The sequence below is a fragment of the Halorussus salinisoli genome (assembly GCA_005239435.1).
GTDB classification, from domain to species: Archaea; Halobacteriota; Halobacteria; order Halobacteriales; family Haladaptataceae; genus Halorussus; species Halorussus salinisoli.
Window position 1 is genome coordinate 113,073 of sequence record SZNP01000001.1, and the last position, 55,101, is coordinate 168,173.

63 protein-coding genes and 1 tRNA gene (1 of these 64 cut by a window edge) are annotated in these 55,101 nt (G+C 62.3%); 32 read left to right on the plus strand and 32 right to left on the minus strand.

Annotated features, from left to right (window positions below; all coding sequences use genetic code 11):
- The 4 genes from E2484_RS05050 to E2484_RS05065 all read right to left on the minus strand — a co-directional run.
- Positions 1-74, minus strand: the beginning of a protein-coding gene (locus tag E2484_RS05050) for a hypothetical protein (RefSeq protein ID WP_137284150.1). 187 nt of this gene lie to the left of the window's left edge; only the first 74 of its 261 coding nucleotides appear in the window; its start codon is at positions 72-74; its stop codon lies beyond the left edge, outside the window.
- Between the two features lie 98 nt (positions 75-172).
- Positions 173-562: a ferredoxin Fer gene (fer, locus tag E2484_RS05055; RefSeq protein ID WP_137284151.1), complete on the minus strand. Its 390-nt coding sequence runs from the start codon at positions 560-562 to the stop codon at positions 173-175.
- A 62-nt stretch (positions 563-624) separates the two neighbouring features.
- Positions 625-1,830: an inorganic phosphate transporter gene (locus E2484_RS05060; protein ID WP_137284152.1), complete on the minus strand. Its 1,206-nt coding sequence runs from the start codon at positions 1,828-1,830 to the stop codon at positions 625-627.
- A gap of 108 nt (positions 1,831-1,938) precedes the next feature.
- Complete coding sequence (locus E2484_RS05065) at positions 1,939-3,075, minus strand: inorganic phosphate transporter (RefSeq protein ID WP_137284153.1); 1,137 nt, start codon at positions 3,073-3,075, stop codon at positions 1,939-1,941.
- A gap of 141 nt (positions 3,076-3,216) precedes the next feature.
- Here E2484_RS05065 and serA point away from each other — a divergent pair, with 141 nt between their 5' ends.
- The 4 genes from serA to E2484_RS05085 all read left to right on the plus strand — a co-directional run bounded on the left by serA (position 3,217) and on the right by E2484_RS05085 (position 7,375).
- Positions 3,217-4,803, plus strand: a complete 1,587-nt coding sequence (serA, locus tag E2484_RS05070; RefSeq protein ID WP_137284154.1) for a phosphoglycerate dehydrogenase — start codon at positions 3,217-3,219, stop codon at positions 4,801-4,803.
- An 82-nt stretch (positions 4,804-4,885) separates the two neighbouring features.
- Complete coding sequence (locus tag E2484_RS05075) at positions 4,886-5,710, plus strand: M48 family metallopeptidase (protein ID WP_137284155.1); 825 nt, start codon at positions 4,886-4,888, stop codon at positions 5,708-5,710.
- 20 nt (positions 5,711-5,730) lie between these two features.
- Positions 5,731-5,961, plus strand: coding sequence for a hypothetical protein (locus E2484_RS05080; RefSeq protein ID WP_137284156.1), 231 nt, complete (start codon positions 5,731-5,733; stop codon positions 5,959-5,961).
- A gap of 196 nt (positions 5,962-6,157) precedes the next feature.
- On the plus strand, positions 6,158-7,375 hold the full coding sequence (locus E2484_RS05085) for an MFS transporter (RefSeq protein ID WP_321111867.1): 1,218 nt from the start codon (positions 6,158-6,160) through the stop codon (positions 7,373-7,375).
- Position 7,376: 1 nt separating this feature from the next.
- Here E2484_RS05085 and E2484_RS05090 read toward each other — a convergent pair whose 3' ends face one another.
- Entirely contained in the window at positions 7,377-7,817 is a 441-nt protein-coding gene (locus E2484_RS05090) for a hypothetical protein (RefSeq protein ID WP_137284158.1), read from the minus strand.
- Positions 7,818-7,948: 131 nt separating this feature from the next.
- Complete coding sequence (thrC, locus tag E2484_RS05095; RefSeq protein ID WP_137284159.1) at positions 7,949-9,223, minus strand: threonine synthase; 1,275 nt, start codon at positions 9,221-9,223, stop codon at positions 7,949-7,951.
- Positions 9,224-9,468: 245 nt separating this feature from the next.
- Between thrC and E2484_RS05100 the strand changes: the two genes are divergently transcribed.
- A complete protein-coding gene (locus tag E2484_RS05100; protein ID WP_137284160.1) occupies positions 9,469-9,933 on the plus strand; it encodes a DUF6789 family protein in 465 nt (154 codons plus the stop codon).
- On the opposite strand, the gene E2484_RS05105 is transcribed toward E2484_RS05100, so the two are convergent.
- Entirely contained in the window at positions 9,934-10,935 is a 1,002-nt protein-coding gene (locus tag E2484_RS05105) for a CapA family protein (protein ID WP_321111870.1), read from the minus strand.
- Between the two features lie 407 nt (positions 10,936-11,342).
- Here E2484_RS05105 and E2484_RS05110 point away from each other — a divergent pair, with 407 nt between their 5' ends.
- The gene (locus tag E2484_RS05110) at positions 11,343-11,828 is read left to right on the plus strand and encodes a hypothetical protein (RefSeq protein WP_321111871.1); all 486 of its coding nucleotides are present in this window, start codon (positions 11,343-11,345) and stop codon (positions 11,826-11,828) included.
- A 159-nt stretch (positions 11,829-11,987) separates the two neighbouring features.
- Positions 11,988-12,452, plus strand: coding sequence for a hypothetical protein (locus tag E2484_RS05115; protein ID WP_137284161.1), 465 nt, complete (start codon positions 11,988-11,990; stop codon positions 12,450-12,452).
- Positions 12,453-12,507: 55 nt separating this feature from the next.
- Here E2484_RS05115 and E2484_RS05120 read toward each other — a convergent pair whose 3' ends face one another.
- The 11 genes from E2484_RS05120 to E2484_RS05170 all read right to left on the minus strand — a co-directional run bounded on the left by E2484_RS05120 (position 12,508) and on the right by E2484_RS05170 (position 24,667).
- Entirely contained in the window at positions 12,508-13,356 is an 849-nt protein-coding gene (locus E2484_RS05120; RefSeq protein WP_137284162.1) for a manganese catalase family protein, read from the minus strand.
- A gap of 110 nt (positions 13,357-13,466) precedes the next feature.
- The gene (gene argF, locus E2484_RS05125) at positions 13,467-14,444 is read right to left on the minus strand and encodes an ornithine carbamoyltransferase (RefSeq protein ID WP_137284163.1); all 978 of its coding nucleotides are present in this window, start codon (positions 14,442-14,444) and stop codon (positions 13,467-13,469) included.
- Positions 14,441-15,508, minus strand: coding sequence for a [LysW]-lysine hydrolase (locus E2484_RS05130; protein ID WP_137284164.1), 1,068 nt, complete (start codon positions 15,506-15,508; stop codon positions 14,441-14,443). Before E2484_RS05130 ends, argF begins: the two co-directional genes overlap by 4 nt.
- Positions 15,505-16,644 carry an aspartate aminotransferase family protein gene (locus E2484_RS05135; protein ID WP_137284165.1) on the minus strand — a complete coding sequence of 380 codons (1,140 nt, stop codon included), beginning with the start codon at positions 16,642-16,644 and terminating at the stop codon, positions 15,505-15,507. The genes E2484_RS05130 and E2484_RS05135 overlap by 4 nt, the downstream gene beginning before the upstream one ends.
- 28 nt (positions 16,645-16,672) lie before the next feature.
- Positions 16,673-17,635 carry an acetylglutamate/acetylaminoadipate kinase gene (locus E2484_RS05140; protein WP_137284166.1) on the minus strand — a complete coding sequence of 321 codons (963 nt, stop codon included), beginning with the start codon at positions 17,633-17,635 and terminating at the stop codon, positions 16,673-16,675.
- Positions 17,632-18,738: an N-acetyl-gamma-glutamyl-phosphate reductase gene (argC, locus tag E2484_RS05145; RefSeq protein ID WP_137285301.1), complete on the minus strand. Its 1,107-nt coding sequence runs from the start codon at positions 18,736-18,738 to the stop codon at positions 17,632-17,634. The genes E2484_RS05140 and argC overlap by 4 nt, the downstream gene beginning before the upstream one ends.
- Positions 18,739-18,794: 56 nt before the next feature.
- Complete coding sequence (lysX, locus tag E2484_RS05150; protein WP_137284167.1) at positions 18,795-19,673, minus strand: lysine biosynthesis protein LysX; 879 nt, start codon at positions 19,671-19,673, stop codon at positions 18,795-18,797.
- 1 nt (position 19,674) lies between these two features.
- A complete protein-coding gene (gene lysW / locus E2484_RS05155; RefSeq protein WP_137284168.1) occupies positions 19,675-19,839 on the minus strand; it encodes a lysine biosynthesis protein LysW in 165 nt (54 codons plus the stop codon).
- A 171-nt stretch (positions 19,840-20,010) separates the two neighbouring features.
- Positions 20,011-21,516, minus strand: a complete 1,506-nt coding sequence (gene argH / locus E2484_RS05160; protein ID WP_137284169.1) for an argininosuccinate lyase — start codon at positions 21,514-21,516, stop codon at positions 20,011-20,013.
- Position 21,517: 1 nt separating this feature from the next.
- Positions 21,518-22,783 carry an argininosuccinate synthase gene (locus E2484_RS05165; protein ID WP_137284170.1) on the minus strand — a complete coding sequence of 422 codons (1,266 nt, stop codon included), beginning with the start codon at positions 22,781-22,783 and terminating at the stop codon, positions 21,518-21,520.
- A 324-nt stretch (positions 22,784-23,107) separates the two neighbouring features.
- Positions 23,108-24,667: a hybrid sensor histidine kinase/response regulator gene (locus E2484_RS05170; RefSeq protein WP_137284171.1), complete on the minus strand. Its 1,560-nt coding sequence runs from the start codon at positions 24,665-24,667 to the stop codon at positions 23,108-23,110.
- A gap of 157 nt (positions 24,668-24,824) precedes the next feature.
- On the opposite strand from E2484_RS05170, the gene E2484_RS05175 reads away from it, so the two are divergent.
- Positions 24,825-25,331, plus strand: coding sequence for a 2'-5' RNA ligase family protein (locus E2484_RS05175; protein WP_137284172.1), 507 nt, complete (start codon positions 24,825-24,827; stop codon positions 25,329-25,331).
- Positions 25,332-25,726: 395 nt separating this feature from the next.
- Here the strand turns inward: E2484_RS05175 and E2484_RS05180 are convergent, their stop codons facing one another.
- Complete coding sequence (locus tag E2484_RS05180; protein WP_137284173.1) at positions 25,727-27,916, minus strand: ATP-dependent DNA helicase; 2,190 nt, start codon at positions 27,914-27,916, stop codon at positions 25,727-25,729.
- A gap of 75 nt (positions 27,917-27,991) precedes the next feature.
- Positions 27,992-28,966 (minus strand): cation diffusion facilitator family transporter, encoded by a 975-nt coding sequence (locus tag E2484_RS05185; protein ID WP_137284174.1) that lies wholly within the window; start codon positions 28,964-28,966, stop codon positions 27,992-27,994.
- 80 nt (positions 28,967-29,046) lie between these two features.
- Between E2484_RS05185 and E2484_RS05190 the strand changes: the two genes are divergently transcribed.
- Positions 29,047-29,565 carry a metallophosphoesterase gene (locus tag E2484_RS05190; protein ID WP_137284175.1) on the plus strand — a complete coding sequence of 173 codons (519 nt, stop codon included), beginning with the start codon at positions 29,047-29,049 and terminating at the stop codon, positions 29,563-29,565.
- A gap of 152 nt (positions 29,566-29,717) precedes the next feature.
- On the opposite strand, the gene E2484_RS05195 is transcribed toward E2484_RS05190, so the two are convergent.
- Positions 29,718-30,368, minus strand: coding sequence for an ArsR/SmtB family transcription factor (locus E2484_RS05195; RefSeq protein WP_137284176.1), 651 nt, complete (start codon positions 30,366-30,368; stop codon positions 29,718-29,720).
- 95 nt (positions 30,369-30,463) lie between these two features.
- Here E2484_RS05195 and E2484_RS24780 point away from each other — a divergent pair, with 95 nt between their 5' ends.
- Positions 30,464-30,604 carry a DUF7859 family protein gene (locus E2484_RS24780; RefSeq protein WP_170977245.1) on the plus strand — a complete coding sequence of 47 codons (141 nt, stop codon included), beginning with the start codon at positions 30,464-30,466 and terminating at the stop codon, positions 30,602-30,604.
- A 107-nt stretch (positions 30,605-30,711) separates the two neighbouring features.
- On the opposite strand, the gene E2484_RS05200 is transcribed toward E2484_RS24780, so the two are convergent.
- Positions 30,712-31,740, minus strand: a complete 1,029-nt coding sequence (locus E2484_RS05200) for a threonine aldolase family protein (protein ID WP_137284177.1) — start codon at positions 31,738-31,740, stop codon at positions 30,712-30,714.
- A gap of 152 nt (positions 31,741-31,892) precedes the next feature.
- Here E2484_RS05200 and E2484_RS05205 point away from each other — a divergent pair, with 152 nt between their 5' ends.
- From E2484_RS05205 to E2484_RS05260, 13 genes are all read left to right on the plus strand, one after another.
- A complete protein-coding gene (locus tag E2484_RS05205; protein WP_137284178.1) occupies positions 31,893-32,987 on the plus strand; it encodes an aminopeptidase in 1,095 nt (364 codons plus the stop codon).
- 617 nt (positions 32,988-33,604) lie between these two features.
- On the plus strand, positions 33,605-34,627 hold the full coding sequence (locus E2484_RS05210; protein WP_137284179.1) for a tyrosine-type recombinase/integrase: 1,023 nt from the start codon (positions 33,605-33,607) through the stop codon (positions 34,625-34,627).
- Positions 34,628-35,646: 1,019 nt separating this feature from the next.
- Positions 35,647-36,903 (plus strand): hypothetical protein, encoded by a 1,257-nt coding sequence (locus tag E2484_RS05215; protein WP_137284180.1) that lies wholly within the window; start codon positions 35,647-35,649, stop codon positions 36,901-36,903.
- A gap of 186 nt (positions 36,904-37,089) precedes the next feature.
- Positions 37,090-37,548, plus strand: coding sequence for a hypothetical protein (locus tag E2484_RS05220; protein ID WP_137284181.1), 459 nt, complete (start codon positions 37,090-37,092; stop codon positions 37,546-37,548).
- Positions 37,545-37,709 (plus strand): hypothetical protein, encoded by a 165-nt coding sequence (locus E2484_RS24785; RefSeq protein WP_170977246.1) that lies wholly within the window; start codon positions 37,545-37,547, stop codon positions 37,707-37,709. The genes E2484_RS05220 and E2484_RS24785 overlap by 4 nt, the downstream gene beginning before the upstream one ends.
- 174 nt (positions 37,710-37,883) lie before the next feature.
- Positions 37,884-38,441 (plus strand): hypothetical protein, encoded by a 558-nt coding sequence (locus E2484_RS05225; protein WP_137284182.1) that lies wholly within the window; start codon positions 37,884-37,886, stop codon positions 38,439-38,441.
- 145 nt (positions 38,442-38,586) lie between these two features.
- Positions 38,587-38,784, plus strand: a complete 198-nt coding sequence (locus tag E2484_RS05230; RefSeq protein WP_137284183.1) for a hypothetical protein — start codon at positions 38,587-38,589, stop codon at positions 38,782-38,784.
- 19 nt (positions 38,785-38,803) lie between these two features.
- Entirely contained in the window at positions 38,804-40,417 is a 1,614-nt protein-coding gene (locus E2484_RS05235; RefSeq protein WP_137284184.1) for a PKD domain-containing protein, read from the plus strand.
- Positions 40,417-40,587 (plus strand): twin-arginine translocase TatA/TatE family subunit, encoded by a 171-nt coding sequence (locus E2484_RS05240; RefSeq protein ID WP_137285302.1) that lies wholly within the window; start codon positions 40,417-40,419, stop codon positions 40,585-40,587. The genes E2484_RS05235 and E2484_RS05240 overlap by 1 nt, the downstream gene beginning before the upstream one ends.
- A 23-nt stretch (positions 40,588-40,610) precedes the next feature.
- A complete protein-coding gene (locus tag E2484_RS05245) occupies positions 40,611-42,380 on the plus strand; it encodes a hypothetical protein (protein ID WP_137284185.1) in 1,770 nt (589 codons plus the stop codon).
- Positions 42,380-43,033 (plus strand): hypothetical protein, encoded by a 654-nt coding sequence (locus E2484_RS05250; RefSeq protein WP_137284186.1) that lies wholly within the window; start codon positions 42,380-42,382, stop codon positions 43,031-43,033. The genes E2484_RS05245 and E2484_RS05250 overlap by 1 nt, the downstream gene beginning before the upstream one ends.
- 2 nt (positions 43,034-43,035) lie before the next feature.
- Positions 43,036-43,899, plus strand: a complete 864-nt coding sequence (locus E2484_RS05255; RefSeq protein WP_137284187.1) for a hypothetical protein — start codon at positions 43,036-43,038, stop codon at positions 43,897-43,899.
- A complete protein-coding gene (locus tag E2484_RS05260) occupies positions 43,892-45,028 on the plus strand; it encodes a zonular occludens toxin domain-containing protein (RefSeq protein WP_137284188.1) in 1,137 nt (378 codons plus the stop codon). The genes E2484_RS05255 and E2484_RS05260 overlap by 8 nt, the downstream gene beginning before the upstream one ends.
- Positions 45,029-45,227: 199 nt before the next feature.
- Here the strand turns inward: E2484_RS05260 and E2484_RS05265 are convergent, their stop codons facing one another.
- Together E2484_RS05265 and E2484_RS05270 are read right to left on the minus strand one after the other, a co-directional pair.
- Positions 45,228-46,283 carry a PD-(D/E)XK nuclease domain-containing protein gene (locus E2484_RS05265; RefSeq protein WP_137284189.1) on the minus strand — a complete coding sequence of 352 codons (1,056 nt, stop codon included), beginning with the start codon at positions 46,281-46,283 and terminating at the stop codon, positions 45,228-45,230.
- Positions 46,284-46,311: 28 nt separating this feature from the next.
- Positions 46,312-46,809: a hypothetical protein gene (locus E2484_RS05270; protein ID WP_137284190.1), complete on the minus strand. Its 498-nt coding sequence runs from the start codon at positions 46,807-46,809 to the stop codon at positions 46,312-46,314.
- A gap of 179 nt (positions 46,810-46,988) precedes the next feature.
- Between E2484_RS05270 and E2484_RS05275 the strand changes: the two genes are divergently transcribed.
- Positions 46,989-47,198 carry a hypothetical protein gene (locus E2484_RS05275; RefSeq protein WP_137284191.1) on the plus strand — a complete coding sequence of 70 codons (210 nt, stop codon included), beginning with the start codon at positions 46,989-46,991 and terminating at the stop codon, positions 47,196-47,198.
- Positions 47,199-47,271: 73 nt separating this feature from the next.
- On the opposite strand, the gene E2484_RS05280 is transcribed toward E2484_RS05275, so the two are convergent.
- Both E2484_RS05280 and E2484_RS25375 read right to left on the minus strand, forming a co-directional pair.
- Entirely contained in the window at positions 47,272-47,856 is a 585-nt protein-coding gene (locus E2484_RS05280; RefSeq protein WP_137284192.1) for a hypothetical protein, read from the minus strand.
- 117 nt (positions 47,857-47,973) lie between these two features.
- Positions 47,974-48,477, minus strand: a complete 504-nt coding sequence (locus E2484_RS25375) for a hypothetical protein (RefSeq protein WP_321111881.1) — start codon at positions 48,475-48,477, stop codon at positions 47,974-47,976.
- Positions 48,478-48,632: 155 nt separating this feature from the next.
- Here E2484_RS25375 and E2484_RS05290 point away from each other — a divergent pair, with 155 nt between their 5' ends.
- Genes E2484_RS05290 through E2484_RS05305 form a run of 4 tightly spaced genes read left to right on the plus strand, consistent with a single transcriptional unit; the run spans position 48,633 to position 49,990 of the window.
- The gene (locus E2484_RS05290) at positions 48,633-48,860 is read left to right on the plus strand and encodes a hypothetical protein (RefSeq protein ID WP_137284193.1); all 228 of its coding nucleotides are present in this window, start codon (positions 48,633-48,635) and stop codon (positions 48,858-48,860) included.
- Positions 48,857-49,198 carry a hypothetical protein gene (locus tag E2484_RS05295; RefSeq protein ID WP_137284194.1) on the plus strand — a complete coding sequence of 114 codons (342 nt, stop codon included), beginning with the start codon at positions 48,857-48,859 and terminating at the stop codon, positions 49,196-49,198. Before E2484_RS05290 ends, E2484_RS05295 begins: the two co-directional genes overlap by 4 nt.
- Positions 49,195-49,452, plus strand: coding sequence for a hypothetical protein (locus E2484_RS05300; RefSeq protein WP_137284195.1), 258 nt, complete (start codon positions 49,195-49,197; stop codon positions 49,450-49,452). The genes E2484_RS05295 and E2484_RS05300 overlap by 4 nt, the downstream gene beginning before the upstream one ends.
- Positions 49,445-49,990, plus strand: coding sequence for a hypothetical protein (locus tag E2484_RS05305; protein WP_137284196.1), 546 nt, complete (start codon positions 49,445-49,447; stop codon positions 49,988-49,990). The genes E2484_RS05300 and E2484_RS05305 overlap by 8 nt, the downstream gene beginning before the upstream one ends.
- A gap of 5 nt (positions 49,991-49,995) precedes the next feature.
- On the opposite strand, the gene E2484_RS05310 is transcribed toward E2484_RS05305, so the two are convergent.
- A complete protein-coding gene (locus E2484_RS05310) occupies positions 49,996-50,421 on the minus strand; it encodes a hypothetical protein (RefSeq protein WP_137284197.1) in 426 nt (141 codons plus the stop codon).
- A gap of 542 nt (positions 50,422-50,963) precedes the next feature.
- Between E2484_RS05310 and E2484_RS05315 the strand changes: the two genes are divergently transcribed.
- From E2484_RS05315 to E2484_RS05325, 3 genes are all read left to right on the plus strand, one after another.
- Positions 50,964-51,653 carry a hypothetical protein gene (locus E2484_RS05315; protein WP_137284198.1) on the plus strand — a complete coding sequence of 230 codons (690 nt, stop codon included), beginning with the start codon at positions 50,964-50,966 and terminating at the stop codon, positions 51,651-51,653.
- Positions 51,654-51,814: 161 nt separating this feature from the next.
- The gene (locus E2484_RS05320) at positions 51,815-52,114 is read left to right on the plus strand and encodes a hypothetical protein (RefSeq protein ID WP_137284199.1); all 300 of its coding nucleotides are present in this window, start codon (positions 51,815-51,817) and stop codon (positions 52,112-52,114) included.
- A gap of 139 nt (positions 52,115-52,253) precedes the next feature.
- A complete protein-coding gene (locus E2484_RS05325; protein ID WP_137284200.1) occupies positions 52,254-52,862 on the plus strand; it encodes a site-specific integrase in 609 nt (202 codons plus the stop codon).
- A 455-nt stretch (positions 52,863-53,317) separates the two neighbouring features.
- On the opposite strand, the gene E2484_RS05335 is transcribed toward E2484_RS05325, so the two are convergent.
- Genes E2484_RS05335 through E2484_RS05350 form a run of 4 tightly spaced genes read right to left on the minus strand, consistent with a single transcriptional unit; the run spans position 53,318 to position 54,279 of the window.
- Positions 53,318-53,500 carry a hypothetical protein gene (locus tag E2484_RS05335; RefSeq protein ID WP_137284201.1) on the minus strand — a complete coding sequence of 61 codons (183 nt, stop codon included), beginning with the start codon at positions 53,498-53,500 and terminating at the stop codon, positions 53,318-53,320.
- Positions 53,497-53,838 carry a hypothetical protein gene (locus E2484_RS05340; protein WP_137284202.1) on the minus strand — a complete coding sequence of 114 codons (342 nt, stop codon included), beginning with the start codon at positions 53,836-53,838 and terminating at the stop codon, positions 53,497-53,499. Before E2484_RS05340 ends, E2484_RS05335 begins: the two co-directional genes overlap by 4 nt.
- Positions 53,835-54,092, minus strand: a complete 258-nt coding sequence (locus tag E2484_RS05345) for a hypothetical protein (RefSeq protein WP_137284203.1) — start codon at positions 54,090-54,092, stop codon at positions 53,835-53,837. The genes E2484_RS05340 and E2484_RS05345 overlap by 4 nt, the downstream gene beginning before the upstream one ends.
- A 1-nt stretch (position 54,093) precedes the next feature.
- Positions 54,094-54,279: a hypothetical protein gene (locus E2484_RS05350; protein WP_137284204.1), complete on the minus strand. Its 186-nt coding sequence runs from the start codon at positions 54,277-54,279 to the stop codon at positions 54,094-54,096.
- 108 nt (positions 54,280-54,387) lie between these two features.
- Here E2484_RS05350 and E2484_RS05355 point away from each other — a divergent pair, with 108 nt between their 5' ends.
- Positions 54,388-54,708, plus strand: coding sequence for a hypothetical protein (locus E2484_RS05355; RefSeq protein ID WP_137284205.1), 321 nt, complete (start codon positions 54,388-54,390; stop codon positions 54,706-54,708).
- A 186-nt stretch (positions 54,709-54,894) separates the two neighbouring features.
- Here the strand turns inward: E2484_RS05355 and E2484_RS05360 are convergent.
- Positions 54,895-54,999 (minus strand) — tRNA-Arg (locus E2484_RS05360).
- Positions 55,000-55,101 lie beyond the last annotated feature (102 nt).

Below are 55,101 nucleotides of genomic sequence, written 5' to 3' on the forward strand. Positions count from 1 at the left end.
TCTACGGCGTCGAAGTTCCAGACGCGGAAGGTATCCCGCATCGTTCGGGTCGAATTCTCGGGGCTGTCCGTCATCTATCGTGAGGACGTTACCGAACCTCGTAAAAGAACTGTCGGCGAGTGCTGGGGCTATCCGGCGGCACTGGCGCAAAAAATCGAACCGCGAACCCGGTCTATATGACGCGGTTCTGGAGGTAGTCGAGGTGCTTGGCGTTGTAGACGATCTTGACCTCGTCCGTCGCAGCGCTACCGATGCAGGTCAGGCGGACGTTCTTCTCTTCGACCTCCTCGTCGGAGAGAATCTGCTGCATGTCCATGTCGATTTCGCCCTCTTTGACGATGGCTGCGCAGTTCGCACAGGCACCGGCGCGGCACGAGAAGGGCCAGTCGTAGCCCTGTGCCTCGGCGGCTTCGAGGATGTACTCGCCCTCGGCGACGTCGAGACTACCGTAGTCCTCGTCGTCGAGGCCCGCGTCGGCGGCCTCCTCGAAGAGGTCGTCGTCGTCCATGTCCCAGCCCTGGTCGTCCAGCACTTCGTAATTGAGGTATTCTACGGTTGGCATCAGACGATGGTTCGGCCGCGACATGGTTAGTAGTTATTGTTTCCCCCCGAGAAACCCGGATGCTACTGATAAATCGGGAAGAACTCGAAGAGGAGGAACGACGCCATCGCCGAGATGCTCGGGGTCAGAATCCAGAGCATGATGACCCGGCCGGTCGAGGACGGGTCGAACAGGTCCTTGGTCTGGAGTTCGTCGGGGTCCTCCTCACCGATTTTCTGGACCTCGTCTTCGGGTTCGGCGGTGAGGGCGTTGACCGACATCTTCGACTCGCCCTCGTCCGGCCCGCCGCCGTCTTGGCCCTCGCCGCGAACCGCGACGGCCGCGGCGTCTCTGACCCTGACCGCTCGGGTCGCCCGACCCCACCCGAGACCGATGATGCACATCGTCGCGCTGACCGCGAGGCTGGCGGGGATGCCCAGCACCGACAGGAAGGTGATGAGCGACGCCGAGACTACTTCCACGATGAGCGCGGCCAACAGCGGCAGGTCGGTGAGGTCGTTGCCCACGGTGTCGAGGGTCCGGCGCGCGATGGTGAACGCGCCGAGGCCGATGGCACCCGCGGCGAGGAAGATACCCTGATTGATTCCCAACTCGCCGCTTCCGACGAGCGGGGCGACGGCGTTCGCCACGTTGCTCGCGCCCGCCGAGAACGCCATGTAACAGCCGATGACGACGACGAGGACGCTACTGACGAGTTCGCGGCGATTCGTCGTCGCGCTCGGGACTGGATACGGAATCGACGCCACGCGGCCGTACTCGAACAGCGGTCCCTCCGACCGGTCGATGCGGAACCACACGTCGAGGTAGGGGTAGAGGTAGCGTCCGATGACCGCACAGACCCAGAAGGCGACGATGGGAGCGACCAGCCACCACGAGACGATCTGGCCCATCACGCCCCAGTCGATGTCGCCCGCCGCGACGCCGAGTCCGGCGATAGCGCCGACGGCGGTCATCGAGGTGGAGGCGGGGACGCCGAACAGGTTCGAGACGAGCAGCGCCAGTCCGACGAAGAAGAGGACGCCCACGCTCGCGGGAAGCGTGAACAGTGCCGAGGGGACGATTTTGCCGCCCATCGTCGCCACGACGTTCCGTCCGACGGTCCACCCGCCCAGCAACGCGAAACTCGCCATCAGACCCGCCGCGCCGAGTTTCGAGAGGACGCCACTTCCGACTGCGGGACCGAACGCGACACCGGTCGAGGAACCACCGATGTTGAAACCGACGAAGACTGCGACCGCGAGACCGACGAGGAGGAGTACGCTAATCACAGGTGTACGAACGCGCGACGGAGGTTAAATCGTATCGATTCGTTGACTCGGAGCCCCGCTCACACCACCGACATCGGGAGCCTGAGCGTCAGCTCCACCGACAGTCCGTCAAATCGGCACGTACCGGAAGACGACGTACGCGACGACGGTCGCCACGGCGGGGACGAGGTTCTGAAGCAGGACGACCCTCGCGGTGGTCGCTGGCTGGTAGAGTTCGGCCGCGGACGGCGAGTCGTCGGTGACGATGGGCGCGTCGGCGCTCTCGGCCGGGACGCCGACGCTCGACGCGGGAACCTGTGGCGAGTCGGGAACTGCGTCGGCGACCGTGGCGCGACCCCAGCCGAGACCGACCACGCTCATCGTGGCGATGACGACGAAACTCGCGGGGACGCCGAGCGCCGACAGGACCGTGACGATGGACGCGCTGACGGTGGCGACCACGAGCGCGGCGACCAACGGGAGGTCGGTGAGGTCGTTGCCCACGGTGTCGAGGGTTCGTCGCGCGATGGTGAACGCGCCGATTGCGGTCGCTCCGGCCGCCAGCAGGATGCCCTCGTTCATCGAAATCGCGCCGTTGCCGACGAGCGGGGCGACGGCGTTCGCCACGTTGCTCGCGCCCGCCGAGAACGCCATGTAGCAACCGATGCCCACGACCAGGAGCGTCCCGACGAACTCCCGCTGGGTGGTGTTCGGGCCGAGTTCGAAAGCGGGCACGGTGCCCGACCTATCGACGGTTACGAGGGGACCGTCGCTCCTGTCGATGGCGATTCGGTCCACGAGTCGGTCGTACCAGTAGCGTCCGACGACCGCGCTGACCCAGAAGCCGATGATCGGAGCGACCAGCCACCAGCCGACGATTTCGACGACGGCGTCGACCTTCAACTGACCGATGGCCAGCCCCAATCCGACGATGGCTCCGACGGCGGTCATCGAGGTGGAGGCGGGGACGCCGAACACGTTTCCGGCGAACAGCGCCAGTCCGACGAACAGGAGGACGGCGATGCTCACCTCCATCGTGAACGGGTCGCCCGCGACGAGTCCCTGCCCGAGGGTGTCGACGACTCGGCGACCGAGGGTCCACCCACCGATCAGGAAGAAGACGGTCATCAGTCCGGCCGCGCCGAGTTTCGAGACGGCCCCGCTTCCGACCGCCGGACCGAACGCGACGCCCGTGTTCGACCCGCCGATGTTGAACCCGACGAAGATGGCGACGACGACGCCGACGAGGAGGAGGGCACTACTCACGACACGCTCTTCGGACGAATTCTATTTAAAAGATGCCGAAAGCTGCCGCCGGAGGCGGCGTTTTCGGAGCTTCGAATCGAAGGCCCGGCAAAAGGTACAGGCGGAGAAAGGGTTATCCCCGCGGCACGACTTCCCGTACGCATGAAAGTCCTCGTAACGGACCCGATTGCGGACGCTGGTTTAGACAGACTGAGAGAGGCGGGCCACGAAGTCGAAACCGCCTACGACGTCGAAGGAGACGCGCTCCTGTCGGCCGTCTCGGACGCGAACGGTCTCATCGTCCGCTCGGGAACCGACGTGAACGAGGAGGTCTTCGAGGCCGCCACGGACCTCGTCATCGTCGGCCGTGCAGGTATCGGCGTCGACAACATCGACATCGAATCGGCGACCGAACACGGCGTCATCGTCGCCAACGCTCCGGAGGGGAACGTCCGGGCCGCGGCCGAACACACCGTCGCCATGACGTTCGCCGCCGCGCGTTCGATTCCGCAGGCCCACGCCCGCCTGAAAGATGGCGAGTGGGCGAAGGGCGACTACCTCGGCACGGAGGTCAACGCCAAGACCCTCGGCGTCGTCGGACTCGGCCGCGTCGGCCAAGAGGTCGCCAGGAAACTCGACTCGCTCGGGATGGACCTCGTGGCCTACGACCCCTACATCAGCGAGGACCGCGCCAAGCAACTCGGCGCCGAACTGGTCGACCTCGACGAGTGTCTCGACCGGGCGGACTTCCTGACGGTCCACACCCCGCTCACGCCCGAGACGGAGGGTCTCATCAGCGACGAGGAACTCGCCCAAATCGAAGGCGGCTATCTGATCAACTGCGCCCGTGGCGGCGTCGTGGACGAGGACGCGCTCGCAGAAGCGGTCGAAGACGGCGTCCTCGCGGGTGCCGCGGTGGACGTGTTCGCCGACGAACCCGTCTCGCCGGACAACCCCCTGCTCGACGTAGAGGACGTGGTGGTGACTCCCCATCTCGGAGCAAGCACCGAGGCCGCACAGGAGAACGTCGCCACCAGCACGGCCGACCAAGTGGCCGCGGCGTTCGCCGAAGAACCGGTCGTCAACGCGCTCAACGCCCCCTCCATCGACGAGAGCGCGTTCCCCCGCGTCGAACCGTACATCGGTCTCGCGGAGACCGCGGGCAAGATCGCCACCCAACTGCTGGACGAACGCATCAGTTCCATCGAGGTCCACTACGAGGGCGACATCGCCGAGGAGGACGTGGAACTCGTCACCGCCAGCGCCCAGAAGGGCGTGTTCCAACCCCTCGAATGGCAGGTCAACGCGGTCAACGCGCCACAAATCGCCGAGGAGCGCGGCGTCGAGGTGACCGAGTCCAAGACCCGCCAGACCGAGGACTTCCAGAGTCTGGTTCGCGTGACCGTCTCGGGCGACGAGGAGTCCATCAGCGTCGAAGGGACCCTGTTCGCGGGCGACGACCCCCGCATCGTCCGCGTGGACGACTACCGAATCGACGCCATCCCGCACGGCCACATGCTGGTCGCCCGCAACGAGGACGCACCGGGCGTCATCGGCTTCATCGGAACCGTCCTCGGCGACCACGAGGTCAACATCGCGGGGATGTTCAACGCCCGCGAGGCCATCGGCGGCGAGGCGCTGACCGTCTACACGCTCGACGCACAGGTGCCCGACGAGGCCAAGGAGGCGCTGGAGAACGACGACCGAATCATCGAAGCGCGGTACATCGAACTGAACGGCGCGAAGTAGGCGTTTTCGCCCCTCACTCTTCAACTCGAGTAGAGTCGAACAACCGCCGTTTATTAGTGGCGTCGCTGTCCACGCCCCGTACATGAGAAATCTCGGCTTGAAAGCGCGAATGGCGGTCGTCGGGTCGATGCTGTTCGTGTTCTACGCGGTGGCCGCCGCCGCGGCGATGGTAATATTCGACTTCCCGCTAGTACTCGTTGCACTCGGGAGCGTCGCCTTCGTCGGCGTCCAGTACAAAATCGGCAAGTGGGCCGCGCTCCGGAGCGTCGGCGCGGAGGACATGCCCGAAGACCGCTTCCCCGACGTTCACCGACAGGTCGAGTCGCTATCGAAGGACATGGGAATCGACAAGCCCCGACTGATGGTCGCCCGCATGGGCGTACCCAACGCCTTCGCGGTCGGGCGCAAGGGCGCGGGCACCGTCGTCGTCTCGGAGGAACTCCTCCAGATGCTCGACCCCGACGAGGTCGAGGGCGTCCTCGCGCACGAACTCGCCCACATCCGGAACCGCGACGTGGTGATGATGGTCCTCGGGCAGGGCGTGGCCTCCATCGTCGCCATCGTCGCCCAGTGGGCGGTCCTGCTGACCGGCGACAACGACCTCGCGGACTTCTTCCTCGCCATCGTCGTGGGCCAGATCACCCAGATGCTCGTGATGGTGTTCGTCTTCGCCATCTCGCGCTACCGCGAGTACGTCGCGGACCGCGACGCTGCAGACGAAATCGGCAGCGGCGAACCGCTGGCCTCCGCGCTCGAAAAGATTAGCCGCGGGAGCGAACGCGCCCGCGAGTCCAAAATCGACTCCGAAACGAGCGCGCTGTGCATCTTCGGTGAGGGGACCGGCCTCGCGCGACTGTTCGCCAGTCACCCGCCGGTCGAGAAGCGAATCGAGCGCCTACGTAACTGACGGGCTTGGACGAGACAATTATGGACCTCCGAACCCTCCTCGCGGCCGTCCTCGGCGTCGGTCTCGGTTTGCTCTTCGTCGCGGCCCCGGAGGCGGTCGTGAAGATTCACACAGCAGGTCGAAGGCCACCCGGCCGCGGCGGCGAGTACGGCGAGGAGTCGGTCGCGGGTCGGTGGCGGCGGCTTGTGCAGGCCGTCGGTATCGCCCTCGTCGCGGTCGGTCTCTACTTCGGTGCGACCGCACTCGGATAGGGTCACTCCTGTTCGGCTTCAAACGACTGTAGGATTGCTTCGGACAACTCTCTAATACTTTAACGGGTATATCCATTGCTCACTTCCGACCGGCGACGGCCGGTGTTCGCCACTCACCCCCGACAGTTCGTCACGACTTCCCCACACTCCTGCCGGAAAACTCGAACTCAAATACCCACACCTCTTTGCTCCGATAGTGTCACACGGCCGCGCCGAGGAGTCGAGCGAGCGTCTGGTGACTGGCTACTCCGGCCGCCTCTTGCTCGCCGTCTCGCTGGGGTGGGCCGCCATCCAGACTGGCCGACTCGTCCTCTCGCCGCTCTTGCCGACCGTGATGGACGACCTGGCTATCACCGAGTTTCAGGCGGGGATGGCCTTCACGATTCTCTGGGGACTGTACGCGCTCTGCCAGTATCCGAGCGGTCGGCTCTCCGACAACCTGACCCGCAAGACCCTGCTGGTCGCCGGTCTCTCGCTCGTCGTCGCCGGGTTCGTCGCTCTCGCGAGCGCCCCGAACTACCCGCTCTTCCTGCTCGGCGCGGCGGTCGTGGGTACCGGCGCGGGTCTCTACCCGACCCCGGCGCGGGCGCTGGTCTCGGACCTGTTCGTGAAGCGCCGCGGGCAGGCGTTCGGACTCCACACCGCTTCCGGCGACATCGGCGGCGCGGCCGCGGCCGGACTCGCCGTCGCGGCGCTCGCGCTCGCCGGTTGGCGGTCGGCCTACGCACCCGTCGTCGCCGTCCTCGCGGGCGTGGCGCTGGCGCTCCACGTCTGGGGTCGGGAGCAGTACGTCCGGCCCGAGGCCGACCGCGATGCTCTCGTCGCCGGACTCTCGGACGCGCGAGCGACCGCCGGTCGCCTCTGGACGAACCCCCGGATGCGGTGGCTCCTGTTGGCCTACGCGCTGTACGCCTTCACGTGGCAGAGCGCGGCCGGATTCCTGCCGACCTTCCTCCGGGCGGCGAAGGGGTTCCCGGCCGGTCTCGCCAGCGGCGGGTTCGCGGTCCTGTTTCTGGTCGGTGCGGCCGTCAAGCCGGTAGCGGGGTCGCTCGGCGACCGGTTCCCTCGGGCCGGAGTCGCCGCCGGGGCGCTGGTCGTCGCGGCGCTCGCGCTCGCCGGTCTACTGGCCGCGTCCGGCACGCTCGCGGTCGGCGTCGCCGTCGTCGCGTTCGCGGCCGGACTCATGGCTTACCCGCCGGTGATGCAGGCGCTCTTGATGGACACGTTTCCGGACGGAAGCATGGGCGGCGACCTCGGCGCGACTCGGACCGTCTACATCGGCCTCGGAAGCCTCGGGCCGAGTTACGTCGGGTTCGTCGCGGGTCGGGTCTCCTACGCCGCGGCGTTCGCGGGGTTACTGGGGTGTTTGCTCGTGAGCGCGGCGATAGTCGTCGGACTGGCCCGGAGCGAGTAGGTTACCGGAACCAGCTTTTCACCCGCGCTAGCAGACCGGCCTCCTGTTTGCGTCCGGTCCACTCGAAGTCGTCGTCGGCTTCACTGCTGCCGTCGATTCGGTCGCGGTAGGATTCGGTCCGAGACTCCAGAATCTGCTCGTTTCGCGTGATAACCGCGTCGAGTTGGGACTCCTTGCGCGCTAACCGTCGTTCGAGACAGTCCACTTCGTCCTCCAGTTGCGCGCGCTCGGCCAGCAGGTCCTCGTACTCGCGCTCGTACTCCCGGCAGAGTCGCTCGCGCCAGTCGTCGAGTTCCGGCCGTAGCTGTTCGTAGATGCGTTGCGGACAGACCACCACTACCAGTTCCTCGTCGGTGTCGGGCCTCCAGTCCGACCCGTCTGCTCGCCCTCCCTCGGGTAGCCTCTCTCCGTCGTGAGTGCGTTCGGGGGTCTCGATACTCACGCAACGATACACGGTACCGAGGTCCAAAAAGGCGCGTCAGACGGGAAGATGACGCGTCAGACGGGCGAACGACGGTGTTTCGACTGGAGATGACACGCCGCGGCTCCCCGCGGGCGTCGGGCGAGTCGTCGCTACTTCGAGAGGTGGTCGAGCACGCCTTCGGTGTCGGCCGGAACCGGTTCGGGGTCCGCCCCGGCGGCCGCCGCGGCGTCGGGGTCTTTCAGCAGGTGACCCGTCGTCAGACAGACGACCTGTTCGTCGGCCGCGATTTCGCCCGACTCGCGCAACGTCCGGAGTCCGGCGACCGACGCCGCGCTCGCGGGTTCGACGCCCACGCCGTCGCGGGCGAGCGCGCGCTGGGCGTTCGTGATCTCCTCGTCCGAGACCGCGACCGCAGTGCCGCCGGTCTCGCGGATGCCGGGCAGGGCCTTCGGCGCGTTGACGGGATTCCCGATTCGGATGGCGGTCGCACGGGTCTCGACTTCCTCCCAGCGGCGCACCTCGTCGCGGCCCTCTTCGATGGCTTCGACCATCGGAGCGGCGCCCTCGGCCTGTACGCCGGTCAGTGCTGGAACCTCCTCGGGGTCGAGCGCCCCGGCGGCGACGAGTTCGCGGAACGCTTTGTAGAGGGCCGCGGTGTTGCCCGCGTTGCCGACCGGCAGGACGATTCGGTCGGGCAAGTCGCCCGTCTGGTCGCGGAACTGTTCCAGAATCTCCAGGCCGATGGTCTTCTGGCCCTCCAGTCGGAACGGGTTCAGCGAGTTGAGGAGGTAGGCCTCCCCGCGGTCGGCGAGGTCCGACACGACGTCGAGGCAGGCGTCGAAGTTGCCGTCCACTTCCAGGATTCGCGCGCCGTGGAGGCTGGCCTGCGCGACCTTGCCCGCCGCGACCTTTCCGGCGGGGAGGAGGACCAGAACCTCCGTGCCTGCGCGCGACCCGTAGCACGCGAGCGCGGCGCTCGTGTTGCCCGTGGACGCACACGCGAGTCGATTCACGCCCAGTTCCTCGGCCACGCGCACGCCGACGGTCATCCCGCGGTCTTTGAAACTCCCGGTCGGGTTCATCCCCTCGTGTTTGACCCGGAGGTCCGCGACGCCCACCTCGTCCTCGATGGTCGGGACCGAGTAGAGCGGGGTGTCGCCTTCCTCGATGCTCACGCCCGACTCGAAGGGGAGGGCGGCCGAGTATCGCCAGACGCCTCGCGCCGTCGAGTCGGTGAAGTCGTCGAGCGTCGGATGGTCGGCGTACCGGACCTCCAACAGACTTTCGCAGTCGGGACACCGATACCGGACCTCCTCGAAGGGAGCACCGGTCCAGTCGCAGTCGATGCAGGCTAGCCAGACGCCGTCGTCGGCGTCGGACGGAACGGACTCGTCGGCAGTGCCGGAGAGCGCCAAGTCGGTCATTGCGCGTTTGAAAGCAGTCGAAGGGGAAAAAGCAGTTGGTGGCGGTGATACTGACGGCGTGGAATCGCCCGAAGAGGGAACGCACGACCGGGGCGACACCGTCTATTCGTCTCGTTCGTCGTCTCAGAACCGAAGCCAGACGACGGGCGTGAGACGCTGCTCCGTCGTCGTAGTGTTCGGGCGGGTGTGCAGGCGACCTGCACACCCGCCGAACCGGTATTGAAGTAATGCGCGAACTGAACGACATGGCTTCCGAAACCACGACGGCAGTCGAGACGCCAACCGAACAGTTCGCGTGGAAGGGCGGTGCGCTCGCCGGTCTCCTCGCGGGAATCGTCATGGGCGCGATGCTCACGACACAGATGGGACCGGTCATCCGCGTCGCCATCCCCTCGATGTACGGACTGGAGGGCCTCGCGGCCGGATGGGTCGCTCACCTCTTCCACTCCGTCGCCCTCGGCGTCGCCTTCGCCGTGGTCGCGGGCGTGGTCGGTTCCGGCGAGTCTACCGGTCGTAGCGCGGCGCTCGGCGTTGGTTACGGCGTCGTCCTCTGGGTCATCCTCGCGGCGCTCGTCATGCCCATTTGGCTCGGTGCGGTCGGGTCGCCCGCGAACCCGCCGCTCCCGAACTTCGACCCCCAGAGCCTCGTCGGTCACGTCGTCTACGGTCTCGTTCTCGGCGTCGTCTTCCCGTACGTCCGGGACCTGTAGTCAGAGTTCGAGTAGGAGTTCCTCGCCCTCTTTCTCGAACTCAGTCCCGAACGCCGCCGATAGCTCACGCATCCGCGACCTGCTCCACTCCGCCGCGTCCGAACTCGCTTCGTGGACCGCGAAGTCGTAGATTTCGGTCGGCACGAGTCGCAGTTCCGAGATTTCACCGCCTTCGACCGCGACCTCGAAGAGGAAGCTCCGGTCGTTGCGCAGGTTCGAGTCCACGGCGTAGTCGTCCACGAAGTCGCCGCAGTCGTACAGAATCGGCGTCCCGTTGTGGACCTCGACGCCCTGAAAGACGTGGGCGCTGTGGCCGTGAATCAGGTCCACCCCGCGCTCGGCGAGCCAGCGGCCGAACCGCCGGAAGTGGTCGGGTGGCTCTTCGACCATGTTGGGTCCCCAGTGGAGCGACGCCACCAGCAAGTCGGGGTCGGTTTCGCGGGCGTGGGCCAGCATCTCGGCCATCGTCTCGCAGGCCTCGCCCTCGTTCGAGAGGTCGAGATACGCCGTTCCGGGGTCGTCGGGACCGGCCGCGAACTCGGGCGTGTTGTCTGTCGCCGAGACGAACGCGATTCGGAGATTCTCGTCGTCGGACTTCTCTATTTCGACCGCGGCCGGACGCCGCGCGTCCTCGCGGTCCTCGCCAGCACCGGAGCGGCCGATGCCCGCCGAGTCGAGGTGGTCGAGCGTGTCGAGGAGGGCGGTCTCGCCGTAGTCCATGAGGTGGTTGTTCGCGAGACTCGCCCACTCGACGCCCGCCGCGTCGAGCGCGGGCACCGCCCAGTCCGGGTCGGCCCGGAAGTGAAACGGTCGACGCGTTCTGGTCCACCGCTCGCCGCGCGTCGAGAGGCAACACTCCAAGTTGACGAACACGCCGTCGAGCGCGCGCAGGCGGTCGGCGAGATTCCCCCAGACGGCGGCCGCCGGACGCCGTTCGTGACGCTGGCGCTCGTCCACCTTCCGGCCGAGCATCACGTCGCCCGTGAAGCCGAGTCGTGGCACGTGTTTTCACCCCCCTATTTCGTTTGGAGAGCGACCGGCAAAAGGTTCCGGCCTCCGCGGGACGTCCCGGTCGGACCACGGAAAGAATCGTACTTATTTATATAAAATCCGTATTCATTTCCTAAATATTGGAGAATATTGCCGAAGGTCCGGATTCGTCGTCCGAGGGCGACCGCTCGAATCGACGCGGTCGGCGCGGCCGCTCGACTCGAACCGGGCGTCGTATCGACGACTCGGCCAGTAGCGGCCGAGGACCCCACTCCGTCGGACGATCGGCAGTTCCTCGAACGAACGTCTACGGCGCGTCTCTCCCGTTTCGGTTTGGGCCAGATAATCGGGCTTTCAGGCGCTGTACTGTCGGTATTTCCTCGAATAAGTATATCTCCTCTGCCGTCCTCTAGACGGTCATGGCTTCTAATACCCAAACTGAAGCGGAGAGTCTCGTCGGTGAAGAAACTGTAGAGGGAGTCGGAACGGTAGAACGAACGTGGTCGAGTGCGATTCTCGGCGGACTCGCGGGCGGCCTCGTCTTCGGCGTCCTGCTCCAGACGATGGGGATGATGCCCGCCATCGCCTCGCTCTACGGCATGGAGAGCGTCGTCGTCGGGTGGACGGCCCACCTGTTCCACAGCGTCGTGTTCGCGCTGGTCTTCGCGGCCGCAGTGGTCCGCACGGACTACCGGGACGCGGAACTCGGACCGATTACCGCGCTCGGAGCGGGGTACGGTGTCGTCCTCTGGTTCGTCGCGGCGGCTATCGCGATGCCCCTCTGGATGGGCGCACTCGGGATGGATGCTCCTGCGATTCCGAACCTCGACGCGAGCAGTCTCGTCGGCCACGTCCTCTACGGCGTGGTGCTCGGCGCGGTGTTCGCAGTCGCGCGGCGGCGCTGAACGATTTTTCCGAACGTCGAGAACCGACCTCCCGACGCCGCAGGAAGGTGACGGATAAGTATCAATTTCGCCCGATAATCGGTCGTGACTCCTCGTCGCTGGCGTGAACGGTGCGAACGAACGCGCCAGTTTTTGAGCCACGGTACCAGAGTACAGAATATGGCCGAAGCCGAAACCACGGTTCGACGCGAGCGGCGCGACGAGAGTCGGTGGCTCGGCGCGGCGGTCGCCGGACTCGCTGGCGGACTCGTCTTCGGTCTCTATCTCCAGTTCGTCGTTGGCGTCCTTCCGCCGCGGGCGACGGCCGACGGCGTGGGGTCGCTGGCGTTCGATTGGGCCGTCCACCTGTTCCACAGTCTCGTGTTCGCCGTCGTCTACGCCGAACTCGTGAGTTGGTCGCACCTCGCGCGCTACGCCGACCGCCCCGCGACCGGGGCAGCGGTGGGCGCTGGCTACGGCGTCGTCCTCTGGGCCCTCGCTACTCTCGCCATCGTGGCGTTCTGGGCCGTGGCGAACACCGTCTGGATACTTCCGATTCCGGGGCCGAACCTCGAAAGCCTCGTCGGCCACGTCCTCTACGGCGTGGTCCTCGGTACCGTCTTTGCGGTCGTCCGCCGGGCGTGAGTCGGACGCCCGGCCGTCCCGCTACTCCTCGCAGTGTCGTCTTCCCGTCGCTCCGCTACTCCTCGTCTTCGATGGTCGAGTCCTCGGGGCCTCCGCTGGCTTCGTTGTACATTTCCTTTATGGCCTTCTCGAGCTGGGGATTCCCACCACCGGGCTGGTTTCCGAACGAGAACTCGCCCTTCCCGTCGATGGACACCCCTTCCGTCCAGCGTTCGTGGGGGTTCTCGCGCTCCTCGCGGAATGTGGACATGAACTCGTAGTTGTACTCCTGGTTCTCCTTCTCCTGCGGGAAACTCGCGGGGACGGGGACGGTCTCGCCCATCTCCTCCAGCGCGGCGTGCCACTGGTTCTGGTGCATCGTGTCGCGGGCGATGAGGTACGCGAGCATGTCCTTCATCCCCGGGTCGTCGGTCATCTCGTAGAGGCGAGTCGCCAACAGTCGGCCGGTGGATTCGGCCATGATGTTGGCGTACATGTTCGCGGCGAGGTTCCCGCTGGCGACGACGAAGTTCCCGCTGAAGGGGTTCCCGTTGGCGTCCACCGGCATCGCGTGAAGTCCGGCAGAGAGCGCCTGTCGCGGTTGGCCGCCCTTCAACATCGCGTCGATGACGGCGTCGTTCTCGCGGGCCTCCTCGCGCATCTCCTCGGGCGCGCCCTGCAGGTTCTTCGAGACGGCGGTGGCGAGCATCTCGATGTGACCCAACTCCTCGGCCGCGGTCTCCATCAGCAGGTTCCGGTACTCCTGCTTCTGCTTCGGGACTCCGAAGGCCTGAAACATGTACTGGAGCGCGACCCGCATCTCACCTTCGACCCCGCCGATGGCCTGCTGCAACATCTTGGCGAAGTACGGATCCGGCTCTTCGACCTCGACGTCGTACTGAAGTTCGTTGTCGTGGTAAAACACGGTTTCTCTCCTCAGAAATTCACCACCGCCACCTCGTAATCTGTTTTGGCTGTTGACAATAATATCGCTCTAGTTGAATTGTTCCCGATAGCTCCGAGTCTCTCGCCCGGTCACTCCGCCCCGAGCAGATGGGCCAACAGCGCCTTCTGGGTGTGCATCCGGTTCTCGGCCTGCTCCCAGACGACTGTCCGGTCGCTCTCCAGTACGTCGGCGGTTATCTCCTCGCCGCGGTGGGCGGGCAGGCAGTGCATCACGGTCGCCTCCGGCGCACCTGCGAGCAGGTCGTCGTTCACCTGAAAGCCCTCGAAGTCGCCGAGTTTCGCTTCGCGCTCTTCCTCCTCGCCCATGCTGACCCACACGTCGGTGTACACCACGTCCGCACCCTCGACTGCCGCCTCGGGGTCGTGGACGACCTCGGGTGCGCAACCTCGTTCGTCGGCACGCGCCAACACGTCGTCGTCGGGTTCGTACCCTTCGGGCGTCGCCATCGTCAGGTCGAGTCCGGCCATCGCGGCCCCCACGGCGAACGATTGGGCCACGTTGTTGCCGTCGCCGACCCACGCGACTTCCACGTCTTCGAAGCCGCCGAACTGCTCGTAGATGGTGAACAGGTCCGCGAGGGTCTGACACGGGTGGGCGTCGTCCGAGAGACCGTTTACCACCGGAACCGAGGCGTGGGCCGCCATCGATTCGAGGGCGTCGTGGTCGAACACCCGGGCCATCACGGCGTCTACGTACCGCGAGAGGGCGCGGGCGGTGTCGGCGACCGGTTCGCCGTGGTCGAGGTGGGTCGTGTCCGGCCCGAGGTAGACCGCGTGGCCGCCCAACTGGGTCATCCCCGTCTCGAAGGAGACCCGCGTCCGGGTACTCGGCTTCTCGAACAGCATGGCGAGCGTCCGGTTGGGCAGGACCGCGTGGGGCTTGCCTGCGCGATGGGCGACCTTCAACTCCCCTGCGGTCGAGAACACTTCGGCGAGTTCGTCGTCCGAGAGGTTGTCTACGTCGAGGAAGTGGCTGGCTGGCGGTTCGTCGTTCGGGTCGGTCGAGTCCGTCGAATCTGTCGCGGTTTCGCTGGCGTATTCGTTCATGGTTCGGCGAGGGTCTCGGAGACGTCGGTCAGGACCGCGACGGCGCGGTCGAACTCTCCGAGGTCGAGGTGTTCGTTCGGCGCGTGGTCCAACTCGGAGTCGCCGGGACCGTAGGTCGCCATCGGGCAGTCCCACACCCCGGCGTAGAGGTTCATGTCGCTGGTTCCGGTTTTGCGAAGGAGTCGAGGGTCGCCCCCGACTCGTCGAATCGCGGCCCGGAACGCTCGCGCCACCTCGGACCGCGGCGTCTCCATCACGGGCGGAATCGGCGTCTTCCAGTCGATTTCGCCCGAGTCCAACTCGCCTTCGACCGTCTCCCGAATCTCCGCCGCGGTCTCGCCGGGCGGAATCCGGAACTGGACCTCCGCGCTCGCCTCGACCGAGAGACCGTCCGCGGCGGTCCCGCCGGAGAACGCCACCGGCTTGGCAGTCACCTGCTCGAAGACTGGGGTTTCGGCGTCGTCCTCGGCGAACTGCGCTTCGACCGCCTGCCACCACGCCATCGCCTCCTGCACCGCGTTTGGGTCGGGCCGGGAGGTGTGGGCCGAGTCGGTGCTGACCGCGTACTCGCCCGCCAGAAAGCCCCGATAGCCGAGCGTCACGCCGTCGGCACCGGAGGGTTCGCCGTTGACCAGTGCGTCGGGTGCCCCGCGGTCCTCCACGAGGTGGCGCGCGCCGCGGGAGTCGGTCTCCTCGCCGACGACGCCGACGAAACTGACGCCGGTCTCGACCGCCGCGACTGCCATCGCCGCGAGCGGTCCTTTGGCGTCCACGCTCCCGCGACCCCAGAGTTGGGCCGTCCCCTCTCCGTCTTCTTCCACCTGCACCGGGATGTCGCCCGGTACGGTGTCGACGTGCGACGTGAGCAGGACCGAATCGTCGGCGGGGGCGCGGACGTTACCCACGTCGTCCAGCCAGACCTCCCGGCCCCGCTCCTCGAAGAAGGCCGCGAGGCGCTCGGCGCACTCTCGTTCGTCGCCCGAGGGCGAGGGAATCGTCACGAGGTCGGCGAGCAGTTGGCGGGCCGCCTCGCTACTCACGGCAACGTTGGCACTCGCGCTCACGCCGACACCTCCGAGAGGACGCTCTCCAGCGCCGCGACCACTTCGTCGGCGTGGGTCTTGTCGATGGTCAGCGGCGGGAGCAGGCGCACCACGGTCCGGCCCGCGGGAAGCGCCAGAATTCCGTGGTCCATCGCCAGGTGCTTCAGCAGGCGGTTCGCGCCCTGCTCGACCTTCGCACCGAGGAGCAGCCCCTCGCCGCGAACCGTGCGGATTGGTAACTCACTACCCCTCAGTTTCGACTGGAGATGACTCCCGATTTCCGCGGCGTTCTCCGGCAGGTTCTCGTCGGCGATTACCGAGAGCGTGGCTTCCGCGGCCGCGCTGACGACCGGCCCGCCCGAGAACGTCGAACCGTGAGACCCCGCGCTCTCGGCTATCCAGTCGGCACAGAGGGTCGCGCCCACGGGGAGACCGCCGCCCAACCCCTTCGCCGAGGTGAGTACGTCGGGCACGACCCCGCGCTTCTCGCAGGCCCAGAGCGCCCCGGTCCGGCCGAGACCGGTCTGGATTTCGTCCAGAATCAGGGCCGACCCGGTTTCGTCCGTCACCCCGCGGGCAGTTTGCAGGTACCCCTCCGGGGCCGGGTTCACGCCGCCCTCGCCCTGAATCGGTTCGAGCAGGACCGCGGCGGTCTCGTCGTCTACCGCCTCGGCGAGTGCCTCGTCGTCGCCGTAGGGGACGAACTCGAAGTCCCCGGCGAGGGGTTCGAAGGGCTTCTTGTACTTGGGCTTCCACGTCGCGGAGAGCGACCCCAGCGTCCGACCGTGGAAGCCGCGCTGGGCCGCGACGACTTTCGAGTTGCCGGTCGCGCTCCGGGCGAACTTGATGGCGGCCTCGTTGGCCTCGGTCCCGGAGTTGCAGAGCCAGACGTTCTCCACGTCGCCGGGCGCGACCGCGGCGAGTTTGTCGTAGAGCGCGTCACGGGCCGAGTTGGGGTAGCTGGCCTGCACGAAGGTCAGCTTCTCGACCTGCGACTGGACCGCCGAGACGACCTCGGGGTGGCAGTGGCCGACCGCGGCGACGCCGTAGCTCGCGCCAAAGTCGAGGAACTCGTTGCCCGCATCGTCGTAGAGATACGGTCCCTCACCCGATTCGATCTGAATGGGCTTCTCGGAGTAGACGAACCCGCCGGTCATCTCTCCACCTCCGAGACGAATCTCGACGTCATCTGACCGCCCCCGGTTCGAACTCGGTTCCGTGGCCGGTCCGGGCCGCGGTGATGGGGTCGCGGTTGTTCGCGTCCGCGACCGTCACCGAGGCCGCACCGCCTTCGAGAGCTTCGACCGCCGCCATGACCTTCTTCGTCATGAACCCCTCGGCGGCCGCCTCGGCGGCGTCCAGTTCCGCGGGCGTCCCGACCGACTCGATGAGCGAGTCGGGGTCGTCGGGGTCCTCGTAGACGCCAGCCACGTCGGTCAGCACGACCAACTCGCCGCCGAGTGCGCCCGCAATCGCGGCGGCCGCGCGGTCGGCGTCGGCGTTGACGGGGGTGTACTCGGTCGCACTCGCGCCGCCCTCGCCCTCCTCGGCGAGCATGGGCACCGTCACGACCGGGACGTAGCTCCCGGCGAAGAGGGTCTCCAGCAGGCCGTCGTTCACGGCCTCGATTTTGCCGGAGTGGTCGCCGCGGCGAATCTTCTTCCGGCCGTCTTCGAGGACTCTGACCGCCGACTTGCGCGGGCCGGTCAAGAGCTTCCCGTCCGCGCCCGAGAGACCGACCGCGTCGACGCCCTCGTTCTGGAGGCCCGCCACGAGGTCGGTGTTGAGTTTCCCGGGCAGGACCATCTCGAACACCTCCATCGTCGTCTCGTCGGTGAAGCGCCCGACGACCCCGTCGGGCGTCTCGACGTACTCGGGGTCTTCGCCGAGGCGTTCGAGCGTGTCGTCCACTGCCGTGGAACCGCCGTGGACGACCACCACGTCCTCGCCGTTGGCGACGAGGTGTGCGACGTCCGCGAGCGCCCCCTCGGGTTCGACTGCGCGCGCGCCGCCGATCTTGACGACGATCGGCGGGTTCCGGTCCTCGGCGAGTCCGCCGTCAGTTCGCAGTCCGTCGTCGCCGAGGTCGTTGTCGATGAGTTGCTCGTGGGCCGCTTCGAGTTCGTCTTTGGTGTAACGCTCCGTCATGGGCTTCCCACCGGGTGCAGTCCCTGAAAGTCGAGTCCAGCGGTCTCTTCGAGGCCGAGCGCGAGATTGGCGGCGTGGACCGCCTGCCCGGCCGTCCCCTTGACGAGGTTGTCGATGGCGCTGAACACCACGACGCGCTCGTTGCCGGGGTCCAACTCGAAGCCGACTTCGGCGTAGTTGGTTCCCGCGACGGCCTTGGGTTCGGGGTAGCGATAGACGCCCGACCCGCCGGACTGGAGTCGGACGAAGGGTTCGTCGTCGTAGGTCTCGCGGAAGGCTCCCCAGAGGTCGCCCTTCGAGACGGGTCCGTCGGGAAAGACGTGGCAGGTCGCGGCCGCGCCGCGAACCATGTCCACGGCGTGCGCGGTGAACGAAACCGAGGCACCTAACTCCTGCTCGATTTCGGCCTCGTGGCGGTGGCCGGTCGGCGCGTAGGGCCGGACGACGCCCGAGCGCTCGGCGTGGCTTCCGGCCTTGCTCGCGGTCGCGCCGCCCTCCGAGGAGCCGACTTTCACGTCGGCCACGATACTCTCGTCACCGGACAGGAGTCCGCCCTCGAAAAGGGGGTAGAGACCGAGAATCGTCGCGGTTGCGTTGCATCCGCCCGCCGCAATCAGGTCCGCGCCGGGCAACTCCCCGCGGTGGAGTTCCGGAAGGGCGTAGACCGCCTCGTCCAGATACTCGGGCGCGTCGTGACCGTCGTACCACTCGTCGTACTGCTCGACGGTGTTCAACCGGAAGTCGGCGCTCAAATCGACCACGGTGTCGGCCGCCTCGTAGAACTCGTCTATCTGCTCCATCGAGACGCCGTGCGGCGTCGCGGCGAAGAGGACGTCCACCGAGTCGAGGTCGGCGGGGTCGGAAAACCGGAGGTCGGTTCCCCGGAGGTTCGGATGGACGGAGCCGACCGACTTTCCGGCGTACTCGCGGCTGGTCGCGCCCGCGAGGTCGAAGGTCGGGTGGCCCGCCAGCAAACGCAGGAGCTCTCCACCAGCGAACCCGCTTCCGCCGACGACGGTGGCGGTGAGAGCCTCGCCGGTAGTCTCTTCGTCGGCGGTCTCCTCGTCGGTCGTCTTTTCGTCGGACGCCTTTTCGTTGGCCATCTTTTCGTCGGCAGTCTCTTCGTCGGCGGTCGTGGACGTCTCGTTGGCGATGGGCATCAGGCGACCACCTCCTGTTTCGCGCCAGCTTTGGCTTCGAGCCAATCGACCACCTTCGCGGGCACGTCGGTCTCGACGGCCTCGTTCAGCGACTTGAACTCGACCGTGTGGTTGACCTCGTGGACGGTGTAGTTGGCGTCGCTCTCGCCGCCGACTTCCATCAAATCGACGCCGAGTAGGCCGCCGCCGACCGCGTCGCTGGCCTGCTGGACCAACTTCTCGGCCTCGGCGTCGAGTTCGAATTGGTCGGTCTCCGCGCCCTTCGCGGCGTTCGTGAGCCAGTGGTCCGACGAGCGCACCATCGCGGCGACGGGTTCGCCGTCGGTGGCGAGGACGCGAACGTCGCGGCCGGGTTTGTCCACGAACTCCTGGACGTAGAACACCTTGTGCTCGTAGTGGCCGAGCGTGGCCTTGTGTTCGAGAATCGCCTCCGCGGCGCTCTTCGAGTCGATCTTGGCCATCAGGCGGCCCCACGACCCGACGACGGGTTTGAGGACGCAGGGGTAGCCGAACGTCTCGATGCTCTCCATGGCGGCTTCCTTGGTGAACGCCACGTCGGTCGCGGGCGTGGGGACGCCAGCACCCGCGAGCGCGAGGCTGTTCTGCACCTTGTCGGCGCAGGTCTGGGCGGTCTCCGCGGAGTTGACCACGGGGACGCCGTAGGCCTCGCAGAACTTCGTGGCGTAGAGGCTCCGACTCGTGGCGAGACACCGGTCGACCACGAGGTCGAGGTCCGCGAAGATTTCGGGGGCCTCGTCCAGTCCGAACTGGAGGTCGCGCACGTCGATCTTCACCACGTCGTGGCCGCGCTCGCGGAGCTCCGACAGGAGGAGCTTCTCGTCCTTCCGAATCCGGGAGTAGAGTAGTCCAACCTGCAACTTACTCCCCCCAGTCCTCTTCGAGCTCCGGGGCTCGCTGGAGGACTGGCGGGTTTCGCTCGACGAGTTCCAGTTCCGCGCCGCAGGTCGTACAGTCGACTATCTCTCCTACTTCGGCATTGTCGTGCAGGGTCACGTCCGCCCCGCATTCGACGCATTCGGTCATAGCAGTTCTTCCTATACCGGTATAACACTTAAAACCATCGAACGTGTCAATAATATTTCATTGAGTAGAGTCGGCTCTAAAGCCGTCAAAAGGCAAAATCCGCGTCAAATCGAAGTCGTTACCAAACTTCGAGAGTATATAAGTGTGGTCCCGGACGGGACCGGTCGTGGCTCAGGCATATCGACTCACCTCCGTCCGAAGTTTCTCGTCGGCCGCGGCCACCGACTCGCGCTCGTCGGCCAGCGCCGCCTCGTCGGCCGTGACCGTCTCCTCGGCGGCGGTCAGGGCCGCGGCGACCGACTCGGGCGCGGGACCGCCGGGCGAGTCGCGGGTCGCCACGCTCTCTTCGGGGTCCAGCGCGGCCGCGACCGCCTCGCGCTCGACGTACGCGTCGAGCGAGTCGCCGAGAATCTCCTCGGCCGCCGCGTCGAGCGCGTCCAGGTAAGACTCCTTCACGTTGCTCTGAGCAACGTTCTCATTTGTATTCCCAACTTTATCACTGCTTTCGGCAACCATCTCGTGGGCCTTTCGGAAGGGGACGCCGGCCATCGCCAGCAGGTCTGCGACCCCGGTCGCCGTCGAGAATCCCTCCCCGGCCGCCGCGGCCAGCGCCTCCTCGTCCCACGTCGCGGTCGCCGCGGCACCAGCGGCGACCGCGACCGCCTCGCTGACCGCATCGACGGTCTCCCACGCGTGCGGCGTGGCGTTCTGGAGGTCGCGGTTGTACGCGCGGGGCAGGCCCTTCAGCGTCGTGAGCAGGCCGTTCAGCCCCGCCGCGGCGTCTCCCGAAGTCGCCCGCACGAGTTCGAGCGTGTCGGGGTTCTTCTTCTGAGGCATGATGGAGGAGGTCGAGGAGTAGTCGTCCGACAACTCGACCAGCCCATCGTTCGAGAACACCACGAGGTCTTCGGCGAGTCCGGAGACGGTCGTGGCGAGGTTCGAGAGCGCGGCGACGACCTCCACGAGGAAGTCGCGGGTCGAAACCGCGTCCATCGAGTTCGCTACCAGTCCGTCGAAGCCGAGCAACTCGGCGGTGCGCTCGCGGTCCACGTCGAAGGGCGTGCCCGCGAACGCCGCTGACCCGAGCGGCGACCGGTTCACCCGGGCGTAGGCGTCGAACAACCGGGCCGTGTCGCGCGCGACGGCCTGCTCGTAGGAGAGCAAATAGTGGCCGACGGTGGTCGGCTGTGCGGGCTGGAGGTGGGTGTAGCCTGGCATGACAGTCTCGGCGTGTTCGCTGGCGACCTCGGCGAGCGACTTCCGAAGGCCGATGGTCGCCTCCGCCGCGTCCAGCACGTCCTCGCGCAGACGGTATCGGATGCAGGTCGCCACCTCGTCGTTGCGCGACCGGGCGGTGTGCATCTTCCCGCCGACGTCGCCAGCGCGGCCGACGACCGCGGTCTCGATCGCGGCGTGAACGTCCTCGCCGTCGGGCAGGGCGTCGAAGCCCGCGGCCTCCACGTCGTCCAGCGCCGAGAGAATCGCGGTCACCTCGTCGTCGCTCACGACGCCCTGCTCGGCCAGCATCACGACGTGAGCGCGGTCCACCGCGAGGTCGGCAGCGAAGATGCGAACGTCTTCGTCCATCGAGGAGAGGAATCCGCGGGCGGGGCCGCCGCTGAAGCGGTCGCGGCGCACCACATCGGAGGCGCTCGCGGAGTCGCTCTCCTCGGCCATGTTACTCGTCCTCCTCGGTCTCGTCACTGCCGGTCTCGCCGCTACCGTCCGTCAGCAGTTCGGCCTTCTTCGCTTCGGCGTCCTTCGCAACCGCGTTGGCGAGACGCGACTGGAAACCGTGGTACTTCGCCACGCCGGTCGCGTCGGCCTGTTCGATGCCGTCCACCGACTCGGTGTTGAAGGAGGCGGCCGACTCGGAGTAGACCGCGTAGTCGCTCTCGCGGCCGACCGGACGGGCCTGCCCGCCCTCGAACTTGACGGTGACGGTGCCCGTGACCTTCTCTTGGGTCGTGTCCACGAATCCGTCCAGAGCGTCCACGAGAGGTGCCGAGAGGAGTCCTTCGTAAGCTTTCTCGGCCCACTGCTGGTCCACCTGCTTCTTGAAGCCGCGCTCCTCCTCGGTGAGAACGAGTCCTTCGAGGGCTTCGTGGGCGTTCAGCAGGGTCGTCGCGGCGGGATGCTCGTAGTTCTCGCGTACCTTCAGGCCGAGCATGCGGTCTTCCATCATGTCGGTGCGGCCGACTCCGTGACTTCCGGCGAGGTCGTTGAGGTACTCGATGAGTTGGACTGCGGGCATCTCCTCGCCGTCGATGGCGACCGGGTAGCCTTCGTCGAAGGTGATTTCGATGGTCTCGACGTCCTTCTGTCCGGGCGTGTCGGTCCACTCGTAGATGTCCTCCGGCGGGACGTAGCCGGGGTCTTCGAGGTCCGCGCCCTCGACCGAGCGACTCCAGAGGTTGGTGTCGATGCTCCAGTCGCCCTCGTTGCCGCCCTCGACGGGGAGGTCCTTCTGGTCGGCGTACTCCATCTCCCACTCGCGGGTCAGGCCGAGTTCGCGGACGGGCGCGATGACTTCGAGGTCCGAGTCGCGCCAGACCGCCTCGAAGCGCAGTTGGTCGTTGCCTTTGCCGGTGCAGCCGTGAGCGATGGCCGCGCAGTCCTCGTCCTCGGCGACTTCGAGGATGGCTTCGGCGATTACGGGACGTGCCAGTGCGGTTCCGAGCGGGTAGCCCTGATAGGTCGCGTTTGCACCGACCGCGTCGAGGCACTGCTCGGCGAAGGCGTCCTTGGCGTCGACCACGTAGTGGTCGAGGTCGAGCGCCTCGGCGGTCTCCTCGGCCTCGTCGAACTCCTCGGCGGGTTGGCCGACGTCTACCGTGACGCCGATTACTTCGTCGTAGTCGTACTCCTCTTCGAGCAGCGGGACGCATACTGTGGTGTCGAGTCCGCCCGAGAAGGCGAGCGCGACGGTCTTGTTGTCTGTCATGTTGAATGTTGTCGTGTGTCGTGTTCGAAACGTAGTTCGCGGACGATACGAGTGACGTCGTCAGCGGCGAAATCTGCGGAATCGTGGGATGAGGATAAGATGGGGTCTAAAAGGACCCCGGTCGTCGTCGCGCCAGAACGAGGGCGGACTCACGGCTCTCGGGGGAAACGGCGAGCGACCCCGTACCGCGAGTCCCTGTCATCGACTACTCCTTGGACGGCGACGGTTTTAAACTCTTTCGGGGTGGCAAGGATTGCAGTCAAAGCCAGAACATATCCTCGCCGAAAACAAGTAATCGCGGGCCGACTCGCCGACTCATGCCGGTCAGAACTCGACTTCGAACCGCGCGCCGCCGGAGTCGCTCTCCCCGACCGAGACGGTCCAGTCGTGGGCGTCGGCGATGCGCCGGACGATTGCGAGTCCCAGTCCGGTTCCGCCGTCGACCGTCGAGTAGCCGTGTTCGAACACCGATTCGCGCTGGTCTTCGGGGACGCCCGGCCCGTCGTCTTCGACGTAGAACCCGTCCACGCCGTCGAGCGGACCGACCCGAATCGTCACTGCCTCGCCGCCGTGGTCTATCGAGTTGCGAAAGAGATTTTCGAGCAACTGCTGGAGGCGCTCGCGGTCGGCTTCGACCGTCACGCCGTCCTCCACCTGACAGGTAGCGTCGTCGGTTTCGACGTTCTCCCACGTCTCGGCGACGACTGCCGACAGGTCGTGGTCGGTCACGCCGGCCAGTGCGTCTCCCTGCCGAGCCAGCATGAGCAGGTTCTGTATCAACTGCTCCATCCGGTCGTGGGCACACCGGACCTGTTCGAAGTCCTCCTCGGAACCGGAGTCCTCGGCCATGCTCAGGTAGATTCTGGCGACGTTCAGGGGGTTGCGCAGGTCGTGGCTGACCACGCTGGCGAACTCTTCGAGGCGGCGATTCTGCTCGCGGAGCGCGCGCTCGTCGGCTATCTGCTCGTACTCGTAGCGCAACCACTGCGAGATGAGTTCGACGTATATCTTCTCGTTCTCGGAGAACGACCGGTCCCGGGGGTCTCTGTCGGCGAAACAGAGCGTCCCGTAGAGGGCGTCGTTCACGAATATCTTCGCGCCCACGTAACAGCCCAGTCCGTAGGTTTCGTAGGCCGGGTCGCCGAGCCATCCTTCGGACTCGGCGTCTTCGACGCTCAGCAGTCCCTCGTCCTCGGTGGTCTTCCGGCAGTAGGTTTCGGCCAGCGGTGCGGTCCGGTCGGGTTGGAGCAGTTCGTGGGACCCGACCGCATCGACGATCTCGAAGGTGTCGCCCTCGATGTGCGAGACGAACCCCACGTCCACGTCGAGACGCTCCCGGCCGAGTTCGAGCAGTCGTCGCCGCTTCTGCTCGTAGGAGAGTTCGGTGTTCGACGCGATTCGGTAGAGTTTCCGCAGATAGGTCTCGTTCTCCCGGAGTTCGGTCGCGATGCGCGCGTAGTCGTCGTCCGCGCTCTCTTGGGTGACGAGGGTACCGACCAGTCCGTCGGCGGTCCGACGCACGACGGCGCTCTCGACGCGCGTGACGAAGAGGGCGCGTTGGTCGCAGTCGCCCCGACGCTGGAGGTAGTCGGTCGCACCGCGTTCCAGCGCCTCGCTGGCGACGTCGTCCCCCTCGCTGGCGACGAACACGTAAGGCAGGTCGGGCCAGCGGTCTCGCACGGCGTCGAGTAGTCCGAATCCGTCGGCCACGTCGCCGACCACGCAGTCGAACGTCTCGGACTCCAGACGGTCGAGTGCGGTCGCCGCGTCGTCCACGCGCGTCACGGTGAAGGCGTCCTCGTCGCCGACGTACTCGGCGAAGTCGCCGGTTCCCCGTCTGTCGCCGACGTACAGTACCCGGACGGCTTCCCCTGCTGTCTCCATTCCCTTTCTTCAGGGACGCGGAACCCAATAAGTGTAGGCAATCGGCTGCATACAGACGTGAACTGTAGACGAGTTTCCTTCGAGACGGTCGCGACTCGCGCCGGTATCGCCACCTACGACCGTCACGCTCTTGTATCGCGCACGCCGACATTTCGACGTGTACAGCCTCAACGTCCCGGTTCCCGGCGAAGTCGCCCGACTCGCCGAGGAACTCCGTCCCGCGCTCTTCGGATTCGAGAGGATTCGAGAGCACCACACTCTCCTCTGCAAGCGCCTCGGCGACGCGCCCGCAGGCGGGACCGCGCGCCTGCGCGAACAGGTCCGCACGGCGCTCGCGGGCGCACCGGCTTTCGAGGTCCGCATCACCGGCATCGACTTCTTCGCTTATCCGCCGGTCGGCACGGGGCCAGTGGTCTACCTCGCGGTCGAGAGTCCGGGTCTCCGGCGGGTTCACGAACTGCTGGTCGAGGACTTCTCGACCATCGAGGAGTTCCAGGGCGACGACTACGTGCCCCACGTCACGCTGGCGCGCGGCGGCGACGTGGAGACCGCGCGCCAGTTCGCCGAGCGCGAAGTCGAACCGGTGACGTGGACCGTGAACCGAATGGCCCTCTGGGACGCGACCTACGGGGAGGAAGTCGCCACGTTCTCGCTTCCCGCGTAGGATTTCGTCGCCCGGAGCGTGGCCGACTGGACGTTTTGGAGCAATACACTTATTTCTTAGAGAAATATATTTATTTCCAAAGAACGTCTATGAAGTCTTCTCAACCGCCTCCCGGTTGGCGCGCGCTGGGACGGTCGTCGGGAACGTACGTGACCGATTGCTCGGCGGACGCGGGTTGTCCGCCGGTGTCTCGCAGTTCGAGACCGCGCCAAGGCGCGCGAGGGACGAGTGAACGACCGGAGGGAGCGAACGAGGAGGCCGGGGATGTGAGGCCGCGGTCGCGGTGCCGTGTCGTGCGGTTGCCGTGCTGTGCGGTCTGAATGGCTCGAGAAGTAGATAGATTCCCCGTCACGCTCTCAGTTCGAGGTCACGAACAGACGAACTCGAACGCACCATCAGGGAGTCGGCGGGTCGCCGTCCCACGCCGCCTGGTCGCTGTAGAAGTTCAGCATCGCAAACTTCAGTTTCTCGGCCTGAATGTCCAGCATCTCGCCGCGCTCCTCGGCAGGGAACGTCTCGCGGACGCTGTACTTGCCCATCTCCCGGCGTCCCGCCTCGGTGTAGCGTTTGTCCACCAGCACGCGAACGCCGAAGTCGTCGGGCGACCGAATCACCCGGCCGAGGGCCTGGCGGGTCTTGCGAATCGTCGGAATCTCGACGGCGTACTCCCACCCCGAGTCGCGCCCCGAGCGGTCGGCGAACGTCCGGTCGTAGGCCTCCTGGACCGCTTCCATCCGGTCGTCGAGATGCGGGTAGGGGACGCCGACCACGACTACGGTCCGGGCCTCGTCGCCGTCGAAACTGACCCCCTCCGCGAGCGTGCCCCAGAGCGACGTGAACAGGGCGGCGTCGTCGTCGGTGACGAACCGCTGGCGGAGTTCCTCGACCGACGTTCCGGGTTCGTCCATGTAGAGCGTCGCGTCGGCGGCGTTCAACTCCCGGTCGAGCCGGTCGTAGTAGCGCTCGGCCTCGGCGTAACTCGGGAAGAACAGCAGGGTGTTGCCCGCCGTGAACTCCACCGCGTCCCGCAGGACGTCCGCGATGGCCTCCTGGGTGTCGGGGTCGTCGCGCTCGCTCGAAAAGAGGGCGGGCGTCTCGACGGTGAACGTCCGTCGGTTCTCCTCGGGGAACTGGAGTCCGTAGGCGATTTCGACCGGGTCGTCTAGCCCCAGCACGTCCGAAATCACGTCGAAGGGTCGGAGGGTCGCGCTCATCAGCACCGTGGCGTACACCTCGCCGAACAGTTCTTCGGTCACTTCCCGCGGGATGCAGGTGTAGAGTTCCGCCCGGCCGTACACCTCCTCGGTGGCCTCGTCGCGCCGGACCGACACCACCGGGTACTGGCCCAACTCCGCGCTCTCGTCCATGAACGACTGGACGAACCTCGCGGCGTGCAGAGTCTGGCACTCCTCTCGCGTGGTGGACTCGCCGTTCTTGTACGCCTCCTCGTACTGCTCGTCCAACTCCTTGCCGAGGTGGACCGCGAGTTCGAGTTCCGCGTCGATTCCCTTGCCGGTGTACTGCTGGAGGAAATTGAGCGTCAGGTCGTCGCGCTTGCCCTCGTTGGCGATGGAGACGTCCTCCCAGTTGTCGCCGACCTTCTCCCGGTCGCCGAATCCGAAGTTGTCCTCGTAGGTCTCTTCGAGCGCCGCCCGGAACGCCGAGATGACGTTGTAGGCGGGTTCGCTCCGGGCGTCGTCGGAGTCCTGCAACTCGTCCAGTGCCGAATCGAGGGTGTTCTCGGTCAGCGTCCGGGTCGCGTGTTCGCGGGCGGTGTCCTCGACGTTGTGCGCCTCGTCGAAGATGGTGATGACATCCTCGGGGTCCCTATCGAGCCACCGGAAGAACTGCTCGCGTATCATCGGGTCGAGCAGGTGGTGGTAGTTGCAGACGACTAGATCGACGCCCTCCATGCCGTCCTTCAGGAGTTCGTAGCCACAGAGCGTCTGCTCTTCGGCGAACTCGTAGATGTCGTCGGGCGTGCGCACGTCGTCGTAGAGCCACGAGTAGAAGTCGTCGTTGTCGCCCACGAGGTTGTTATAGTAGTACTCGCAGGTGTTTTGCTCCTCCAGACTCTCGACGGTCTCCTGAACTTGCTCCAGTTCGTCCATGACGGCGCTCCGGGCCTCGGCGGCGCGCTCGTCGCCCTCCTGGCTCGCTTCCAGCAACTCCTCCTGGCGCTCCTCTAACTCCTCCAGGTCGCTCTCGGCGTCCACGACCTCGTAGGTGTTGTCCCGCAGGACCTGACACTCCTCGAACCCCACGTCGATGTGGCACATCGACCCTTTCCCCCGGAAGACCACCGCGCGAATCGGCTCTTCCTCGGTAATCGCCCGCGCGTCGGCCACGAACTGACGCATCTGCTGGTGGACGTTGGTCGTGATGACGACCGTCTTATCCTCCTCGCGGGCGTACTCCAGCGCGGGCACGAGCGACGACAGAGTCTTGCCCGTCCCGCAGGCCCCCTCGAACAGCACGTCCTGCCCGCGGGAGAAGGCGTTGTAGATGCGGTCCATCGCCTCCCGCTGGTTCTCGTACGGCTCCTCGTAGGGGAAGAAGCGCATGTACCCGTTCGTCTCTGCCACGGGAGGGGTTTGCTCGGCTTCGGGTTTAAACTCTCGCTCTCAGGTGGAAGTATCGAATCCGGGACCTCGGGGTTCTTACTCCGCCGCCTCGTCCTGCCTCCTCCGCTGTCGAGACTCGGGTTCGATGTACACCTTAAACACGCTCTTGTTGGCCTCCACCAGCGCGTCCTCCAGGTCCGTAATTTTCTCGTCCATCTCGGCGGTGGCGATGCCCTTCTCGAAGGCGACGTCGGCGGTGAGCAGCACGTCGTCCGGGCCGAAGATGACCGTCCGGAAGTCCACGATTCTCGCCACGCCGTCCCACCCCTCGATGATCTCCCGGAGCTCCTGCTCCTCGCTCTTCGGGAGGCTCTCGCCGAGGAGGAGACGCTTGTTCTCCCACGCCAGCGCGATGGCGAACCCCATCAGCATGATGCCGATGAGCAGCGCCGACACGGCGTCGAAGATGGGGTTCCCGGTGACCCGCGAGAGGTAGATGCCGACCAGCGCGAACCCCGCCCCGGCCATCGCGATGGTGTCCTCGGTGAACGCGGTCAGCGTGGTCACGTTGCTGGTCTTCTTGAACGCCTCGGCCAGTCCGCTCCACTCGTGCTCCTCGATGTCCTTCTTCATCCCGGCGTAGGCCTTCTTCAGCGCGTAGGTCTCGAACGCGATGGCCCCGAGGAGGACGCTGTAGTTGACCCAGACCGCCGGAAACGTCGCTCCGAGCAGCGTCGCCGACCCCTGGTCTACGGGGTGAGGGTGCATGACGGCGTTGTAGCCGTGCTTCGCGCTCTCCCATCCGGCGATACCGAACAGCAGGACGCTCACGAGGAAGCTGTAGAAGAACTCGGCTTTCCCGTAACCGAAGGGGTGACCCCGACTCGCGTCCCGGTTGCTGTACCGGATGCCGATGAGCAGGAACACCTGATTGCCGGTGTCGGACACCGAGTGATACGTCTCCGAGAGCATCGCCGCGCTCCCGGTCAGCAGGAACCCGAGGAACTTTAGCACCGCTATCGCGCCGTTGGCGATGAGCGCGGCGATGACGACGGACTTGCTTTCGGCCATTGGCCGTACGTTCTCGGCCATCGGATAAGAAAGTGATTGCAAGCGGAACGCTCAGGACCCTCACGTTCCTACGCCGAGACATGATAACCGTTCTTTCGGATACCCACAGCACGTCCGGCCACGAACTGGAGGGTCGCGCGAGGGAGGCAGTCGAGGACGCCGACGTGGTCGTCCACGCCGGAGACTTCCTGAACGAGGCGGCACTCGACGCCTTCGAGTCCATCAGCGACCGCCTCTACGGCGTCTACGGCAACAACGCGACGCCCGGCGTGCGCGACCGTCTCCCGCCCGAGCGAACCTTCGAGGTCGAGGGCGTCAGGTTCGTTCTGACTCACGGCGACGACCGCGGCCCGACCGGCCTCTCGCTGCTGGGTCGCCAGCAGGCCGCCGACATGGTGGTGTTCGGCCACTCCCATCGCCACGCGGCCACCGACGCCGACGACGTTCTTCTGCTCAATCCCGGCAGTCACGCCCAACCGCGCGGGGGCATCCCGACCCACGCGGAACTCCGGCCCGTGGACGCGGAGGACGGGACTCTTGCAGGCGAGATACGTCACCGTGACGGGTCGGTCGTCGAAAAATTCGAAGTCGGGGTGTAGCCCCGTGCGAAGGTGTTAGGTTCGGCGATGGTGGAGGGCCGAAGCGGGGCGGTACACTACTCCCTACGTTCGGGTTTATCAAATACTTCCCGTAAGCTCAAAAACTCGTTTTAGTTATGCCGACGATTCTCCGATTCTGCGCCCTCGATAGCTCATTCGCCGCGATTCGCGTAGTACCACCACGCGAACCCGAGCGCGAGGACGAGTGCGCCGCCGGCGAAGAAGAGGACGCCCGGCGGAATCGCGTTGGCCGCGGCGTCCGCAGTCTGCTGGGCCGCGTCCGTGGATTGTACCGACATCCCACCGCCGTCACCGCCCGTCTCGGCGGCGTCGCCGCCAGAGGCACCTAACAGCGCGCCGAGTCCGTCGCCGAAGACCTGCTGGACCGCGAGACTCAGGAGTCCGAGCGCGCCGAACGCGCCGAGCAGGCGGGAGAGGGCGGCCTTGAGTCCCGTGGTCTTCTCCTCGTTGCCGGCGAACACGACGAGGGGTTGGTCGGCGGGCGCGTACACCTTCATCTCCCGGCCTTTCTCGGAGTAGACGGTATCTACGACCTGTATCACGTCGGCGTCTTCGAGGTTGCCGAGGTGGTACTGGGCGTTCTGGAGCGAGGTGTCGATGGTCTCGGCGAGGGAGGAGGGCGTCGCGGGGTCCTCGTGGAGCGCCGCCAACAACTCCCGGGCCGTCTCGGAGGAGAGCGCCCCGAGCAGGTCGTCGGCGTCGTCGCTGTCGACGCCGATGACCCGCGGTTCGGCCGACTGCGGGGCCGTCGCGTCCGACGTGGAGGGCAGGAGGTCAGCCATGGGTTCGTATTGACACCCTGCGCCCATGAACTTTATCACGTTCTCGACCGGTGAGCGTCGAAACGAATTTGAGGCGGCGACCGGTTGTCTCACGTATGGACTTCAGCTTCATCTTTAATAATCCGGTCGTCGTCGGCTTCGTCGCTATCCTGCTCGGGTTCGTCCTGTTCATGTACCTGTTCATCCGGCGGACGGTCACCGGATTCCGAGAGGGTGTACAGAATGGCCGCCGATGACCGGCGACTCCAACTGACGACACCATACTCGGACGTAGCTTCGCTACGGACAAACGCTTTGAGTGGAGTGAAACGTCGGTTTTAGCCTTCGGGAGGCGAGGTCGCCTCTAGTTGCTCCAGTCGAGAGCCTCGCCGACTCGCTCTGCTGCCGCTTCCACGTCGTCGCTATCTACGTCCCAATGGGTGCAGAAGCGCGCGACGTGGGTGTCGAACTGAGTGCCGAGGACTCCTGCCTCCTCGCAGGCGTCGAGGAACTCGTCGGCGGTCAGGCCCGCGCTCTCGGTGTTCACGAGGACGATGTTCGTCTCGGGGTCCTGTACGTCGAGTCCGTCCACGCCCGCGAGTCGCTCGGCCAGCACGCGGGCGTTGTCGTGGTCTTCGGCCAGTCGCTCGACGTTCTGTAGCGCCAGCAGACCGGGCGCGGCGATGATTCCTGCTTGCCGCATCCCGCCGCCGAACAGTTTTCTGTTGCGTCGGGCGCGGGCCACGAACGCTTCGCTCCCGGCCAGCATCGACCCGACCGGCGCGCCTAGCCCCTTCGAGAGACAGAACATCACGGAATCGACGTTCTCGGTCATTCTGTCGGGCGGTACGTCGTGAGCCACGGCGGCGTTGAACACTCGCGCGCCGTCGAGGTGGACCGGGAGGCCGAGGTCGCGGGCGGCCTCGGCGGCGGCGTCGATTTTCGTCGGGTCGATGGCGACTCCGCCCTTGCTGTTGTGGCTGTTTTCGAGCGTAAGTAGGCCGGTTCCGGGTCGGTGGCCGTCCTCCTCGACGTAGCCGTCTCGGACCTGCTTGGGCGTCGGAATCCCGCGCTCGCCGCCGTCGAGGGTTCGGACCTGTAGGCTCGACAACTGGGCGAGACCGCCGAGTTCCCACTTGTAGACGTGGCTCTCGCGCTCCACGAGGACTTCCTGTCCGCGGTCGGTGTGGGTCCGGACCGCGACCTGATTGCCCATCGTACCGGTCGGGACGTAGAGGGCGTCTTCCATCCCCACGAGGTCGGCGGCCTCGGCCTCGAGTTCGTTGACGGTCGGGTCCTCGCCGTACACGTCGTCGCCAACGTCGGCGTCGCGCGACGCCTCACGCATCGCTTCGTCGGGTTTCGTCACGGTGTCACTCCGGAGGTCGATCATGTGCGTTCGTTGCGCACCGTCCGTCATATACTCCGCGGTGGCGGCGAACCGTTGAGGTCTCGGGGGACTGCCCGGCAGCGTTCGGCGGAACCAGAAGCGAAGCGTTTTGCGAGACCGAAAGGGGTTTGCGCTCCTCGTGGACAAGTGTTCGTATGGATTCCAGAGTTAGAGAACACGCCGAAATCGTCGTCGACCACTCCACCGAAATCGAGGCTGGCGACAACGTCGTCGTCAGTGCCCCGCCCGCAGGCGAAGACCTGACGCTCGCGCTCTGTGAGGTCGTCGGCGAACGCGGCGCGTTCCCGCTCCACGTCGCCGGGCGCAAGGACGAGAGTCGGACGAAGTTCCTCCGGTCGGTCGCGGCGGACGACCTCGACGCACCCGACCACGAACTTGCGCTGGCGGAGGCCGCAGACGTCTGGATTCACGTCCGAGCGCACGACAACGTGGCCGAACTGAGCGCGGTCTCCAGCGAGACCATGTCGGCCTTCCGGAAGGCCCAACTCCCCGTCCGCGAGGAGATTCTCGACACGACGTGGGTTCTCACGCAGTACCCCGCGCCCGCCGACGCCCAGAACGCCGAGATGGGCACCGACGAGTACGAGGAGTTCGTCTGGTCGGCCATCGGGAAAGACTGGGCGGCACAGAAAGAACACCAGGAACAGATGGTCGAAATCCTCGACGCGGGCGAGGAGGTCCGCATCGTCTCGGGCGACACCACCGACCTCACGATGAGCATCGAGGGGATGACCACCATCAACGACCACGCGAAGAACAACCTCCCCGGCGGCGAGGTGTTCACCGCTCCGGTCGCCGATTCGGTCGAAGGAGAGGTTCTCTTCGACAAACCACTCATCCACGAAGGCCACGAGGTCAACGACGGCTACCTCCGATTCGAGAACGGCGAAGTGGTCGAGTACAGCGCCAGCAAGAACGAGGACGTGTTGGGGCAGGTCCTCGACACCGACGAGGGTGCCCGCCGACTCGGCGAACTCGGCATCGGAATGAACCGAGACATCGACCGGTTCACCTACAACATGCTGTTCGACGAGAAGATGGGCGACACGGTCCACCTCGCGGTCGGCCGGGCCTACGAGGCGTGCCTGCCCGAGGGCGAGGAAGGCAACCAGAGCGCGGTCCACGTCGACATGATCGTGGACATGGCCGAGGACTCCTACATCGAGGTCGACGGGGAAATCGTCCAGCGCAACGGGACGTTCCGGTTCGAGGACGGATTCGAGGAGTAGTTCCGCGAGCGCAGCGAGCACACCTCTCACCGATGTGTTTCGACGCGACAGGCGGTCGCTCCCTCTTCTGCCGAAGCAAATTTCAATCTTCTCTGACTGCCGCTCCGAGTTCCCCACGTTTTGTACGGCTTGGCCGTAAGATTTCTCTACTAATCTTACACTGCAATTTAAGTGTTTGGGCCATAGACACAACCTCGTGACGAAGGTAGCGTGTCCCGACTGTGGTCGCAGTATCGCAATGCACGAACTCGAAACACGAACCGTTGCCCAGCGCAACGACTTCCAGACCAACTATCGCTGTCCGTTCTGTCGGTCCGACATCAACGACGTCGGCGACCTGTTTTGAGTTGGAGTTGGTCTGGTCTCCCCTTCCCCCGAATCCGTTTAGCCGCGCCGTTCCCTCGAATCGAGAAATCGTACTCTCGGTACTGCTATGTACCACCGGAGGCAGGCAAAGCCGATAGCTCTGTTCGACTGAGTGCAGAACGACGGTTGCACGGGCACGATGGGATTTGACTCTAATCGCGCCTTTCAGGCGCTCTCTCCCTCGTCAGCCCCCGCGGGCTGACTCGGCCACGACCGTCGGATGCGCTGGCGGTTCGGAGGTCACCGAATCCATGAACTCAGAATCACCGAGGCAAGCACTGACCATCTACCTTGAACACCGCGAGACCGAACTGTCGCCCGAGTCGATTAGTAGCTACCGTTACCGACTGAACTACTTCCTCGACTGGTGCGACCAGAACGACATCGACGACATCTCGGACATCACACCCCGCGACATCCACGACTACAAATCGTGGAGACGAAACGAAGGGGCTGACTGCGACGGAGAACTCGCCAAACCCACGCTCAAATCGAACATGGACTGCCTGCGCGGGTTCTTGAGGTACATGGAACGTCTCGACTACGTCGCAGACGACATCCACGAGAGCGCCGAGAGCCCGACATTGAGTGGCGACGAGAACGTGCGAGACCACCTCGTCACGGAAGACCAAGCAGAGGCGATACTGACACGCCTCGACCGCTTCCAATACGCCTCGAAACCCCACGTGCTGTTCACGTTGGCGTGGTCGACTGGGGCCCGAACGGGCGCGCTCCGGTCACTCGACCTCAAAGACTACTCATCCGAGGACGAGTACGTGAAGTTCGTCCACCGACCAGACCAAGGAAGCCGACTGAAGAACGCAACGAACGGCGAGCGGATGGTCGCCCTGCAGTCTGAGACCTGCGCCATCATCGACGATTACATCGCCGAGAGCCGACCCGACGTGACGGACGAACACGGCCGCGAGCCCCTGCTGGCGACGAAGCACGGACGGATGGCGGCCAACACCATCCGCGGGTGGATTTACCGACTGACACGCCCCTGCTGGGCGGGGGATGAGTGTCCGCACGACCGCGACCAGGACGAGTGCAAGGCCAAGCAGAACGACAGCTATGCCTACGAGTGCCCTTCGGCGACCGCCCCTCACTCTGTCCGCCGGGGCGCAATCACCGCGCACTTGAACGCTGACGTGCCCCGCGAAATCGTTAGCGACAGGGCGCAAGTTAGCGAATCCGTCTTAGAGAAGCACTATGACGGGAGAACCGAGCGCGAGAAGATGGAACAGCGACGAGGATTCCTCGACAATCTCTGATGCAAAGACGGGCCCTATGGGCCCGTGACCCTGCGAGACGACTGCTGGCACAGACCCGTCCCGCAGTTCGCCGTCTTGACGATGACTATTTGATTGCTTCGATACGTCAGCGACGTAGTGATTCACCGATGCAGAGGGAGGAGTGGGGAGAGAGGAGGTGGGTAGGAAGTGGGGAGGCCGGTGCGTCGTGACGCACTTGGAGAGTGGGCGGCAACCCGTTTAAGCGTGTTCCGTCTTCCGTATGCCGATTCAGGGGAAATACATTTAACATCTCTGACTAAAAGACGTAATGAATTATGAGCGTCCGAATCGAGCTAGAGGACGACCACGGCACGGCCACGACCAAATGCCGATGCGGCCGACAGGTCGACCACTCTCTTAGCGCACCGGGTTCGACGACGACTTGCCCGTGCGGGCGAACCCACAGCGTAACGATGCGGTGACCGCGCTGGCCGTGACGCCAGAAATATTTTTTTCAGAGGAGATGAGTGGGTGGGGTGATGAGTGCCGATGACCTCCCTCGCTGAGAGTGCCGATATTGGACGAGTCAGGCAAAGAGCCGTAACGATAGCTGACGCCCCACGAATTCCGCTGAAACCGTTTTTGAACAATTGTACCGTTAGCACCACAGTTAGGCAACAGCCACGTGGTGCTAATTGTACAGTACGGGGTACAACGTACAACGTGCTACTGTGTAGTACGTGGTACAATTAGTACCACGTGCATCTCGCCGCGCCGGTCGACACCATCTCCACTCGTCGCGCTGGCACTCGTCAGTCCCCGCAAATCGGCACGCTCGGCTCAGGGCCCGTTCGCCACGCTCAGACTGACGCACTCATTTCGTCTGAAAAAAATATATCCAGTCACCCACCCGTTCGGTGTCCTCGACCGGGTGCCGCTCCGCCCTCCGAGCGTGGTATCAACTCACAATCTTGCTACAAGTTAGCACGATAGTCAGTCTGTAATTGTACCTTCGAGGCACAAACAAAGCTATAGGGGTGTGGTCTAATTGTAGGTGTATGACACAATCCCCGCCGAACGATTCCGTGTCCTCCACCCTTCGCATCAACGCCGCAGGAGACAAGAAGCGACCCACCATGGACTACTGGGCGCACATCGCCATCGCCGTGCTTTCGGGCGATGATGGCGCGCTGACCCGCGGACAAGTCGCCAACGAAGCCATCCTCGGCGACCTGCGCGATGTCGACGCCTATGATGGAATCTCGGACAACCTGATGACGGTCGAGCAGGGCGTGCTGGACGACCTCGACCGGATGCTCGACATCGACGTGCGCGATGAACTGCTCTCGCTTTCTGCGAAGTACGAGTGCGAGGTTGAAGCTCGCTGGGCGCACTACGTGCGAAAACTCTACGAGGGCGATGGAGAGGATGATGAAAACCTTGTTCAACACCCGCCAAACTATCGCAAGGAGCAATGCAACATGTATTTGCTACCTGACCACTCGCCCGCAGGTCGTGGTCTGGGCGACCTCGTCGCCGATAGCTTAATCCAACTGCTGGCGTCGCCGTGGTCGTCCCGTGCGGAGCGGCTCGCCAACCTCCAGACGCTCGCCACTGCGTGCCGCGAGGGGTGGGATGCAGTCGACGATGAACGGATGACTCGGTTCGTGACGTGGGTTCGTGACGGAGACACATCGCTGTTTCCTGTGGGTGACCTGGCCGATGCGGTCGATGGGGCCATCAACTCGGACGAGGGCGACCCCGCGACCGACGATGAACAGGATGGCAAAATCCGCGAGTGGGACGAAGACGAGACCGACCCCAGGCGTCTTGCCAACCGTCCGATTGCAGAGACGCAGAAGGCGCGAACGGGGGCGTTGGAAGCGGCAACACGGTATTGCGTTCGACGTGGCGCTTCGTTTACTGGGGCGGCCAAAATGGGGGACAGAAAGGAACTGATTAGCACCGTCTTCGGACACAGAACGCCATACCTGGTCGAGACCTATGGCCCTGTCATTACGGACACAGAGGAAGCAATGCTGTCGGAATCAGAAGAGATTGACGTGCAAGAGGCTGTCCAAGCCATGGCAGACGAAGAGGGCGTGGACTTGACCGATAATCCGGTCGATGTCGACGACCTGCCAACCACGGATGATATGGACACTGTCTGTCGCCATTTCCGCGAGGTCGCAAGCGCACTCCGTGATGACGACCCCAGTGATGACGAACTCACGATGGCGAGCAGACTATCTCACTACGACCCTGACGACGAGGACGACGAATTGCGGGAGGCCATCCGCGAACTGACGAATTGACAGGTATAGAAGCACGCTTAAACGGGTTGCGGGCGACGATTCTGGTAGAGACGCTGGCCGAGGTGGTCTCTCGCGGCGACTGGGCCCAGATACACCACAACTTGAGTGCCATCTCCGCGCTTCGCGCGGAACGGGTCTGGTCGTGGTCGGGGAGCACCAATAAGGTAAGCGAAACAACACGTAACCATGGTCGAAGGCAACCTAACACCGACCCGAGATGCACAGCAAACGACCGACTGCGAACTGACGGATGATGGACTGCGACACGTCGTGACGGGTGTCGTACGGTCGACATCCACCCACGACGACGCCTTGAACATCGCCCAAATCAAGCGCGAGGTGCATCGTCTGACGGGGTGCGACGAGTCGCGCATCCGCCGCATCATCGTCGGCACAATCAAGGACGGCGACTTGACCGAGTCTCTACCGGACGAAGATGGATTTGTCGTCGCGGATGAGGTCTTGACCAACATCCACTTGGTTTGGGTCGGCCAGACGGAAGGCGACCGGGATGCGTTGGACAGCATCCACTCGTCACCTGCGTCAGCGAACGACCGGGTGATGGAAATCCACCGCGGCCCTAGCATGATGACCCCATCGCAAGAGCGTCGTCGTGTCCGCGACATCGACGGTGATGCGCGATGACTGACGACGAATTGGTTGAGAACATCGTCGCGCGGATGGATGGGTGGGCAACGCTTGACGACCGCCTCAACGCCCGCGACGACGAGTGGGCACTAGACTGGGGCACGATTCTCGACCGACACACTCGGGAAGAACGAGTTCGTGAGAGGATGGGTCGTTAGTCCCCACGCCACTTTTGATTACCAGTAGTTATTTAGTCGTGGCAACCATATGACTAATCGCCCAGCAACCTGGGCGTGTGTTAGGTTGTCAACGCTTGCCGCCTTCGGCGGCGAGATACCGTTTTCCATACCGAATTAAACATTTAGGGGTCGATGACGTATTGGGTTTTAGACATGAAGACAACCCTAACACGCCGACCGACACACGACCAATATGCCCGCGCGATGACGTGGCTCGAAGACTGCAGGTGGGATTACGACGCTGACGGTGGCGTCCGCGACCGCGATGAATGGCGTCAGGACGTGTTTTTCGGTGCGGTCGCGGAGCAGATTGCGTCTGACTGGCTGACCGACCTCGATGTCGTGCATCGCCGTGTGACGGACGACGAGGACGCCTCGTGTGACATCATCGCCTACGGAACTAAAATCGACGTGAAACTACGCTACGCCGAACGCTATCCAGACCCTGACCTACTCGTCCGGGAGCGCGCAGACAGCCACGCTGACCTGTACGTACTCGTCGAGGCGGACTGCATCGACGCCGCTGGCTCCCCTGAATTTACTGTCGTCGGCCTTGCGACCGCGGCAACCGTCGCCCGGGAGGGACGGCCGTTCGAATTTGGTTCGCACGACAAGGTCATCGTCGACCGTGATTCCCTCCGCTCGCCGAAAGGTTTTGGCGTCTTCGACGCCATCGGCGACGTAATGTGGTCGCAGGACTCTGCGAGTTGATTATCTGGGGTTTGCCCCTTGTCTGGGGTTGGCGTTGATTCTAACCGTGTTTCTGTTCGTCTGATGCGCCGTGGTTGTTCTCTACTTAAATGTCATAACTTGTGGTAATACCTATAGGGGTCGAGCTAGTTATTAGTGATGTAACATGAGCGAAAGATTTGACATCGGCGCGCTATCGAAATATGCTAATTCGGCATCGACCACGTCGTTCGGCCTGATGCTAATTTTTGGAGTATCGCTAGCTGACCACGTCCCGGAAGTGGCGGCTACTTCGATTGGCCTCGCCCTGTTCTTGCAGGGAGGTGCGCCGATTGGCAACAAGGTCGCGGGCTACTTCAACTGAATCTCAAGGTGATATTTTCATGAATGAACACATCAAGCGGTTCGGCGTACTCGTGATGGCGGTTATGCTAGTCGCCTCCGGTATCGGCGGGGCGCTGGCGGCATCAGGTGGAACAAACCCTAGTGACGGCAACTATCCCAGTTTGGGAGACATCCAACTGTCGGCGGACGGCAACGGTAACTGGACGTTCGACGTAACCACATCGCCATCCTCGAACGGTACGGTCGCGGAAGTCGCGCTTGTCCTGACGGACAATAGCACGGGCGAAGAAACCGTGTATATCGAATCGGCATCGCCGACGAACTTCTCGCACACGTTCTCGGGAGTGAACGCTAGCGCGACCCAGAACCTACAATGGTTCGTCGTTGAGGAAGACGGTGACCTGATTAAGACGAACCAAGACATCGTCGACGAGTCGACGTGGGAGAGCGGCGCGACAACCCACGTGCTGGAGGGGAACACGGGGCCGACCCGTGACGGCCTCCATCCTCCGGCGATTCAAAATGACACGGCAGAAATCGGAGAGAAGGTCACCGTTGAAGCAACCGGCATCAACGATGAGTACTCGCACGGCCTCACTTATTCGTTCGACTTCGATGGTGATGGGACGTTCGAGGTCTCTGGCTCGGAGTCGAAAACCACGACTACGTCGTGGAACTCGTCGGGGACGAAGAACGTGACCGTGCGCGCTACCGACATCACGGGGATGTGGTACGATTTCAACACGTCGATTGACATTCAGTCAAGCAATTCCGCGCCGACCGCGGATGCGGGCCCCAACCAGACCGTCCAGTCGGGCGACTCCGTGACGTTCGACGGGAGCGGGTCGAGCGACCCGGACGGTGATACGCTCTCGTACTCGTGGGACTTCGACGGCGACGGAGTCGAAGACGCAACGGGCGTCTCACCGACCCATTCGCTCTCGTCGACGGGCACGTACACGGTCGAACTCACGGTGACTGACCCTGACGGAGCGAGCGACACGGACACGATGACTGTAACGGTCGAAGAATCGACCTATGAGCAGACGTTCGACGTGACTGACGCCAACGGCTCGGCCGTCGCTAACGCCACGGTCGATGTCACGGACGACTCCACCGGGACGACGGTTGCCACGCTGACGACTGACAGCAACGGTAGTGGGGCGACCTCGCTCGCGGACGGCAACTACAGCTACTCGATTTCCGCGACCGAGTTCGACACCTCCACGGGGAGCTTCTCGGTCGCTGGAGCGTCCCAGACCCACAATGTGACGCTGGCGGAGGCGACCGCGACCTACAACATCATCGTTGACGTGGTCGACAGCAACGGAAGCGCGGTCGAGAACGCTACAGTCGAACTCCCGGGTCTGAACGTCAGCGCGACGACCGACTCGAACGGTTCGGCGAGCTTCACCGGCATCGAGGAGGGCACGCATAACGTAACTGTCACCAGCGAGGACGGCAGTATATCCGTTGACGAGGACTTCGAGGTCGACGCCAACAACACCGAGTTCGAGGTCGTCCTGAGCGAGTCTGGAGGCGGTGGTGGGGCGTTCATCGGGAGCGGCATCCCGCCTGCAGTCTTCATCGTCATCGGTGGGGGCGTGCTCGTCCTCCTCCTGTTCGCCGCAATGGCAGGTGCTGACCCATGATTCCAGGCGGCATGGAGATGATGGTGATTCTCCTCATCGCCGTCCTGTTGTTCGGCGCGAACAAAGTGCCCAAGCTCGCGCGGTCGATGGGAGAAGCACAGGGCGAGTTCAAGAAGGGGCGGCAGGAGCTTGAGCAGGAGCTAGAGGCACAGACAGAGGTGAGCGACTAAGACACACATCTTTCAGTACAACAATGCAAGACGATTCGAAGATTTACGATACGGTTGCAGAGGCACGAGACGACATCCCGAGCGGGCCGAGTATGTCCCGTAGGGACATGATGAAGACTGGGGCGATGGCGTCCGCGATGGCCGTGGGTGGGCCCGCCGTGGTCGACCACGTCGCGCCCCGGTACAGCCCGATTGGTCGGGCGGATGCACTAGCTGGGGTCATTGCTGGGGCGGCGGTCGCGGCGGCCGCGGGAGCCGCGGTGACGTGGTATGCCGCGGGCGGGCTGGACGGCGACAACGAAGACGAGACCCTGACCCAGACCCATCGCAACATCCGCTCGTCGGCAAGAGGTCTGGACTCGTCGAGCGAGGAAGAGAAGGAGTTCGAGAACCTCGTCGCTGAACGGTCGTCGAATTGGATTTGGCAGGATGCTGTCCTTGAGTTCGTTCGCGGATTCAACGACACGAGCGAGAGCGCGCCGTCCATCCCTGACCTGAAGGCTGAAATGGAGTCGAACATCCGCGACGACTATGCGGATTTAGAACAGCAAATCGTCGACAACCAGACGACGGACGTGGTGCAACTCATTGAAATGTTTAACCACGTTCACTCGTACGGGCACGCCGATAGTGCTGGCCAGATATTTGAATTCTACCACACGTACAACACAGGCGTTGACTCATCCGAATTCAATTGGTTTGGTGGATACCCTGTCGGTGATGTCTCGGAGTATGATGTCACCAAGGAGGATGATGTTCTCCGTCCGTTCTCGGACTACTATGGAGATGACCCCGTCACAAGTACTGACGACATCATCTACGCCGACTACGAGCTTGTGAACGGTGAGACGATGGAGGCGGCAATCGGTTGGGGCGACTACGTCTTTATGCAAGGCGGCTCGTTCAGCGGTGGGCATTATTACTACGACTCCGCGAATGAGGAGTTCACCAGCATCCAAGTCGAATCTGACACCTACACAGGCGGGATGCCCCAGCGCGCTGGTGTTACTGACCCAGACGGGTCGGGCGGCCATTACGAGTTCTTGGACATCAGCCGCCGCTCGTCAGCCGTTTCGGAGATTCGGAGCGCGGCGACCGCCCTCGCAGGAGAGGTCGACAGTTGGGTCAACCAAATCGACCAGAATTATGCGCGCGGCTCGCTCCCGGTAGCAGATGTGGTTGCCACCTCCCGTCTCTGGGAGGAATACTCGTTCGAGGAGGGTAATGCGTCGATGACTGGGCTGGCGGCCTCGCAACTGGGCTTTGAGACCGACCTGAAGGGCACGGCCACAGTGACGGAATTCGCCAGTGCATCGACTGTCGACGAAATCGAGGGAATGGACGGCGAGACTATCGACGGTAACCTGCTCCTTGATACTCCTGACGAGGTCTCGGTTAAGTCCGGCGAAGCCTATGTTGTCTCCAATCTCACAGGCGAAGACGGAGCAGTCCTGATGACGACCCCGTCTGGCGACACGATTGAGCTTGAGGGCGTGTTTGAGGTCAAGGCGCTGTATTCGTACGAGGGTGGCGAGCGTGTCGAGAAAGACTCGATGACGCCCGAGACGTACACGTTCACGCCGCGCGACCCCAACCAGTACGAGAACGACGTAGAGCAGGCCAACAACGCACGTGAAGCGGCGACGCAGAATCCTGAAATCAACGTCAGCGACCTATTCGGGATTGGTGGCGCAGGAGCGTTGCTCGGCGATGGTATCCCACGTTGGGCCCTTCTCGTCCCCGGAGGCGCATTCATCTTCGCGCTATTCGCCGCACTTGCGGGTGGTGAGTGATGTTCTGGTTCATCTTCAAAATCCTACCGCTGGGATTCATCGTCCGGGTGTTCGTCATCGCCGCGCTTGTGACGGCGGCGGTCTTTGGCGTCATGGCATACGATGCGTCCGCGCAGTCGGCAGACGACTGTTCGGACGCACTGACGAACGACGAGTATGAAGAGTGCATCGAGAACACGGACAGCGAGGATAGCGGAGACACCGCTGACGGGCCCGATGACGACTCAAGTAACGGCGATGCATCGACCTTGTTTTATCACGGTGAAGGGGTGAGACTGCACTCTATTGAGGCGAACGACGACGGCGAAGCCGTCGTGAAGATGTCCTCGGAGGATGGGGGCGAGCAGGTCGTCATCACGGACTCGTCGCGCCAAGAGAGCGGCGAGATGGAGCGATACAGGTACGAGCTTAACGAGGGCGAGAACACGTTTCGAGTCCCTCTGCACAACCCTGAGACGCCCGCGCTGACGGTCGACGCCGCGGGTAGGCTGTATTTCTGGATTGGGGAGACAGCGGACATCAACTGGGCCCCAGACGCAGGGCACGCCCTTGCGATGACGCTCGGTGGGGCGGTCGTCGTCTTGGTCTTGCTAGTTGGACTGCATCTGCTCTTGACCCGTGGCGCAACCAAACCGAAGAACCCGATTAAGTGACCATGAGCTACGTAGAATCCATCAAAGAGTTGGGAGATTGGGCGAAGACCGGCATCGTCAAAGCGTGGCGTCTGTTCGTCCATGTGGTCATCGCCTACAGCATCGCCATCGGGATGTTTGCTGTCGTTGCCCTCGGCTTCTTGCACTTAATCGGCATCGAGACAGGTGTTCCGCCTGAAGTCAAGCCATACACGATTCAGTTCGGGTACGTCATTATGCTAATGCTGGTGCCCGCGGAGTACATCCGCCAATGGATTTCCGCTCGCAGGAACCATCTCCTGCACGTTCTCGACCCCTCGAACGGTGACGCCGAGATGCAGAAAATCCCGCCGAAGGTCTGGCAGGACTTGAACGTGAAGGCCGTCTACAAGGACGACGACGGCGAACTCCAAGAACTTGACCGAGATAAGGACTATCTGCACAGAATCAACGTGGGGACTCGCCGCGGCACCCGTACGGGGTGGGAGTGCGAGCACTACGATGCGGACACGAACACCGCCTACTGTAGCTACTACGGAGGTGTGTCAGGAACCGAAATCAGGCGAGAGATGAAGGAAGGGATGGAGTACTTGAAGCACGAAGCGAGCGTCGAGCGCGAGTGGCACGAACGCCTCCGGCGAAACTTCAGCGACATCGTCGAAGGGGCGGTCGGCAAGCGTGCTAACTACCTCGTCCACGTGTTGGAGGGCGAGCGTGTGCCTGGCGAAACGTCCCTACGGGACGACGTGCGCGCCGCGACAGGAGAGGCAGAGATAGACGACATCGTCGACGGCCGCCGCGACCCTGCCGACGACATCGACCGCGACAACCCGTTCGACAGCGAGCGACTGTCGGTAACGATTCAGCAAGGTGGTGAGAATGAGTGAGAACGAGTCAGAACAGCAGAAGGCGATAGAGGCAGAGTTTCGAGAGTACATCCGCGGTGACCTGCCGAATCAGGACGACGACCCTGACGCCCACCCATGGACGGGCATCGTACAAGACCGGCAACTCCGAGATGTACTGGCGTTCGCCGAGGCCCACTACCAGCCACTGACGGCCAATGCCCCGCGGTCGTTCGAGGAGACGGACGTAGTCCGTCGAATTACCAGAGACCACGGGACGCATACTGGCACAGACGCCCTCGCCGCGGGGAACCTCGGCCAGCTATCGTACTTCTCTGGCCTGGTCAGCTACAAGAAGGACGTGTCCGGGATGAAGGTGCTAATGTCGCTCCAGTCGATGATAGAGAACATCCCCGTCTTCATCGGCTATATCTACGGATTGATGGGGTCTGGGAAGACCGATTTTGCGTTCCTCTTACTCGAAGTGTTCGCCTCCATCTACGGCCGTGACAGCGTGTATATGGCGGCGAACGTCTCGTCGGACGACCTCGACGAGGAGATTGACCACTACAGCCGCATCGTCGACTTGCTGGAGGAGCGCCGGGAGCGTATTCAAGCGGGTGAGTCGCTTGACCCGTTCGTCATCGTTATCGACGAGGCGGCCCAGATTTTCAGCGGGTCTGGAGCCGACCAGCACCGCGCGAAGCAGTTGGCTAAGCTCCTCAAGCTCGCCCGCAAGAGCAACGCCAACATCATCCTGATTGGACAGGACGGCAAGGACATAGATGCCAGTTTACGGGCTCTTTGTACGGTGTTCATCGAGAAACAGAGTCAGAAGAAGGCAGTCTTCTGGCAGGACGTGAAAGACCGTCAGGGCATCAACGAGATGATGTCTCTGTCGGGCATCCCGCCGACGAACTACGACTTCTCGACGTGGGACGAAGGCGACTTTGTGTTCGATGACGATGGCGATGACGAAGACCTGCCGACCGAGGAAGACATCAGAGACTTAGAGCGTCAACACGAGCGGGAGATGATGGCCTTGCTCGCGGTCTCGACCGATATGACGCAGGCAGAGATTGGCGATGTCTATGGCGTGAGCGAGAAGACGGTGCGCCGTGCGAAGCGCGACCACGATGACAAGCTCCGCGACCTCGGTCTGCTCGACTAACCATCGGTCATTGCGCGCGAGCGCGCGCCTTTGGGAGGGGGCGATGCCGCCTGTCCGCCTGTCCGCTCGACGCCGTATGGCGATTACAATTCGGGAAACGGACATTGATTCTGACCCAAATCGGCAAAACGGACACCGAACACAATATCTCCGTATTAGAGCTTCATACTGCTGTAGTCGTGCGTTAAACATCTCAACTTCACTGCGTGATTGTCACCCGTGTCGTCAGGTTCTTCGTTGACTCAGTGACTGCCTTCTCGAACTCTGCCGGATTCGTGATTTGTTTATCTGGGTCGTATATGAAGCACAGTAAGGTGTTACAACGTGCGTCCGAACGGTACTGCTCTTTGTCTTCGGCCAGTCCCGTTCGAATCTTGTCGGGTGGATGGTTGACAGACGGCCGTTTAACCTCGATGCCGACTTTCTCGTCTTCGAGAAGGAAGTCTATCCGCGGGTTTTTGTTCGCATGTCGCCTCAGGTATTCTTCATCCATCACGTCGTCGAAATGGAGTCGTAAGAGAGCGTTCAAGAGATATTGAACATCATACTCGTCATCCATCCGTAATGGTTCTCTATCCCGCTGACGGTCTCGCAGTTGCAGAGTGATTTCACTAAATCGGTCGAATATCTTCTCAATACGCTCCACAGTCCCTGTTTCAACCTCTACTGGTTGGTCAATATCTAGCTCGCCCGTCTCACCGGAGTACCGTTTGTCGAAAAAGTCGAACAGAATTGCATTGAGAGTGACAACGTTGCGGAAATCGCTTGGCAGTCCGAGATTGAACTCTTCCGCGGAAGGGATTTTCAGTCCCTCATATTCGTCGTTTGCCTCGAATTGGAACGCCACTGATGACTTACCGACAGTTATGTTGAATGCGTTGAAGGACTGGGTGGACTCTTGGGGATTTCTGTGATGTGTACTCGAAAGTCTGCCCTGCGAATTCGATGGTTCTTCGGTTTCAAATTCGCCGTCGATGTCCGTGAATGTCTCCGTAAAAGCAGACTTAGAGTGCGAATCAAGCCAATCATCCAGTAGAGATTTTATTGCCACTAATTGGTCGGCTTCCAACCCATTCAAGGTCAGCGACTCTTCAATATCCGTCTTGACCTTCCCTCCCGTTTTGACCGTTGCTTTCTCTTTTGAAATTTGGAGGGAGATGCTATCGTCATCAGATTCTGCAAGGAAGATTGAGACCACAATAGACTCATCTTTCTCCGATTTATGTCGTTTGACACTAGTGAGTTCGTTCCACATCTTGTTATGAGGATTGAATGACCTGAACCTAATCCTTTCCCTCGTCGATTTCCTTCATCACTTGTTCGAAGTCGATGTTGAGGTCGTTCTCGAACACCCGGCGCGCCGCTCGGAGGTACACCTCGGCGAGGCCCATCTGCCCAGCAAGGTATTCCTGCTCGTCGGCAAGGTCATGGTGCATCTGAGTCACCACATCAAGTCGCGCCTCGGCGCGGTCGAGACGCTCGTGTAGGCGCTCGACAGACTCCCGCAAGGTCTCGTCATCGTCATCGGGCCCGTCGCCGCGACGGCGCACAACCTGTTCGCCTTCGCTGGTCATCTCGGCGACCTTCGGGGCCGCGCCAGACCCATCTGATTCATCAGCGTAGTCGATGTCGATGAGACCGAGGTCGGTGAGCTTGTCGAAGCGATAATCCGTCTTGCCAGTGCGAAACCCTGTCTCGGCGCGAATCTCGGTCTTCGTCGCGGTTCCGCCGTGCCGGGCGACCGCGCGGAGGAATTCGAGGTCATCGTCACCAATGTTCATACCACCTATCTCGGCGCGAAGTGCTAAGGTATTGACACTACCTAATGACACCCCTTGACACCCCCGTTGATGACACCCCGTATGGATACGTGGGCAAACCTCTCAACGACAACCCCCGCATGCGGGGTGCCCTTCAGTGCGAGGCAATGCCAATAGGATAGTAAAAACATATGATAAGTATGGGCGAAGTCCATTTCGAAGAATATCACGAAGCGACTAACGAACACTTGCCAGTGGGCGAGCGACTCGACCTGCTCGAAAAAGAAGTGGCGTTTTTAGACCGTGAGAACGCCGAACTCTGGCAAATTATCATCGACAGCGGCTACCGATTCTCGGCCCTGCCTGCGCCAGGCGCGCCAGAATATGACGACGCAGAAATAATCGACTGACCGCGCATTCGAACCCCTTCTTCGTGTTCTAGTTCTGATTATGACTTTGCTAGATGATTGAAGCCAGAAACCGCTATTTTCGTTTGAATCGACCATCACTGGCGCGAGCAACACCGTTTGCCGCTTTCACAGTTTCAAGAATTGAGGATAGAATGACCAACACCACAGATGCATTGACCAATATTGTCAACTGCTGTACCAAGGCTTCAGAAGAGGTGATGTCCAGTGTAAGAATGGGTAGGAGAACACGGGCGAATAAAGTGGCCACGAACAGAGGGACTCCAACCAACACGATAGTCACGAGGATGTTCTTTCCAGCCCGTTTGACAGCTTGTTCCGGTTTCTCAAAGTCCTTAGTTGGGTACTGTGGACGACGGAGTGAGAACCAGGTTGCCCCCACGAGAAGAATGAGGGAAACAAGCGAGAGAATAAGTCCAAGCTCTGCTATTCCTGAATCAAGTTCCTGAATGAGGGGATATGCAACGAAAACACCACTTATAACGAGACCGAAGAAACTCAACTCTATCAACTTGAACTCAGTTCCGAGAACGAGTTCGCCATCGTTCCCGTACTCGTCATGGATGCGCAAAACAACCTGCATCAGCATCGCAACAGCAGGGATGGCCAGCGCGACGAACTGCAGTAGCGTCAGAATCATCTGCACTTCTGTACTCGATAGTGCCATATTGTTCAAAGAGCATACATAGGAATCTGATAAGCTTACTTATTGAGCATTTGACGGCGTCAAGTAGTTTATTTCAATTGGGAAATGGAGTTAGAGGCCACCTGTCTGTGAAACCGCGGTAAGAAGAGCAAGGGCCATCATTATCGCCCACTTGCGCCGTTCTACTTCGTCGACGACCGGGCGGAGACCGTTCCTTTCGATGAATTGGTCAACGGCGCGCATCGAAATCATCAGACAGACTCCCACGAAGTGGACAGTAGTCCACTCTGGGATTTCTATGTCGTCTGCTTCTTCTGAATCATCTTCGTATTGATGAACGGTGACAGCGTCGTCTTCGAGCGAGAAGCGGAGGACATCACCATCGGCAGACCTGACTGCGAACGAGACTACATTGCCGCGGCTGTGTTCCCAGTGCTCGCTTTCGTCAAGTTCACCGTACAGCCTTTTAGTATCAATTCTTGCGTCTCTCGGCTGGACTGTTCCCTCAACCGTGTTCCAGTTAGTAGCGACTGAGAAGGCGTCGTGGACTTCCTCGAAGTTACTTGGCGTTACGTCGTCTGGTCTTATATTCGTTGAAGCGACTACTGTACCCAAACGAATCCCTCGTAGTTACTTCTAATTTCTCACAGAACATAATCAGTGTTCGGGGTCGTCTAGTTGTGCTGTGGCCATCTTTACACCGCGAAGAGACCTACTCACCACCGTTTAGCTAGCAACAAACCTATGCACGTATAGTGTAATTGTCATCTATGGCAACCGAATCAGAAGATGCCGAGGAGGTGACTGAACTATCGACGAGAGATAGATTCCTGCGCGGAGCGTATGCGGGTCTCACGTTCATAGCCGCAGGGTGTGCGGTCAGCGTCGTTGCACAGAACCCGACCGAGGCGTGGGCCGTCCTTATTGGCGGAGCAATCCTCCTCGTCGCCGCGAGCGAGTACCACAACCTCCTCGAACACACAGGTGTTGCCGCATGAGTGATGTTGACCGAGCTATCCGAATGTTCCCTGCAGAGGAGGAACTGCCGCTGTATGAGATGGCGGTCGGGGATAGGCCGTTTCGCCTCCGGGAATTCGACTTCGCTGTCGAACGGATTGTTGAGGAGTATATTTGTGGGCTCTCCGAGGAAGACATCCGACGTATCCGTGGGGATGGCTCTGGTTACGATAGTCTTCCCGAGCGAGAACAGGAACTCCTCGGGAAGATGGCAACCCACGAGGGCGTCCGATGGGATGCGTTGGTTGAAGCCTTCGACGTAGAGTATAGCGACGTTCACGCCGCGGAACACCACGAACTCTACGGTGATGCTGTATGAACTGCGTCTACCTCGTGATGGAGGCGTACGACGACCAGAAGAGAATACAAGAAGCATACGAGAGTCGTGACGACGCTGAGGACGCAATCGACGACTACGCCGAAAAGATGGGCTTTGAGGAGATGGTGGAGAAGCACAATCCCGACCCAATTAACCGAGGAGTGTACTCGCAGTGTGCGTACTTCCCCGCGGGGTATATTGGGTACTGGGCCGAACGAGTGACCGTCGTCCCCGAAGGTGATGGCAATGAGTGATGAAATCGACGAGGGGCTTGCAGTCATCGGTGGACTCGCACTGTTCTTCGCGCTTGCTGTAGGAGGTTATATCCTCCTAAAGGCGGTCGTCTCGTTCGCGCTTGCTGTAGGAGGTTATATCCTCCTAAAGGCGGTCGTCTCGTTCGCGCTTGCTGTAGGAGGTTATATCCTCCTAAAGGCGGTCGTCTCGTTCGCGCTTGCTGTAGGAGGTTATATCCTCCTAAAGGCGGTCGTCTCGTTCGCGCTTGCGAACATCCTTCTCGTCCCGGTCGTGGTTGTCGTTGGCGGATTCGTCGGGGTGATGGCTTACTCAGAACCGTTCAGGGAAGCGTACACTACGACCGCGGTTGTCGTTGGCCACGTTGCTCTCGTCGGGTACTCGTTGTTCCAGTACGCCGAGTGTACTGCCAACCCTTCTTGTTGGACTCCTGGATTCAAGCTACTGGCTCCGACGGGTGTCCTCGTCGGTGTCACCGCGGTAACGCTCTGCTGGCTAGGGGCCCGTCACGTCCGCCAAAGTGCAGGTAGAGGCTACTAAACAGGTCACTTTCTCCGAATTAAATCGTTCTTTGACTCTAGCTCGGTGTCTGCTTCTTCATCGTAGTCGGGTCGGTCTTCCTGTTCATTCACAATCTCCTCTTTGCTTGGTATCTCGGTCAGTTCCTCCACACGCTCCCTTTGCTTGTGTTCCTCTTCTCTGTGTCTTGCTTTGATTTCCTCCAAGCGACTCTTTGCTTTTTGCTGGGCTTGAGCCTCCCTCTCTTTTGCTTTTCGTCGAGCTTGAATCTCTTCGTTCAGTACTTTTCCCCGTACAAAGTCTGAAACTCTACCGACTGACACGACTTTCACGTCTACAACTTCACCGACACGGCCACAATCAAGCTTGACCGGGTGCCCGTCGTGATATGCAATCGGTACACCATCCCTGACTTCCTCAATTTCGAGAGTGTACTTGGTACCGATTTCCATACTACTCTGGTGATATTGCAGGAACTTATTGGTTAGTGAGGGGAACTGGGTTCCTTACTCTTAGTCAATGTCGTAGAAGGACGTTTCTACGACGACAGGCCACCGCGCGCCCCGAACTCCACTTGGGGAATCATCAAACCTGGTTGTGGCACAAGTCAGCCACTACCAAATTCTTATAAAGCGGAACCACCGAAGGGAAAATATGCCGCTCTGCCCTGACTGTCGTGAAGAAGCGGAAATAAACCTCGTCCAGAACTCCAAGCAGAGGTGCAGTAGGTGCGGGAGGGAGTTCTAATGCCACTTTGCCCCGACTGCCGCGACGAAGCAGTCGTCAGCACCGCAGAGCTTGGAGAGTACGACGAATCCCAAACAGACACCTGTAGTCGTTGCGGGGAGGAGTTCTGATGCCGCTGTGCGAAGACTGCCGAGAGGAGGCTGAAACCCATGCCCTGCTAGGACAGGACGTAGTGAAGTGTAGCCGGTGTGGGAAGAAGATTCGAGACTGAGGGAGAGGTGGGTTTCGGAAGACGGAACTGACTACAATGGCTAAAGAAGATGAAGTCGCAGGCGAGGGTGAAGACGTTGAGGAAGAGGCCGTCGAGCCTGAGGAGAGTACTGATTCTCAAGCGGTAAAGCCTGAGGAGTTCGAGACTCTCGACTTGACTCTTGAAGAAGCGCGACGACGGTACGAGAACGAAGAACAACGACGGGATGCTGTAGAGTCAAAAATTGGAACCGTCGTGACGGTTGATGCGCTCATCATCTCCTTCGGAGGCCTCTTCTCCGACCTCAACTCTCTGCTTGTCCTTGCGGTTCTGCTCCCCGCGATACTGTCGGCCGGGATTGGTCTATTCGGTATTCGCTCTCAGAAGTACGGGAAACCCGGACTCGATATAGAGGACTTCCACGAGTACTCGAAGATGGGCGAGACGGAGCAGAAGGAACACTTCCTCCTCGCATACGAGGTAGCGACGGGTGACAACGAAGACCTCAACTCAACTAAATTCAAGGTTTTCAACTACTGTGTCGGGTACACGTTCCTCTCCCTCGTCTTAGTGTTGCTCTCTCCGTTGGCACAGCAGTTCGGTCTCCCCGGCGTGTTGGCCGACCTCCCACCAGAGAGTCTGTGTTGGGTTGTAGGTGTCGCCCTAGCAGTACTGGTTCTGGGGCCGCCGATGTTTGTCTGGATAGCCGGAAAGCTTGCCGCGGTCATGAGCGACCCTGACGATTGAATTTCCCCTCAACGGACTGATGAGGTATCGTGTCTGGTGTTGAGAAGGTGGGGTTCAAGCGACTGTCAAGTGACGTAGAGTTGTTGATTCAGGCCACCGTGGTATCTACGACGATTCGGCGCGGAGATACACCTTTAGTATAGGGTATTTTACATATCGGTATGGTTGAAGGCAACCAACACACGACTGCGACCGAGACCGAGACGAAGTTCACGAACGTGCGAGCGGCCCACCCGGAGTCAGATGTTGGACGACTCCGCGAGCTATGGCGAATCATGTTCGGTGGGTGGAGGATGGCTGACCAGACAATCGTCAGCTACCTCCGCGAGTCAGAGTACAGTTGGGACTACGTTGACGATTATATCCGCACCGAGTACGAGAACAAGGAGGGTGAGACGTTCACGGTATTCGACCGCAGACTCACCCACCGTGTTAACGAGGACGAGGTCGAGATGGCGTGAGCGACTTGTATAACAAGTCGATTGCGACTCTCGCGGTACCCTTCTGAAACGACGATATTCGGCGATTTTGACCGTCGTGCTCCTAGAAAATGACAACTATCCTATACTTCTATAAGCGTTTAGTCCTAACAATTCGAGTATGGTTCGCATCGACGATTCCGGTGACAAGACGAAATGCTGGCTATCCTTCCCTGGCGAGAAGGACGAGGTGATTTCGACCGCGCGGTCGACAGACTGGGAGCGCGCAATCGCTATGCGATTGATGGTCGAGGTCGGCTGTCGAGCGAGTGGTGTACTGACAGCTAGCCCATCGGGAGTCCAGTACAACTCCGATGGTGAATTCTGGCAAATCGAGATTCAAGGGAAGAACACGAAGGGCGGAGAGAAGACGACGAGGGACGCTTACCTCCCTGACTCGGTTAAGCAGACGCTGGACATCTTCGCGGACGAACGAGACATCAGCGACGACGAGCAGTACGTCGATGCATCGGTCTCGACGGTTCGCCGCTGGGTCACGGAGGCCGTGGACGACATCGCGGACGAGACCGGGAACGACCGCTGGCGTCACGTCAGCAGTCACGACCTCCGTCGGTCGTGGGCGTCGCACTACCTAGTCGACGAGCAGGTCGCGGTACGTGTCATGATGGAGATTGGCGGATGGAGTAGCTATGACGCCATCGAACCCTATCTGCGAAAACCCAGCCCGGAGGTTATCGGAGACGAGATGGCCGATGCAGAGTTGGCCTGATTACACCTTTCCTGCGCTTAAACGACCGTAGGTCGCTTGCACCCTGTCGACGGCCGACCACCTGCTTACACCTCGTGAATTTGAAACGATAAGTGCGTGGTGCAAACTTATCGTTTTCAACTGACTGACCTCTTTCTCACACATAGTTGATTGACATAAGTAGGAGAAGCACCCCGACGCCTATCGAAACCCCACCCCACAGTCTTGTGAATTTCACCTTCCACTCTTTTGGCTCTATCTCCGAGCGCCGTCGCTTACTTCCGATAGCGTCCCATCGCTCGCTGATTTTCGCAACCTTGTACGGCCAAATTACTGCTCGTATACCGAATCCAAGTACAATTACTCCCAGAATCAGTCCGCCCCAATTAACCATATGTTATTTACTATCTATCAGGACATTTATCTTCGGGAATATCTATCCGACTCGATTGATACACGCTCTGCACTTAGCACTTTCAACTCTGACAGTCGTCGGCCAGACTGTCTACGTGCGCCCACCACGCTTCGTACCCCTGTTCTGGTTCGTCGGGCGTCAGCACACACTTGTCTATTAGCCCACCGTCCTCGGAGAAGTCGATGAGGAACACCGTAATTTCGCCAGTCTTTGTGTTCAGCGAAGTGGTGATGCCAGTCGTCATCGAACGGCAGACCAGATACTTCCGAGCGTGATGGTGTTGCTGTCGGCCGTCTCATCGCGGTCGCCACTGTCAATCAGCCCGCGCCATTGCGATGGTGCTTCGACGACCTCTACGTCTTCGTCCGGGAGACCCAACCGCCCCCGTTCGTCTTCCCACTCCCAGTCCTCGTCCGCGAACACGTGTCTGACCTTGGCCTCGGCGATGCGTTCGTGGCGGCACCCCTCGTCGCGGTCGCACCCGCAGTCGCTCTCGACCAAGCACGCCCCCGACTCCATGCTGGTTTCGAACGCTAATTCGACATCGAAGATGTCGACGGCGACCAACCATTCGTCCTTCATCGTTCGGTCTCCGTTCTCTGCCAGCCTGACTGTGCGTGTTCGAGGTCACGAGTTCGCCTGTCGAGGAAGTCGCGGAGACCCTGCTCACTCATGCCCCGGATGTGGGGCGGGATGAAGCCTTCTGGCAGTCGTGGCGGGGCGACATCTGGCGTTCGTCCTGCCTCCTTGGCGATTTCGATTCGCGCGAGTTGCTCGTTCGCCGCGCGAATCTCCTTCTCGATTTCTCTGGCGGCCTCTGGGTGTTCCTCCTCCATCCTACTCGTCGTCCTCCTCACCCTCGGCGTTCGCGGTCGGTGTGGGCGGCAGGGCCCGTTTCGACATCATTTCTCCGACGCTGTCGATTTTGTCCATCTCCGCGGCGTTCTCGCGGCGCGCGATTTCGGCTCGGGCCCAATCGACGGACATGTAGGTCTCGGGGGGTTCGGGGTCTTCCAGAGTCATCGACGTATCAGTTGACGTTCACTCTTTACTTCAATCTGACTCTGTGCCTGACAGAAATACTATGGGTCGCAGAGTAAGATTCATGTTATGAATCTCGTCGGGGGATGTATGGTTGACGACTATGACCAAATGAAGCGGCGAAGTATCAGAAAATCATCCCCAACGTACGACCGTTCAGTAGATGATTTTGTCGACAGCCTGACCAACGCAAACAAGCTATGTGGGACGGGAACTGTCGACAGAGACATCCAGATGCTTCTGCGTGGTATGCAACAGATGATGTTCTACGTCACAGACCACATCGAACTAGATGATAGCGATGTCGACGGGATGCGACGCTTCCACAACGACCAACGGATGCAGTTCATCGACATCCAGGAACAGTTAGAGACAAACGACCTCGTAGAACTCGCCGAAAAGAGGAGGTGACACAGCACCCGGCGCGCGACGAGTCGCACCCGAGCACTTATTCTACAGGGCTACGTCGAATCTTGTGTAACCGCCAGACATAGCCGACCAGCGTCGAGAGAGATGACGAGAACGACCGCGGTTCAGACCAGAACGAACGCCTGAACTCCGTGTCGTCTATCGAATCCCGACCATCCAGAAGCGGAGCGGGCACGATGGGATTTGAACCCACGACCGTCGGATGTCTTCCCCGACCGCAGGAACCGACCGGGATAGAAGTCCGACGCTCTATCCAGACTGAGCTACGTGCCCTCACCGATTTCTTCGGGCGGCCTTCGCAAAAGGTCTTAGGATTCATTCCGGTTGTGCAGGGCTCGTGCAACCTCTCCCGCATCCCCTCCGGAACACAGCGTT

Coding starts and splice junctions, on each gene's coding strand:
- argH (WP_137284169.1), bottom strand. CDS start 21,516: ATGGCCGAGGAGAGCGACTCCGCGAGCGCCTCCGATGTGGTGCGCCGC.
- E2484_RS05135 (WP_137284165.1), bottom strand. CDS start 16,644: ATGACCGGCGGGTTCGTCTACTCCGAGAAGCCCATTCAGATCGAATCG.
- E2484_RS05350 (WP_137284204.1), bottom strand. CDS start 54,279: ATGACTCTGGAAGACCCCGAACCCCCCGAGACCTACATGTCCGTCGAT.
- E2484_RS05235 (WP_137284184.1), top strand. CDS start 38,804: ATGAATGAACACATCAAGCGGTTCGGCGTACTCGTGATGGCGGTTATG.
- E2484_RS05345 (WP_137284203.1), bottom strand. CDS start 54,092: ATGGAGGAGGAACACCCAGAGGCCGCCAGAGAAATCGAGAAGGAGATT.
- E2484_RS05220 (WP_137284181.1), top strand. CDS start 37,090: ATGGTCGAAGGCAACCTAACACCGACCCGAGATGCACAGCAAACGACC.
- E2484_RS05185 (WP_137284174.1), bottom strand. CDS start 28,966: ATGGCCGAAAGCAAGTCCGTCGTCATCGCCGCGCTCATCGCCAACGGC.
- E2484_RS05100 (WP_137284160.1), top strand. CDS start 9,469: ATGGCTTCCGAAACCACGACGGCAGTCGAGACGCCAACCGAACAGTTC.
- E2484_RS05210 (WP_137284179.1), top strand. CDS start 33,605: ATGAACTCAGAATCACCGAGGCAAGCACTGACCATCTACCTTGAACAC.
- E2484_RS05275 (WP_137284191.1), top strand. CDS start 46,989: ATGGGCGAAGTCCATTTCGAAGAATATCACGAAGCGACTAACGAACAC.
- fer (WP_137284151.1), bottom strand. CDS start 562: ATGCCAACCGTAGAATACCTCAATTACGAAGTGCTGGACGACCAGGGC.
- E2484_RS05265 (WP_137284189.1), bottom strand. CDS start 46,283: ATGTGGAACGAACTCACTAGTGTCAAACGACATAAATCGGAGAAAGAT.
- E2484_RS05310 (WP_137284197.1), bottom strand. CDS start 50,421: ATGGAAATCGGTACCAAGTACACTCTCGAAATTGAGGAAGTCAGGGAT.
- E2484_RS05255 (WP_137284187.1), top strand. CDS start 43,036: ATGAGCTACGTAGAATCCATCAAAGAGTTGGGAGATTGGGCGAAGACC.
- E2484_RS05115 (WP_137284161.1), top strand. CDS start 11,988: ATGGCCGAAGCCGAAACCACGGTTCGACGCGAGCGGCGCGACGAGAGT.
- E2484_RS05355 (WP_137284205.1), top strand. CDS start 54,388: ATGGTTGACGACTATGACCAAATGAAGCGGCGAAGTATCAGAAAATCA.
- E2484_RS05325 (WP_137284200.1), top strand. CDS start 52,254: ATGGTTCGCATCGACGATTCCGGTGACAAGACGAAATGCTGGCTATCC.
- E2484_RS05205 (WP_137284178.1), top strand. CDS start 31,893: ATGGATTCCAGAGTTAGAGAACACGCCGAAATCGTCGTCGACCACTCC.
- argC (WP_137285301.1), bottom strand. CDS start 18,738: ATGGCCAACGAAAAGGCGTCCGACGAAAAGACGACCGACGAGGAGACC.
- E2484_RS05245 (WP_137284185.1), top strand. CDS start 40,611: ATGCAAGACGATTCGAAGATTTACGATACGGTTGCAGAGGCACGAGAC.
- E2484_RS05215 (WP_137284180.1), top strand. CDS start 35,647: ATGACACAATCCCCGCCGAACGATTCCGTGTCCTCCACCCTTCGCATC.
- argF (WP_137284163.1), bottom strand. CDS start 14,444: ATGAACGAATACGCCAGCGAAACCGCGACAGATTCGACGGACTCGACC.
- E2484_RS05200 (WP_137284177.1), bottom strand. CDS start 31,740: ATGATCGACCTCCGGAGTGACACCGTGACGAAACCCGACGAAGCGATG.
- lysW (WP_137284168.1), bottom strand. CDS start 19,839: ATGACCGAATGCGTCGAATGCGGGGCGGACGTGACCCTGCACGACAAT.
- E2484_RS05320 (WP_137284199.1), top strand. CDS start 51,815: ATGGTTGAAGGCAACCAACACACGACTGCGACCGAGACCGAGACGAAG.
- E2484_RS05170 (WP_137284171.1), bottom strand. CDS start 24,667: ATGGAGACAGCAGGGGAAGCCGTCCGGGTACTGTACGTCGGCGACAGA.
- E2484_RS24780 (WP_170977245.1), top strand. CDS start 30,464: ATGGACTTCAGCTTCATCTTTAATAATCCGGTCGTCGTCGGCTTCGTC.
- E2484_RS05230 (WP_137284183.1), top strand. CDS start 38,587: ATGAGCGAAAGATTTGACATCGGCGCGCTATCGAAATATGCTAATTCG.
- E2484_RS05075 (WP_137284155.1), top strand. CDS start 4,886: ATGAGAAATCTCGGCTTGAAAGCGCGAATGGCGGTCGTCGGGTCGATG.
- E2484_RS05165 (WP_137284170.1), bottom strand. CDS start 22,783: ATGACAGACAACAAGACCGTCGCGCTCGCCTTCTCGGGCGGACTCGAC.
- E2484_RS05270 (WP_137284190.1), bottom strand. CDS start 46,809: ATGAACATTGGTGACGATGACCTCGAATTCCTCCGCGCGGTCGCCCGG.
- E2484_RS05080 (WP_137284156.1), top strand. CDS start 5,731: ATGGACCTCCGAACCCTCCTCGCGGCCGTCCTCGGCGTCGGTCTCGGT.
- E2484_RS05290 (WP_137284193.1), top strand. CDS start 48,633: ATGGCAACCGAATCAGAAGATGCCGAGGAGGTGACTGAACTATCGACG.
- E2484_RS24785 (WP_170977246.1), top strand. CDS start 37,545: ATGACTGACGACGAATTGGTTGAGAACATCGTCGCGCGGATGGATGGG.
- E2484_RS05140 (WP_137284166.1), bottom strand. CDS start 17,635: ATGACGGAGCGTTACACCAAAGACGAACTCGAAGCGGCCCACGAGCAA.
- E2484_RS05300 (WP_137284195.1), top strand. CDS start 49,195: ATGAACTGCGTCTACCTCGTGATGGAGGCGTACGACGACCAGAAGAGA.
- E2484_RS05340 (WP_137284202.1), bottom strand. CDS start 53,838: ATGAAGGACGAATGGTTGGTCGCCGTCGACATCTTCGATGTCGAATTA.
- E2484_RS05225 (WP_137284182.1), top strand. CDS start 37,884: ATGAAGACAACCCTAACACGCCGACCGACACACGACCAATATGCCCGC.
- E2484_RS05295 (WP_137284194.1), top strand. CDS start 48,857: ATGAGTGATGTTGACCGAGCTATCCGAATGTTCCCTGCAGAGGAGGAA.
- E2484_RS05190 (WP_137284175.1), top strand. CDS start 29,047: ATGATAACCGTTCTTTCGGATACCCACAGCACGTCCGGCCACGAACTG.
- E2484_RS05280 (WP_137284192.1), bottom strand. CDS start 47,856: ATGATTCTGACGCTACTGCAGTTCGTCGCGCTGGCCATCCCTGCTGTT.
- serA (WP_137284154.1), top strand. CDS start 3,217: ATGAAAGTCCTCGTAACGGACCCGATTGCGGACGCTGGTTTAGACAGA.
- E2484_RS05250 (WP_137284186.1), top strand. CDS start 42,380: ATGTTCTGGTTCATCTTCAAAATCCTACCGCTGGGATTCATCGTCCGG.
- thrC (WP_137284159.1), bottom strand. CDS start 9,223: ATGACCGACTTGGCGCTCTCCGGCACTGCCGACGAGTCCGTTCCGTCC.
- E2484_RS05335 (WP_137284201.1), bottom strand. CDS start 53,500: ATGACGACTGGCATCACCACTTCGCTGAACACAAAGACTGGCGAAATT.
- E2484_RS05110 (WP_321111871.1), top strand. CDS start 11,343: ATGGCTTCTAATACCCAAACTGAAGCGGAGAGTCTCGTCGGTGAAGAA.
- E2484_RS05260 (WP_137284188.1), top strand. CDS start 43,892: ATGAGTGAGAACGAGTCAGAACAGCAGAAGGCGATAGAGGCAGAGTTT.
- E2484_RS05305 (WP_137284196.1), top strand. CDS start 49,445: ATGAGTGATGAAATCGACGAGGGGCTTGCAGTCATCGGTGGACTCGCA.
- E2484_RS05315 (WP_137284198.1), top strand. CDS start 50,964: ATGGCTAAAGAAGATGAAGTCGCAGGCGAGGGTGAAGACGTTGAGGAA.
- E2484_RS05195 (WP_137284176.1), bottom strand. CDS start 30,368: ATGGCTGACCTCCTGCCCTCCACGTCGGACGCGACGGCCCCGCAGTCG.